48 protein-coding genes, 1 tRNA gene, 1 rRNA gene and 1 pseudogene (1 of these 51 running past the window's edge) are annotated in these 42,011 nt (G+C 38.9%); 31 read left to right on the plus strand and 20 right to left on the minus strand.

Features of this window, described 5'->3' with window-relative positions:
• Positions 1–412, minus strand: the 5' portion of a protein-coding gene (locus tag KHA88_RS14275) for a M23 family metallopeptidase (RefSeq protein WP_213097960.1). Its footprint begins 578 nt before the window's first position; only the first 412 of its 990 coding nucleotides appear in the window; its start codon is at positions 410–412; its stop codon lies off the left edge, out of view.
• 87 nt (positions 413–499) lie between these two features.
• On the minus strand, positions 500–1,183 hold the full coding sequence (locus KHA88_RS14280; protein ID WP_213108070.1) for a YhcN/YlaJ family sporulation lipoprotein: 684 nt from the start codon (positions 1,181–1,183) through the stop codon (positions 500–502).
• A 114-nt stretch (positions 1,184–1,297) separates the two neighbouring features.
• On the opposite strand from KHA88_RS14280, the gene KHA88_RS14285 reads away from it, so the two are divergent.
• Entirely contained in the window at positions 1,298–1,573 is a 276-nt protein-coding gene (locus KHA88_RS14285) for a YutD family protein (RefSeq protein ID WP_213097958.1), read from the plus strand.
• 39 nt (positions 1,574–1,612) lie between these two features.
• Here KHA88_RS14285 and KHA88_RS14290 read toward each other — a convergent pair whose 3' ends face one another.
• The gene (locus KHA88_RS14290) at positions 1,613–1,909 is read right to left on the minus strand and encodes a cytosolic protein (RefSeq protein WP_213097957.1); all 297 of its coding nucleotides are present in this window, start codon (positions 1,907–1,909) and stop codon (positions 1,613–1,615) included.
• A gap of 134 nt (positions 1,910–2,043) precedes the next feature.
• Here KHA88_RS14290 and KHA88_RS14295 point away from each other — a divergent pair, with 134 nt between their 5' ends.
• Complete coding sequence (locus KHA88_RS14295) at positions 2,044–2,481, plus strand: DUF86 domain-containing protein (protein WP_213097956.1); 438 nt, start codon at positions 2,044–2,046, stop codon at positions 2,479–2,481.
• Between the two features lie 53 nt (positions 2,482–2,534).
• Positions 2,535–3,299: a TIGR01457 family HAD-type hydrolase gene (locus tag KHA88_RS14300; protein ID WP_213097955.1), complete on the plus strand. Its 765-nt coding sequence runs from the start codon at positions 2,535–2,537 to the stop codon at positions 3,297–3,299.
• A gap of 34 nt (positions 3,300–3,333) precedes the next feature.
• On the opposite strand, the gene KHA88_RS14305 is transcribed toward KHA88_RS14300, so the two are convergent.
• Positions 3,334–3,834, minus strand: a complete 501-nt coding sequence (locus KHA88_RS14305; RefSeq protein WP_213097954.1) for a phosphatidylglycerophosphatase A family protein — start codon at positions 3,832–3,834, stop codon at positions 3,334–3,336.
• Positions 3,835–3,976: 142 nt separating this feature from the next.
• On the opposite strand from KHA88_RS14305, the gene yutH reads away from it, so the two are divergent.
• Entirely contained in the window at positions 3,977–4,978 is a 1,002-nt protein-coding gene (yutH, locus tag KHA88_RS14310; protein WP_213097953.1) for a spore coat putative kinase YutH, read from the plus strand.
• 39 nt (positions 4,979–5,017) lie between these two features.
• On the opposite strand, the gene KHA88_RS14315 is transcribed toward yutH, so the two are convergent.
• Positions 5,018–5,254: a NifU family protein gene (locus KHA88_RS14315; RefSeq protein WP_213097952.1), complete on the minus strand. Its 237-nt coding sequence runs from the start codon at positions 5,252–5,254 to the stop codon at positions 5,018–5,020.
• A gap of 106 nt (positions 5,255–5,360) precedes the next feature.
• Here KHA88_RS14315 and KHA88_RS14320 point away from each other — a divergent pair, with 106 nt between their 5' ends.
• Positions 5,361–5,687: a YuzD family protein gene (locus KHA88_RS14320; protein ID WP_213097951.1), complete on the plus strand. Its 327-nt coding sequence runs from the start codon at positions 5,361–5,363 to the stop codon at positions 5,685–5,687.
• A 113-nt stretch (positions 5,688–5,800) separates the two neighbouring features.
• On the opposite strand, the gene KHA88_RS14325 is transcribed toward KHA88_RS14320, so the two are convergent.
• Both KHA88_RS14325 and KHA88_RS14330 read right to left on the minus strand, forming a co-directional pair.
• A complete protein-coding gene (locus tag KHA88_RS14325; protein ID WP_213097950.1) occupies positions 5,801–6,163 on the minus strand; it encodes a HesB/IscA family protein in 363 nt (120 codons plus the stop codon).
• An 87-nt stretch (positions 6,164–6,250) separates the two neighbouring features.
• On the minus strand, positions 6,251–6,487 hold the full coding sequence (locus tag KHA88_RS14330) for a YuzB family protein (RefSeq protein WP_213097949.1): 237 nt from the start codon (positions 6,485–6,487) through the stop codon (positions 6,251–6,253).
• Between the two features lie 214 nt (positions 6,488–6,701).
• Between KHA88_RS14330 and KHA88_RS14335 the strand changes: the two genes are divergently transcribed.
• Entirely contained in the window at positions 6,702–7,769 is a 1,068-nt protein-coding gene (locus KHA88_RS14335) for an NAD(P)/FAD-dependent oxidoreductase (protein WP_213122266.1), read from the plus strand.
• Positions 7,770–7,815: 46 nt separating this feature from the next.
• Here KHA88_RS14335 and KHA88_RS14340 read toward each other — a convergent pair whose 3' ends face one another.
• Positions 7,816–8,844: an NAD(P)/FAD-dependent oxidoreductase gene (locus KHA88_RS14340; protein WP_430413658.1), complete on the minus strand. Its 1,029-nt coding sequence runs from the start codon at positions 8,842–8,844 to the stop codon at positions 7,816–7,818.
• Between the two features lie 328 nt (positions 8,845–9,172).
• Here KHA88_RS14340 and KHA88_RS14345 point away from each other — a divergent pair, with 328 nt between their 5' ends.
• The 4 genes from KHA88_RS14345 (at position 9,173) to KHA88_RS14360 (ending at position 12,207) form a co-directional block, all read left to right on the plus strand.
• Entirely contained in the window at positions 9,173–10,390 is a 1,218-nt protein-coding gene (locus KHA88_RS14345) for an NAD(P)/FAD-dependent oxidoreductase (RefSeq protein ID WP_213097946.1), read from the plus strand.
• A 105-nt stretch (positions 10,391–10,495) separates the two neighbouring features.
• Positions 10,496–10,978: an NUDIX domain-containing protein gene (locus tag KHA88_RS14350; RefSeq protein WP_213097945.1), complete on the plus strand. Its 483-nt coding sequence runs from the start codon at positions 10,496–10,498 to the stop codon at positions 10,976–10,978.
• A 99-nt stretch (positions 10,979–11,077) separates the two neighbouring features.
• The gene (locus tag KHA88_RS14355) at positions 11,078–11,401 is read left to right on the plus strand and encodes a YuiB family protein (protein WP_213097944.1); all 324 of its coding nucleotides are present in this window, start codon (positions 11,078–11,080) and stop codon (positions 11,399–11,401) included.
• A gap of 104 nt (positions 11,402–11,505) precedes the next feature.
• Entirely contained in the window at positions 11,506–12,207 is a 702-nt protein-coding gene (locus tag KHA88_RS14360) for a 3D domain-containing protein (RefSeq protein WP_213097943.1), read from the plus strand.
• A 41-nt stretch (positions 12,208–12,248) separates the two neighbouring features.
• Here KHA88_RS14360 and KHA88_RS14365 read toward each other — a convergent pair whose 3' ends face one another.
• On the minus strand, positions 12,249–12,740 hold the full coding sequence (locus KHA88_RS14365; protein WP_213097942.1) for a divergent PAP2 family protein: 492 nt from the start codon (positions 12,738–12,740) through the stop codon (positions 12,249–12,251).
• Positions 12,741–12,891: 151 nt separating this feature from the next.
• On the opposite strand from KHA88_RS14365, the gene KHA88_RS14370 reads away from it, so the two are divergent.
• From KHA88_RS14370 to KHA88_RS14385, 4 genes are all read left to right on the plus strand, one after another.
• Entirely contained in the window at positions 12,892–14,397 is a 1,506-nt protein-coding gene (locus KHA88_RS14370; RefSeq protein WP_213122267.1) for a leucyl aminopeptidase, read from the plus strand.
• A gap of 233 nt (positions 14,398–14,630) precedes the next feature.
• Positions 14,631–15,947 (plus strand): Na+/H+ antiporter family protein, encoded by a 1,317-nt coding sequence (locus KHA88_RS14375; protein WP_213097940.1) that lies wholly within the window; start codon positions 14,631–14,633, stop codon positions 15,945–15,947.
• A gap of 87 nt (positions 15,948–16,034) precedes the next feature.
• Positions 16,035–16,277: a hypothetical protein gene (locus KHA88_RS14380; RefSeq protein ID WP_430413659.1), complete on the plus strand. Its 243-nt coding sequence runs from the start codon at positions 16,035–16,037 to the stop codon at positions 16,275–16,277.
• Between the two features lie 101 nt (positions 16,278–16,378).
• Positions 16,379–16,768: a hotdog fold thioesterase gene (locus KHA88_RS14385; protein ID WP_213097939.1), complete on the plus strand. Its 390-nt coding sequence runs from the start codon at positions 16,379–16,381 to the stop codon at positions 16,766–16,768.
• A gap of 57 nt (positions 16,769–16,825) precedes the next feature.
• On the opposite strand, the gene KHA88_RS14390 is transcribed toward KHA88_RS14385, so the two are convergent.
• Positions 16,826–17,407 carry a DUF7010 family protein gene (locus KHA88_RS14390; RefSeq protein ID WP_213097938.1) on the minus strand — a complete coding sequence of 194 codons (582 nt, stop codon included), beginning with the start codon at positions 17,405–17,407 and terminating at the stop codon, positions 16,826–16,828.
• A 178-nt stretch (positions 17,408–17,585) separates the two neighbouring features.
• On the opposite strand from KHA88_RS14390, the gene KHA88_RS14395 reads away from it, so the two are divergent.
• The 4 genes from KHA88_RS14395 (at position 17,586) to KHA88_RS14410 (ending at position 21,802) form a co-directional block, all read left to right on the plus strand.
• Positions 17,586–17,951, plus strand: a complete 366-nt coding sequence (locus tag KHA88_RS14395; protein ID WP_213097937.1) for a DUF2188 domain-containing protein — start codon at positions 17,586–17,588, stop codon at positions 17,949–17,951.
• A 179-nt stretch (positions 17,952–18,130) separates the two neighbouring features.
• On the plus strand, positions 18,131–19,603 hold the full coding sequence (locus tag KHA88_RS14400) for a spore germination protein (RefSeq protein ID WP_249313128.1): 1,473 nt from the start codon (positions 18,131–18,133) through the stop codon (positions 19,601–19,603).
• Complete coding sequence (locus KHA88_RS14405; protein WP_213122268.1) at positions 19,593–20,687, plus strand: GerAB/ArcD/ProY family transporter; 1,095 nt, start codon at positions 19,593–19,595, stop codon at positions 20,685–20,687. The genes KHA88_RS14400 and KHA88_RS14405 overlap by 11 nt, the downstream gene beginning before the upstream one ends.
• Complete coding sequence (locus KHA88_RS14410; RefSeq protein ID WP_213122269.1) at positions 20,684–21,802, plus strand: Ger(x)C family spore germination protein; 1,119 nt, start codon at positions 20,684–20,686, stop codon at positions 21,800–21,802. The genes KHA88_RS14405 and KHA88_RS14410 overlap by 4 nt, the downstream gene beginning before the upstream one ends.
• Before the next feature lie 37 nt (positions 21,803–21,839).
• On the opposite strand, the gene KHA88_RS14415 is transcribed toward KHA88_RS14410, so the two are convergent.
• Positions 21,840–23,048, minus strand: coding sequence for an MFS transporter (locus tag KHA88_RS14415; RefSeq protein WP_213122323.1), 1,209 nt, complete (start codon positions 23,046–23,048; stop codon positions 21,840–21,842).
• A 144-nt stretch (positions 23,049–23,192) separates the two neighbouring features.
• Positions 23,193–23,588 carry a kinase-associated lipoprotein KapB gene (gene kapB, locus KHA88_RS14420; RefSeq protein ID WP_213122270.1) on the minus strand — a complete coding sequence of 132 codons (396 nt, stop codon included), beginning with the start codon at positions 23,586–23,588 and terminating at the stop codon, positions 23,193–23,195.
• Positions 23,589–23,709: 121 nt separating this feature from the next.
• On the opposite strand from kapB, the gene KHA88_RS14425 reads away from it, so the two are divergent.
• The 3 genes from KHA88_RS14425 (at position 23,710) to KHA88_RS14435 (ending at position 25,442) form a co-directional block, all read left to right on the plus strand.
• Positions 23,710–24,462: a peptidylprolyl isomerase gene (locus tag KHA88_RS14425; RefSeq protein ID WP_249313131.1), complete on the plus strand. Its 753-nt coding sequence runs from the start codon at positions 23,710–23,712 to the stop codon at positions 24,460–24,462.
• 146 nt (positions 24,463–24,608) lie between these two features.
• Complete coding sequence (locus KHA88_RS14430; protein WP_430413716.1) at positions 24,609–24,794, plus strand: hypothetical protein; 186 nt, start codon at positions 24,609–24,611, stop codon at positions 24,792–24,794.
• A gap of 87 nt (positions 24,795–24,881) precedes the next feature.
• Positions 24,882–25,442 carry a superoxide dismutase family protein gene (locus tag KHA88_RS14435; RefSeq protein WP_346729188.1) on the plus strand — a complete coding sequence of 187 codons (561 nt, stop codon included), beginning with the start codon at positions 24,882–24,884 and terminating at the stop codon, positions 25,440–25,442.
• Positions 25,443–25,487: 45 nt separating this feature from the next.
• Here the strand turns inward: KHA88_RS14435 and KHA88_RS14440 are convergent, their stop codons facing one another.
• Positions 25,488–26,642, minus strand: coding sequence for a MalY/PatB family protein (locus KHA88_RS14440; protein WP_213122272.1), 1,155 nt, complete (start codon positions 26,640–26,642; stop codon positions 25,488–25,490).
• Positions 26,643–26,706: 64 nt separating this feature from the next.
• Complete coding sequence (locus KHA88_RS14445) at positions 26,707–27,549, minus strand: alpha/beta fold hydrolase (RefSeq protein WP_213122273.1); 843 nt, start codon at positions 27,547–27,549, stop codon at positions 26,707–26,709.
• Between the two features lie 225 nt (positions 27,550–27,774).
• Between KHA88_RS14445 and yugI the strand changes: the two genes are divergently transcribed.
• The 6 genes from yugI (at position 27,775) to KHA88_RS14475 (ending at position 34,355) form a co-directional block, all read left to right on the plus strand.
• Positions 27,775–28,167, plus strand: coding sequence for a S1 domain-containing post-transcriptional regulator GSP13 (gene yugI / locus KHA88_RS14450; RefSeq protein ID WP_213097929.1), 393 nt, complete (start codon positions 27,775–27,777; stop codon positions 28,165–28,167).
• A 131-nt stretch (positions 28,168–28,298) separates the two neighbouring features.
• Positions 28,299–29,843: an L-glutamate gamma-semialdehyde dehydrogenase gene (gene pruA, locus KHA88_RS14455; RefSeq protein ID WP_213122274.1), complete on the plus strand. Its 1,545-nt coding sequence runs from the start codon at positions 28,299–28,301 to the stop codon at positions 29,841–29,843.
• A 41-nt stretch (positions 29,844–29,884) separates the two neighbouring features.
• The gene (locus KHA88_RS14460) at positions 29,885–31,078 is read left to right on the plus strand and encodes an ornithine--oxo-acid transaminase (protein WP_213122275.1); all 1,194 of its coding nucleotides are present in this window, start codon (positions 29,885–29,887) and stop codon (positions 31,076–31,078) included.
• A gap of 44 nt (positions 31,079–31,122) precedes the next feature.
• A complete protein-coding gene (locus KHA88_RS14465) occupies positions 31,123–32,367 on the plus strand; it encodes a Glu/Leu/Phe/Val family dehydrogenase (RefSeq protein WP_213097926.1) in 1,245 nt (414 codons plus the stop codon).
• 118 nt (positions 32,368–32,485) lie between these two features.
• On the plus strand, positions 32,486–33,832 hold the full coding sequence (locus tag KHA88_RS14470) for a glucose-6-phosphate isomerase (RefSeq protein WP_213097925.1): 1,347 nt from the start codon (positions 32,486–32,488) through the stop codon (positions 33,830–33,832).
• Between the two features lie 118 nt (positions 33,833–33,950).
• Positions 33,951–34,355 (plus strand): YugN-like family protein, encoded by a 405-nt coding sequence (locus KHA88_RS14475; protein WP_213097924.1) that lies wholly within the window; start codon positions 33,951–33,953, stop codon positions 34,353–34,355.
• A gap of 677 nt (positions 34,356–35,032) precedes the next feature.
• On the opposite strand, the gene KHA88_RS14480 is transcribed toward KHA88_RS14475, so the two are convergent.
• Positions 35,033–35,209: a hypothetical protein gene (locus tag KHA88_RS14480; RefSeq protein WP_213097923.1), complete on the minus strand. Its 177-nt coding sequence runs from the start codon at positions 35,207–35,209 to the stop codon at positions 35,033–35,035.
• Between the two features lie 180 nt (positions 35,210–35,389).
• On the opposite strand from KHA88_RS14480, the gene KHA88_RS14485 reads away from it, so the two are divergent.
• Entirely contained in the window at positions 35,390–36,127 is a 738-nt protein-coding gene (locus tag KHA88_RS14485) for a TerC family protein (RefSeq protein WP_249313134.1), read from the plus strand.
• Positions 36,128–36,161: 34 nt separating this feature from the next.
• On the opposite strand, the gene KHA88_RS14490 is transcribed toward KHA88_RS14485, so the two are convergent.
• Positions 36,162–36,539 (minus strand): carboxymuconolactone decarboxylase family protein, encoded by a 378-nt coding sequence (locus tag KHA88_RS14490; protein ID WP_213097921.1) that lies wholly within the window; start codon positions 36,537–36,539, stop codon positions 36,162–36,164.
• A 213-nt stretch (positions 36,540–36,752) separates the two neighbouring features.
• Here KHA88_RS14490 and KHA88_RS14495 point away from each other — a divergent pair, with 213 nt between their 5' ends.
• Entirely contained in the window at positions 36,753–37,688 is a 936-nt protein-coding gene (locus tag KHA88_RS14495) for a carbohydrate kinase family protein (RefSeq protein WP_213097920.1), read from the plus strand.
• A gap of 66 nt (positions 37,689–37,754) precedes the next feature.
• On the opposite strand, the gene KHA88_RS14500 is transcribed toward KHA88_RS14495, so the two are convergent.
• The 4 genes and pseudogenes from KHA88_RS14500 to KHA88_RS14515 all read right to left on the minus strand — a co-directional run bounded on the left by KHA88_RS14500 (position 37,755) and on the right by KHA88_RS14515 (position 40,233).
• The gene (locus KHA88_RS14500; protein WP_213097919.1) at positions 37,755–37,967 is read right to left on the minus strand and encodes a DUF3006 domain-containing protein; all 213 of its coding nucleotides are present in this window, start codon (positions 37,965–37,967) and stop codon (positions 37,755–37,757) included.
• A gap of 336 nt (positions 37,968–38,303) precedes the next feature.
• Positions 38,304–39,131, minus strand: a pseudogene (locus KHA88_RS14505) (ComEC/Rec2 family competence protein); the annotation flags it as partial.
• A gap of 276 nt (positions 39,132–39,407) precedes the next feature.
• Positions 39,408–39,480: transfer RNA gene (locus KHA88_RS14510), tRNA-Ala, on the minus strand.
• A gap of 60 nt (positions 39,481–39,540) precedes the next feature.
• Entirely contained in the window at positions 39,541–40,233 is a 693-nt protein-coding gene (locus tag KHA88_RS14515) for an MgtC/SapB family protein (RefSeq protein ID WP_213097917.1), read from the minus strand.
• A gap of 106 nt (positions 40,234–40,339) precedes the next feature.
• Here KHA88_RS14515 and KHA88_RS14520 point away from each other — a divergent pair, with 106 nt between their 5' ends.
• Positions 40,340–41,266, plus strand: a complete 927-nt coding sequence (locus KHA88_RS14520) for a DMT family transporter (protein WP_213097916.1) — start codon at positions 40,340–40,342, stop codon at positions 41,264–41,266.
• Positions 41,267–41,813: 547 nt separating this feature from the next.
• A 16S ribosomal RNA gene (locus KHA88_RS14525) occupies positions 41,814–42,011 on the plus strand; the annotation flags it as partial.

The following is a 42,011-nucleotide window of genomic DNA, read 5'->3' on the forward strand; positions in this document are numbered from 1 at the left end:
CACCATATTTGGAAATGTATTGTGCCAAGGTAAAAAGAAGATCCTCTTCCTTGGTTCGTTCAGCTTTTCCATCGCCATTTCCGTCTCGGCCGACTCCGTCAAAAAAACTAATGGTTATTGGATTGTCATCATCATGATTCAAGTTGCCGGGTCCGACCCATTTCTCAATCGGTATATAATATCCTCCAATCCTGTCAGGTTTAGGAAGATCCTTTCTCACTAAGCGAATGCTGCGTTCAAATTGGTCGATGCCCGCCAAATAATACCAAGGAATATCTGTTTTAGCCTCTGTTTTTTTGTATAAGTCCATCCTTTTTTCATATATTTCTTTTTGTGATAGTTCTTGTGCATCGACTTTATTCGACCAAGGAAAAATAAAAAGAAGTATTACTGCTAACAATATTTTATTCATAGTACTTCACCTCAAAATTTTGTGCAGTAAGCTTGCTTGGCTTTCGAAGTATAAACATTCTTCAATAAGCCAAGCATTATAATATGGTTATCTTCCTGTGTTTTCCAATTGCTCTCTGTAATTTGTTCGCTCCAAATCGTTATTCATCCCACCGATTGTTTCACCATTTGCATTTTCGCCTTTATTCAAATGTCGTCCTTGTGGAGAACGTTCTAACATTAAATTTACGGTATCCCGGACGGTTTTATCCTTGTTAGTGGAGCGGGCATTCATAGATGCAATATTTTCGACATTTTGTCTTAAGGCCGGATCATCGGTTACGTATATATGGAACCAACGTGGAACTGCCGATATTGCTATCTTTTTCACTTGATCAGCGGTTTCAAAACGAACTTTCTCATCCGTATTATTAATTAGATAAGCCACCAATACTTCCTGATCCGTTACAAGGACGCTTGCATCTTGGACATTTGGAAGGTTTACCGCCATTTTGCTAATATTGTTGGCTGTTTGTTCCCGATTTATCCGAATCGGTTTTGTGTCAATGGTTTCTCCTGGAACTGGACTTTTTACTTGGCGAACAAAACCAAAAAGGTCATTATTAGCTTGATTTCGATTATCGTTGTAAATATCACCATGTTCCGCAACGTCAATTGAATTGCCACTTTTATGGTAAAGATGGTCGTTTTCCGCTACTCTTCGATCATTTGCACCACATGCTGCCAGCACCAATGTACTGATAAATATGGGTGCTATCCATTTGTGTTTCAATTAAAACACCCCCTCACTTAATAGAATGCTCAGGAAATTATTTTTTTTCCTTAGTAATTGTTGGCGATTGAGCTATAATTTATTTAGTACTTGTTATAAAGCGGAGGGGAAAAAGTGATAAATATCAATAATCATCAATATGAATTGATTAAGGATTTTCGTGAAGGTTTTAATGAAGAAGCTTTTCGAGCACGTTTCAGTGATATTTTATCGAAATATGATTATATTGTTGGGGACTGGGGATACGGGCAGCTGCGTTTAAAAGGATTTTTTTCCGATCAAAATCAAAAGGCATCTTTTGATACAAAAATAGGCACGCTAACTGAGTATTTATATGAGTATTGCAATTTTGGCTGCGCATATTTCGTATTGAAAAAAACAGAAAATTAACCATGACCTGCAAATGAATTACAGGTCATGGCGAATTTTTCAACTATCTTCATATGGTGGTTGAGATTCCCGTTCCGGGTCATCATGTGTTGGATGAGCACCTGGAAAGTTTCGGGGCTTGTTCTCGTGCATGGATTTAAATTCGTAGTTAAAGGCGCTGTATGAGCGCTGCCCTTCTTTCCAAGGAGTGGACTTGTTTTCAACAGGTTTATCTTTGCCTCGAGAAGACCCATAAGGTCCTTCTGGTAAATCCTCGGGGATAATAAAATTTCTCTGTGTTTCTACATTGGATAAATCGGTATAGGTCATTTTCTCTTTATCTGGATTATTGTCCATAAGTCAGTCCACCTTTTTTTACCCATATATTGCCCATATAGCTTCATTCCATTCGGTGGTGATCCAATTGGACCATGCATCATCTTTTTTGATAAGATGAAAGGGAAGGTTTAAGATGGGAGTGTTATGATGGCATGTATTTTGTGGATCGCGAAAAAATTGAGTCATTGTTGAAATTTATGGAACAGCAACTTTTACTAATCGAAAAAAGTGAAAGCTGGGAAACAGCAATTGAGAAATTGGCACTGGAACGTTCGGCGCATACTATTATTGAATCAGTGCTTGATACAGGAAATGCTATGATAGATGGTTTTATCATGAGAGACCCCGGAAGTTATGAGGATATTGTTGATATTCTCACTGATGAAAAAGTTGTCTCCGAAGAATTATCTGCTGTATTGAAGGACATCATTATGTTTAGAAAAATGCTTGTTCAGCAATATGTGGATATTGATCATCGTGCACTTCTAGAAGTTTTCATACGTAACGTTGATGTTCTTCAGCAATTCTCTCCAAGTGTTCGTACATATTTAACAAATGAGCTCGGTCCGGTATCTGCATTTAAGAATTAAGGCGCTTTCGATGAAGGCGTTTTTGTTCTTTTAGAAAGGGAAGATAGAGGCATATGAAACAATATAAAGGATATTTAATTGATCTTGACGGCACGATGTATCGGGGAACAGAAAAGATTGAAGAAGCTGTTGAGTTTGTTATTAAATTGAAGGATAAAGGAATTCCTTATTTGTTTGTTACTAACAATTCTTCTAAAACACCAAAACAGGCGGCAGAGCATCTGCGATTTTTTGGCATCGATGCAAAGGAGCATCATATTTTTACAACTTCAATGGCGTCTGCCAAGTATTTGTTTGAAAATAAGCCTGATGCGAATGTGTACGCCATTGGAGAAGCTGGGCTCTTGACAGCACTTTCCGAAAAAGGATTTTCCCTTACAGATGAGCGGCCAGATGCCGTCGTGATTGGCATCGATCGAGACATCAATTATGAAAAATTAACAAAAGCATGTTTAGCCGTCCGAAGAGGGGCAATGTTTATTTCAACGAATGGCGATATAGCACTTCCTACTGAGAGGGGGCTTCTTCCAGGCAATGGGGCGCTTACCTCTGTCATATCAGTTTCCACACAAACTGAACCGATATTTATCGGTAAACCGCATTCCATTATTATGGAGCAAGCACTTGAGACACTCGGGACAACGAAAACAGAGACGCTCATGGTAGGAGATAACTATGATACCGATATCCTTGCCGGAATCAATGCTGGTCTTGATACTTTGCTTGTACATACGGGTGTCACTACAAAAGAAATTCTTGCAGATATAGAAACCAAGCCTACGTATGTGGTTGATTCACTTGCTGATTGGCATATATAAAAAAAGGCCGAACTGAATTTCGGCCTTTTTTTTATTAAACTTCTCCTCTTACACTGTGAGCCAGACGGCTTGAGGCGGCAGCGGCTATTGCTCCGACAATATCATCAAGGAATGTATGACATTTTCCGGTAGAATGATCATTCAGCTTTTCTAGAATACCCGGTTTTTGTTTATCGATATATCCGTAATTTGTAAATCCAATGGATCCATATACGTTTACAATTGAAAAGGCGAGAATTTCATCTACTCCATAAAGACTCTCGTCGCTTGCAATAATACTTTGCAGGGGTTCCTCAAGCTTCCCACTTTCAGCAAGCATATCTAACTGAATTCCCGTTAAAATTGCATTCTGAACTTCCCTTTTTTGAAGTACACGTTCAATATTGTAAATACATTCCTCAACTTTTAAGCCTGGATGATATTTTTTCTGTAGATACATTACCAGTTCAGCAATATCTTCGATTGTCACACCCCGTTCTTTTAACCAACGGCGTGCTGTTTCCTCGGAAATACTAATTTTTCGTTCGTTCTCCATTTGTCTGGGACTCCCTTCACTACATGTTTACAACTATGCTTATTTTTTCCACTAGCTATTCAAAATTAGAAACTCAGCAAGAAATCTTTTTATCCTCATATACATGAATAAACAGCAATCGATGATAAAGAGGGGATGCTGAATGTCAGTAGAAGTATTGGAAAAATACTTCGGAATAAAACCGGAAAAATCGTTAAATGATGGAAGAGCGGTTCGGTATGTTGTAAATAACTCACTCTATACTATTATTCCGGTGACGCATATGGAACAAGACGCATTAATTGAATTATATGAGATGTCAGACCATATGGCAAAGTATGGGGATAAAAGAGTTTCAATTTTTGTTCCAGGAATTGATCAAAAATACCTTGTTACACACAAGGATCAAGACTTTTGCTTGTTGCATAATCATAATTTTCCACCTTCAAGAAACAATAATATTGGGGTAAAACTTGCGAAGTTTCATGAACGGGGAAAGGCACTTCAAGCGACTATTACTGAAGCAAATCGAATGGGAGAGTGGAAATCTTTATGGGTTAAAAGACTTGAGCAAATGGAAAGAGTTTGGGGAGGTTTGCTACGAGAACAATCAGATGAAGAATTTGACAGGCTCTTTATTAAATCCTTTCCTTATTATCTGGGCCTATGCGAAAATGCAATTCAATATTTAACCGATACGGAGCTTGATGAAGCGCCTCATATTTCGGATCGGGGGACTATTTGCAATCTACATTTCAATAACGAATTATGGAAAAGTTCAATGGAGATTAGAAATCCATTTGATTGGGTTTTCGACCACCCTTCGAGGGATTTGGCAGAATGGGTGAGGGACTGTTATTTTCGAAACCGTAGATCTTTTCAGCCCGAGGTTTCAAAATTTTTGCAAGGATATGAGTCCATTGCTCCATTATCATCATTTTCTTGGCGACTTTTATATGCGCGGCTGTTATTCCCTCTACATTACTTTACATGTGTGGAAGATTATTATATAACGGGTTCACAATGGACTAAGAAGCAATTGGAAGAAAGGCTGAGCCGTTACATCAGGGATTCAAAGGACTATGAAATGTTTCTCGGAAATTTTTATTATATTGCTTACGTGGATCATAAACAATTGCCTGTGCTTGACTGGCTAAGGAATTAAAAAAACGATCCGGTGAATGCCGGATCGCGTTATATTAATTTAAAATACTTGTTCAACTTCTAATATTCCAGGTACTTCTTCAACTAAGGCTCGTTCAATCCCGGCTTTTAATGTAATGGTTGAGCTCGGGCAAGTTCCGCAAGCACCAAGTAAACGTAGCTTCACAATTCCCTCATCCACATCAACGAGTTCACAGTCTCCGCCATCACGAAGCAGGAATGGGCGCAATTTATCTAAAACTTCCTGTACTTGTTCTGTAATTGTTGGCTCATACATTGATATCGACTCCTTTCCTTATTACCATTATAATCAGATTGAACAAAAAAATCTAGATAACTGAGTTGAAATAACTATACAATAAGGTAAAGGAGGGAAGGTAGATATGAAACAGGAGGTTGAAATTTTTGTTTATGGAGCAGAACAAATTTGTGCAAGCTGTGTTGGTTTGCCGTCATCTCTAGATACATACGAATGGCTGGAGGCGGCGATTTCAAGAAAATTTCCCGAGCAATCCTTTAAGATACAATATGTTGATATTTATGATCCCCCCGAAGCGGAAAAAATAAGACAATTTGCTGAGCGAGTCATTGAGGAAGATTTATTTTACCCAGTAGTTACAATTCGTGGCGAAATTATCGGTGAGGGCAATCCCCGGCTTAAAGATTTATTTAAGGAAATGGAGAAATATGGCTACCGGGCAGAGGAGTAAACAATTGAAGTAGATGCCCGTTTTTCTAAAAAGTTACCTATTCAGTTCTCATAAATCTTTGACTATACAAAAACAATAAAAAAGACCTGAACATCATTGTTCAGGTCCAAGTTTTAACATTTCTCAGGATTTCCTTCAACTTTAGCTGTACGGAAAGATGAACCGCAGCCGCAGGAAACAAGGGCGTTAGGATTGTCAATCGTAAAGCCACCGCCCATCAGGGATTGCTTATAATCAATGACTGTTCCAGTCAATAGTGGAGCACTTTCTTCATCAATCACAACGTGGATGCCATTTTGCTCAAAATATTGATCAGATTCTGCCTTTTCATGTTCTAAGCTCATACCGTAGGATAAACCGCTACAGCCACCACCATTAATAGAAAATCGAAAATAAGCATTTTCTTCTCCATTTTGTTTCATCATATCCTGGATTTGCAAAGCTGCTGCTTCTGTCAGTGTAATGATTGCACTCATTTTCTCCACCCCTCTCATCCTAGCTTATGCTGTAATTACTTTATAGTATATACCTCACATGCCCTATTCTCAACAGAGGAGCACGAATTAAAACATCGGATTATCTTCAAGGTATTGGTAAATAGCCTTGACTAATAGGTCGGGCGTTTCTCCTGTTACCACTTCACCGTTTACAAGTGCGTATAATGTTTCCCCACATAAACCACAATGGTCGAGACATCCATATTCTACAATATCCAAATCTGGATCCTCTTCGAGTACTTGCAAAGCCTCATATCCACCGCTTCCCAAGTTACTAATACAAAACTCGATGATTGGATTCATTTGCATCACCTCATTAACAATCTAATCCTACTCGTTTCATCTGTGTTAGTCAACGGGTATGCATATTATGTGGAGGTATACAAGTATATATGAACGGTTGTATATAAAAGGTTAATCCGCTATACTTTTACGTGGATATATTTATATAATAGGTTATTTAAAAATGTTTTTTCGATATTTTTCCTCAAGTAGATGGCATAAAGGAGATATTTGCATGAAAAAATTAGTACTGCTCGGCGGCGGATATGGAAACATGCGTGTTTTGCGAGAATTATTGCCCAATCACCTGCCAGACGATGTAACGATCACACTTATTGACAGAGTTCCATACCACTCCTTAAAAACTGAATATTATGCACTGGCAGCGGGAACCGTCTCTGATCAAGAGGTACGTGTTTCTTTTCCTGAGCATCCACATTTACATATGCAATATGGCGAAGTGACCAAAATCGATTTAGAAGAAAATTTGATTCATATGGCTAATTCCGATCCAGTTCCATACGATGAATTGATTATCGGGCTAGGTTGCGAAGATAAATTCCATAATATACCAGGTGCTAATATTCATACCCACAGTATACAAACGATCGGAAAGGCTCGAGACACATACCAAACGCTTAATAACTTGCCTGCGAATTCGGTTGTAAGTATTGTAGGTGGGGGCTTAAGCGGTATTGAACTTGCAAGTGAACTTCGAGAAAGCCGTCCGGATCTGAAGATTAAGCTATTTGATCGTGGAAAAACGATTCTTTCTTCTTTTCCTGAAAGGATTAGCCGCTATGTGCAAAATTGGTTCAATACGAATGGTGTGGATGTAGTTAACGAAGCGAATATTACGAAGGTTGAAGAGGGGATTTTATATAATAATGACGAACCTGTTCAATCAGACGTCATTGTATGGACAGCAGGTATTCAACCTAATCACTTGGTTAGAGAAATGGATGCGGAAAAAGACCAACAAGGCAGGGTTGTGCTAACAAAATATCACAATATTCCTGGAAATGAGCACGTTTACGTAGTTGGTGACTGCGCAAGCCTTCCGTATGCGCCTAGTGCACAGCTAGCAGAAGGTCAAGCCGAACAAATTGTACAAGTCATGCTTAAACGGTGGAGCGATAAAGAGCTTCCTGAAGAGCTTCCGACCATTAAATTAAAAGGGGTACTTGGTTCACTTGGCAAAAAACAAGGTTTCGGAATGATGGCTGAACGCGCGATCACTGGCCGAATTGCCCGTATATTGAAATCAGGCGTCCTCTGGATGTATAAATATCATAAAGGTTAAACTATATACACGAAAAAGCCAGCGCAATCTTAACGCTGGCTTTTTCTTATTCAAATAAAGAAGTACTGTGCATTGGCTGCAGCCGTGCTTTTGGATCCAAATATGCTTTGGCATTGCTAACTGCAGTTGGAGCTTCACCAAATCCAGTAGCGATTAACTTTACTTTTCCTTCATATGTCGTAACATCGCCGGCTGCATAAATACCAGGTATGTTCGTTTCCATTCGACTATTCACAACGATTGAGTTCTTTTCTATTTCCAGTCCCCAATCTTTAATTGGCCCAAGCGAAGAAACAAACCCATAATTGACGATGAGAGAATCGAGTTCTACTGATTCTTTCGTTTCACCCTTAACCTCCTGAAGAACTAATTCACGAATAGCTTCGTCATCACATACAAGATCGCAAGCCGTAAAAGGAGTTTTAATCTCTACTCGCGAATTTTTTAATTGTTCAACACTGCTTTCGTGTGCACGAAATTTATCCCTACGATGAATAAGTGTGACATTTTCCGCAATCGGCTCAAGCATAAGCGCCCAGTCGACAGCAGAATCACCGCCGCCAAGAATGGCCACTTTTTGTCCTGCGAATTTGTTCATATCATCGATAAAATAGTGGAGATTCACACCCTCATATTTACCGGCCTCATCAAGTTCAAGACGACGAGGCTGGAACGCACCGATGCCTGCAGTAATAATGATCGTTTTAGAATAGTGAATTTCCTGATCAGAAACAAGCTTAAAGCTGCCATCTTCTAATTTTTCGACATTTGTAATAGCTTGTCCAAGACAAACAGTGGGAGAAAACATCGCCATCTGTTCTTTTAAATTATTAACAAGGTCCATGGCTTTTACTTTCGGAAAACCGGCAACATCATATATATATTTTTCAGGATAAAGGGTTGCAAGCTGGCCACCAAGCTGTGGGAGACTTTCAATAATCTTAACGCTTGCGTTCCTCATTCCTCCATAAAAAGCAGTGAATAGCCCAGCTGGCCCTCCTCCAATAATGGTAATATCATATATATTTTGATCTTCTTTCAAAGAAAATCCCTCCCGTAATACTTGAAAATTCATCCTTCACATCATATCATATACAATACAATCTTACATAATTTGCAATCTTATTTTATCTTATGAAATAAGAACCCTGGGTTATTTAATAAGGATGGTATTTCTTGAAGAATGGTTCAGAATCTTCTTAAGTTTCCTTTTTCCGTGAAACCGCTTGAAAAAGAAGAATAAAAGCATATAATGTAGAAGAGACATATGTTAATAATTTATGACATTTTTCTAGTTTTTTATCACTGTACGTGAAGTGCATCACATGTACTTATTATAAATTTTTATTTAGCATTTCTCGTACAACCTCACATATTATGAAGCAAAGGTGGCAGTGTTTACTATGAAAAGGCCAAAAATTGTTGTATTAGGCGCAGGATACGGAGGACTCATTACAGTTACTCGGTTACAAAAACAGCTTGGAAATAACGAAGCTGATATCGTTTTAGTGAATAAAAACGACTATCACTATGAAACTACATGGCTACATGAAGCTTCTGCCGGAACGCTTCATCATGATCGTGTACGTTACGATATTAAGAAAGTAATCGATAATAGTAAGGTTGATTTTGTTCAGGCAACTGCTTTGAAAGTAGATCATCAAGCGAAAAAAGTATTGCTTGATAGCGGAGAACTTGATTATGACTATTTGGTTGTGGCACTTGGAGGAGTTTCCGAAACATTTGGTATCACCGGACTCGACAAATATGCATTTACCATTTCAAACATAAATTCTGCTCGCCAAATTCGCGAACATATTGAATACCAATTTGCTACTTATGCAGTAGAAGAAGAGAAGAATGCAGATCGTTTAACGATTGTTGTCGGTGGAGCTGGTTTTACAGGTATCGAGTTCTTAGGAGAACTAGGAAATAGAATTCCTGAGCTTTGCGAAGAATATGACATTGATCAAAAGCTTGTCAGAGTTATCTGTGTTGAGGCGGCTCCAACTGCGCTTCCTGGATTCGACCCAGAGCTAGTAAAGTATGCGATGGCACACCTTGAGAGCAAAGGTATCGAATTCATGATTGGAACAGCCATTAAAGAAGCAACACCAGAAGGTATTATCGTTGCCAAAGGCGAAAATGAAACAGAAGAAATTAAAGCTGAAACTGTCGTATGGGCTGCAGGTGTACGTGGTAACCCAATCATCGAAGCATCCGAATTTGAGAATATGCGCGGTCGTGTTAAAGTCGAAAAAGACTTGCGTGCTCCAAATCTTTCTGATGTATTCGTCATTGGTGACTGCTCACTCGTTATTAATGAAGAGATTAATCGTCCGTATCCGCCGACTGCTCAAATTGCGATGCAGCAAGGTGAACTTGCAGCATCAAATATTGCCAAATTGGTAAAAGGTAATACAAACTTGGATTCTTTCGTATTTGATAATAAAGGTACAGTGTGTTCTCTTGGCGATGACGATGCGATCGGTGTTGTTTTCGGTAAGAAAGTAACTGGAACGAAAGCATCATTTATGAAAAAAATGATCGATAACCGTGCATTGTTCATGGTTGGAGGAGTACCTCTAACAATGAAAAAAGGTAAATTCAACTTTTTTTAAGCCATGATTATAAGATAGAAAGGGCAGAGCCTGCATTGCAGTGATTCTGCCTTTTTCTAATTTTTCAAGGCGCTTGCGCTTTTATTATTAGGGAGGTAGGGGCACATGAAAACGGAACGCGGGAAAGTGTGGCTAGGGGTATCCGGCCTGGTACTTGATGAACAAGGGAGATGGCTTGTTGTCAAAAAGAAATACGGGGGACTACTTGGGAAATGGTCATTACCAGCCGGATTTGTCGCCCCGGGAGAGACCGCTGATGAAGCGGTTAAACGAGAAATTCTTGAGGAAACGGGAGTAGCTACCCATGTTAAAGGCATGCTCGGATTTCGGACAGGAGTTTTGGATTCTAGCATAAGTGATAACATGGTTGTGTTCCGATGTGAACCGATGAATACAACAATTATTGTCCAAGAAGAAGAGCTTGAAGATGCACAATGGATAGATCCGAATGTGTTACTGCACGATAAGCAAGCTTCAGTAATGATTCATGAAATGATTAAGGCGGGATACAGTGATTCAAAGGCTTTGATTGACGGCATAAATCCTGGGAATCAATTCGGCTATACGTCTTATAAATTATTTTTTTAATAAAATATATTGTCATAAAATCGTCGCTCAAATCTGATTGACGCTATATAAGACATTCAGTAAACTGAAAGATAGTGTAGAATCAAGGGGGAAACATCCATGCAAATGGCCATACCGGTCCTATTAATATCGATGCTACTGTTCTTTGTTTTATTTTTCGGCATTGGATTTTTACTTAATATGCTGTTGCGGATGACATGGATTATGGCGATTATTTATCCAGTTATCGCAATATTAATCATAGATAAAGTAAATTTCAGTGAATACTTCACCAATCCCGGATCATCTTTTACTAGTTTAGGTAAAAGTGTTTCTAGATTAGCCGCAGCAGATATTACTATTTTAGCTAGCGGGCTTGCAGGTGCAATCCTCTCTGGAGTAACAATGCGAGTTCTTCGCGCTAAAGGATATAGAATGTTTTAAAAGACTTTCCTAATCGAAAGTCTTTTAATTTTTCAGTCTTTTTACTGACTTTTAGAATAATTCCTCTCAAAGATGGGAAACAATACTTTGAGAGGAGTGAATAAATGTTACACGTTCAAAAGTTGGGCAGAAGGTTTTTAATGGTATTTTTATTAATTGGTGCATTGCTCTCAACATTTGAGTCAATAACAGGAATAAGTGCTAAAACATTGGCATCACAGACAACTACTAGAGCAGATGGTAGCATCTTTCCGAAAAATGCAGAGAAACAATTCAAAATAATACTAAAATCTATGTACCGTGCAGTAGATACTAATACATATCGCATCAATTTAAGTGCGAATGTGGAAAAGAAAGCTTCCAAGGATGATAAGAATTGGTCAGAATATCCTAGTAAAAAGGTAGTCGCCACCGGGTATACTGCCGGAATTGAATCAACAGGAAAAAATCCTGGCCATCCCTTGTATGGCCTGACTTATTCAGGAGTAAAAGTAAAAAGGGATCTATTCTCAACAATTGCTGCAGATCCTAAAGTGTTTCCGCTTGGAACAGTACTTTTCATTCCAGGCTATGGTTATGGGGTAGTGGCAGATACAGGTTCAGCAATTAAGGGAAATATTATAGATCTATTTTTCGAAACGGTTGATGATGTTTATAATGAATGGGGAAAGAAAACGGTTGAAGTATACATTATTCAAAAAGGAAATGGAAAATTAACCGAAGAGGATTTCACAGCATTAAAAGAAAATCAAACAATGCAAGTTTTTCGGCAAAATTTATTAAAACAAAATGGCGAGCAAAAATAATGAAAAAGAAGCAGATACTGAAGCTGCTTCTTTTTTCATTATTAAGGGATGTTGATCATATAGTCGAGAACTAATGCCCAGATGATCCCAGTCAGTCCGCCAAAAAAAACTTCGATTGGCTTGTGTCCAAGCAGTTCTTTCAGATTAATGATTTCTTTCTCTTTCTGCGTTTGGGATTTATTTCGCCAAACTTTTGTTTCTTCAAGCATCTTCTGAAAATCGGCTGAAAGCCTGTTAAGAACGGCAGCTTGTTCTCCAGCCTGTCTACGGATTCCTTTTGCATCATACATGACGATCATCGCAAAGATGGCCGTGATTGCAAAAGGTGTAGAACCGAGCCCTGTATCTAGGGCAACTGCAGTGGCTAAAGCAGTTACGGCGGCAGAGTGGGAACTTGGCATTCCCCCAGTCGAGGTAAGTAGTGACCAATCAGTTTTCCTTGTCACTAAGTAGTGAATGGGGACTTTAATTAATTGAGCAAAGAAAATAGCGGAAAACGCAGCCCAAAGCGGGAAATTAAGTAGAAGATCCATATAGTAACATCCTCTCGCATGTAGCAAATTGACTATTCCATATATATTACCACAAATCTTCAAAAGAAATCATTGCACGCAGAAAGGGTTCTTCGGCCTATATTCGAAACAGCTTTTAATTTCAGCTATAATAGAATCGGAGGTGTATTAAATGTTTAAGGTGATAAACGCGAATCCATTTGAAAGCAATCAGGAATGTATGCTAATCGGGCTGTTCGAACAGCCGGAAAAATTTACCGGACAGTTACTTGAGCTTGATGACCGTTTCGGCGGAGAACTTACGGAGCTAGTTAAATCAGGAGATATATCAGCAAAGTCGAAATCAATTTCCGTTATTCATGGTTTAGGCAAGTCAGGTATTAAACGGTTTGTTTTTATCGGGCTGGGTAGGGAAAAGGATCTGACATTCGACGCTCTTCGTGAAGCATTTGGACGTGTATGTAAAAAGTTGGATGATTTCCGCATTCGGACATTGTCCACAGCGCTTGATACATTCGTTACAGATCAAGTTTCTCCAAACGATGCTGCGCACGCATTGAGCGAGTCATACATATTAGCGACTTACATATTTTCAGGTTATAAACAAAAGTCAAATGAACCGGATATCGACATTGAGTCATTTGAAGTATTTACAAATGCTGACAGTGATGAAGTATCTGCAGCGCTTCAAGTCGGTTCTGCTCACGGAGAAGGGACGAATTCGGCACGTACCTTGGTCAATACGCCAGGCAATATGCTTACGGCTACCGATATGGCCGAATATGCAAAGAAATTAGCACAGTCGTATAATTTTGAAATTGAAATTTTGGAAAAGGCTGAAATGGAAAAGCTTGGAATGGGTGCCATACTAGCAGTCAATAAAGGATCGGCAGAGCCACCCTATATGATTGTTCTTAAATATCAAGGGAAAGACGAATGGAAGGATGTCATTGGTCTTGTAGGAAAAGGCGTGACATTTGATACCGGCGGTTATTCATTAAAACCTAAGGATGGCATTGTCGGTATGAAAATGGATATGGGCGGAGCTGCTGCAGTTTTAGGTGCAATGGAAATCATCGGGAAGCTTCGACCGGAACAAAATGTTGTCGCAGTTATTCCAGCGACCGATAATATGGTGAGTGGCGAGGCTTTCAAGCCGGATGATGTCATTACATCATTTAGTGGAAAAACGATTGAAGTCTTAAATACCGATGCTGAAGGAAGACTTGTACTCGCAGATGCAATTACATACGCAAAACAGCATGGAGCGGAGTTTTTAGTGGATGTTGCCACACTTACGGGTGGAGTAATCATTGCACTCGGTCTAGATAAAACCGGCGCACTCACGAACAATGAAGCGTTGTTTGAAGAAGTATTGGAGGCATCTTATGAAGCAGGGGAATTCATATGGCGTCTTCCTTATACAGCAAAAGATAAAGAGAGAGTGCGCAGCAGCAAAATCGCTGATTTAAATAATTCTCCGGGGCGTGAAGGACACGCCATCATGGGCGGCGCCTTTATCGGAGAGTTTGCAGAAGATACACCGTGGGTTCATCTCGATATCGCAGGGACAGCTACTGTAAAAAGCAGCCATGATTTAGGTCCCGAAGGTGCAACAGGCGTAATGGTCCGCACGCTTGCTTTGTTTGTAGAACGTTTCGGCCAGGGAGAACAATAGAAAACACCTCAAGGAGATCCTTGAGGTGTTTTCTATTGAGAAAAAAGCCACTCATGGTCTTATTCAAGCCACTCGCAGTCGGATACGAGCCACCCACGGGCAATTGCAAGCCACTCGCATTTTTCGACAAAAAATCATTGACATCAACACAAAGTAAGTGTAAGCTAAAAAATGTATTTTAGCACTCTACCAATTTAGCAAACTAAAGCAAAGTTTTGAAAGGAGATACATTTATGAACGCTGTAGTAATTGCCGTCGGTGTCATGCTGCTGCTTAGCCTGTTTAGAGTCAATGTTGTTTTTGCGTTGATAACAGGAGCTTTTGCGGGTGGACTTGTAGGCGGACTTGATGTAAAAGATACCGTCGCCGCTTTCACAGATGGAGTCGGAGGCGGAGCCAATATTGCTTTAAGCTATGCCCTTTTAGGAGGATTTGCAGTTGCAATCTCACACACTGGATTACCAAAATGGCTTGTAGACAATGTTTTAAAGGTAGTTAGTAAAAAAGAAGATTCAAGAGGAAAAGCATTATCGAAAGCACTTATTATCTTTGTTATTCTACTAATATCATGTTTTTCGCAAAATTTAATTCCTATTCATATTGCATTCATTCCATTATTAATCCCACCACTTCTTTATATTATGAATGAAATGCAAATTGACCGTCGCCTAATTGCCTGTGTACTCACTTTTGGATTGACGGCTCCGTATATTTTACTTCCAGTCGGATTTGGTCAGCTGTTCCAACAGTTACTTGCTGAAAATATACAGAAAAGCGGCCTTGATGTAAATGTAGCCGACATACCTGGAACTTTGCTCATTCCTGTTGGCGGCATGGTTATTGGCTTACTTTTTGCCATCTTTGTTTCATACCGCAAACCTCGAAGGTATACGAATGCTTCTATTGAAGAAGAAGGTAACAATACGACCTACACAATGAAGGGTATTATCTTTTCCTTCCTCGCAATTATCGTGACGATGGTCGCGCAAATCAGCACCTCTTCCATGATATTTGGAGCACTTTCCGGTATTGTTGTTTTATATTTGAGTGGTTCGGTTAAGTGGAACGAAGCTGATTCTCTGTTGACACAGGGAATGCAAATGATGGCATTTATCGGATTTGTAATGATTGCAGCTTCCGGGTTTGCTGAAGTATTGGCGCAAACAGGAGATGTGGAGAGTCTTGTAAAAAGCTCAGCAAATTTAATTGGAGATAATAAATCAGTAGGTGCGTTGCTAATGTTGATAGTTGGATTACTTGTGACGATGGGAATTGGCTCGTCCTTTTCCACCATTCCGATTATCGCTACGATTTTCGTTCCGTTGGCGCTTGAGCTTGGGTTCAGTCCATTGGCAACCATTAGCCTTGTTGGAACCGCAGCTGCCCTTGGTGATGCAGGTTCACCTGCTTCCGACAGTACGCTTGGACCGACAGCCGGTTTAAATGCAGATGGTCAGCATAACCACATTTGGGATTCATGTGTACCAACATTTTTGCATTATAATATTCCGCTCGTCATATTTGGCTGGATTGCTGCGATGATTCTATAGAAACTACTTATATGCCCATGCCATCTCCTCCTTTGTCGCATAAATAGATAAAGAGGGCTTTTAGCTCAAAGATAAAGGAGGTAACAGATGATGTATCATTATCGCGGCCCAGATCCATATAATCAACGATTCTTACCACTTTTCGGAGCACCGCTGGTTGGTGGATTTTTCGGAGGTCTGATTGGTGGAGGAATTGGCGCAGGCCTAGCAACTGCTTTTCTTCGTCCTCGTCCATATCCATACCCAGTACCCGCACCGTATTATCCACCATATGGAGGTATACCACCAGTGCCGTACGGATATGGCTATGGTGCGCCTTATAACTATTAATATAAAAGCTCTCCGATTTTCTCACGGAGAGCTTTTCATATTTTGCAGGACTTAACTAATGAACGTGGAATATAATTACTAATGGAAACGGAGTGAGGTTTATGGATTACAAAAATTCACTAATAGAAGCATTAGGAATGGAATTTATTGAAGTTGGAAAAGGCAAGGTCATCGCTACGATGCCGGTGAATGAGCAGACGAGGCAGCCTCTCGGGTATTTGCACGGCGGTGCTTCTGTAGCACTAGCAGAAACGGTGGCAAGTATCGGCGCCTCAGTGATGATAGATTTGGAAAAAGAAATATGCTTCGGGTTAGAAATCAATGCAAATCATATCCGGGCGAAGAAAGAGGGAGTCGTAACGGCTGTTGCGGAAGTGCTTCATCGAGGAAAAACTACAATGGTTTGGGATATTAAAATCAAGGATGAAGAAGATCAGCTCATATGTGTTTCGAGATGTACGATGGCAATTGTTCCGAAAAATCGACTATAAAGAAATAGTGCACCTTCAGCATATTAAGTTAGCTAAAGGTGCACTATTTCTTTTATTTCACATCACGCTATCTTTATTATCATGAAGTGAAACAAAAGCTTTTGTTTCAAACTTTAATCCAATAACTGTAATGAGATAGAGTAGTGCCAATGAGAAAGGAACGAGTAAAAATGCTTGATCAATAAAAATATAACCGAAAACAAAGGAAATTCCAGCCATTATAATGGTAAGAAATAAATATATTTTACTTTGATAAATCCAAAGATATGGCAGAAAATGCGAGGCGCCTAGAACACCGATGACCATAGGAATCAATTCATAGTGTTCCATGTAGATGACAATCCAGACTGGCAAGTAGAAACATTGAATTCCACCGATAATCCCTCCTAAAACTCCTAGCGGATTTTTACTTAGAATATTGACCTTCAGCATGTTGCCAATTAATATCGCCAGTGGAAAGATGCTCCCCGTACCAAGTAGAAAAACCAATGCTAATTGCTGATCAACGCCCATGATCAGCCCTAGAATACCCATCACTAACCAATATAAAGCCCCGGAAAGAAAAAAAGGATAGCCCTTCTTAGCTTCTACAATCAAATCGGCTTTTAACTCATCCAAAGTCATATTTTTATAATTCAAATTCACACCCCCACATACTTTTTATATTACTAATGAATTTATCATAATAATCAAAAATTTGGAACACCAAAAGAAAAAACAAAATGTGTTTCCATATTTCATCGCCCTTGTTTTACGTTATCTATGAACGGGAATTGGAAGAATAATACGAGTAAAGAAAAGAGGAGTGGAGAATAAAATGCCTTGGTCAAAAAATGATTTCCCTGATTCAATGAAAAATCTTCCTGTAGATATCCGTGAAAAGGCAATTGAAATTGCAAATGCACTTCTCGAAGACAATAAGGATGAAGGACGGGCGATTTCAATCGGGATAGCTCAAGCGAGAAAATATTATGAGGGTGATGATTATGACCGACCAGAATATCACATAACGGCGGACCATAATGATTGGGTGCTAAAGAAAAAAGATGGGAAAAGGGCAATTTTAAGAGAAGATACGAAGGAAGCACTCCTTGAAGAGGCTAAAGATTATGTAAATGATCATGACGGAATCCTTGTTATTCATAATAAGGATGGAGATATATCACAAAGATTGTATGAATAAAAGGAAGATGGCTCGTTTGAACGGGACGGCATTCCTGTCTGAGGGTAGCGCTATTAGCGCTACCCTCTTTACGTATAGTACCAATATTTATGTAAATACTGTTAATAAATTCAAAAAAGCGATGGGTTGAGAAAATCATGCACGGTTTTAAAAAGGTTAAGCAAAGACAAATAACCAACATGAAATCTGAAGAACAAAAAGTTTATTCAACAATTGAAGAGAATCAATCATATATCGAAGAAGCTTTTTACAATTCAGGCGACTTAAAAAAAAGGGAAATTACCTTTAATAAAAAGCGTGGGTTAATCTTTTTCTTGGAAACGATGACAGATTCGGAAAAAATACAAAATAGTATATTACTACCAATTGCAAAATCATCATTAAACCAAAATATCGAAGATTTAATTACTACTTCAGAGCTAATTAAGGCGGACACCCTTAATGAAGCGGTTAGGGCAATCATAAATGGATCAAGTGTGCTTATTTTAGAAAAGCGGAGCGAATTATTTCTAATTAACACAGTTAAATCAATTACACGTTCTCCTGATGAACCTGATAATGAAAAGGTTGTTCGAGGGTCACATGAGGGGTTCGTTGAAAGTCTCGACGTAAATTTAAACCTCATACGAAAACGGATACGAAACCGCCAACTTAAGATTCAATATTATGAATTAGGTTGGGAGAGCAATACTAAGATAGCTGTCTTATATATGAACGAAATTGCTAACGAATCAGTAGTTAAGGAAGTTCAAAGAAGATTAGAGTATATTTCATCAGATATGACTTTTAGTCCCGGATATATAGAGGAATTTATAGAAGATAGCCCGTTTTCTCCGTTTCAACAAATATTATATACGGAAAGGCCAGGCCGGGTTGAGGCGAACTTAATGGAGGGGAGAATCGCGTTAATTACGGATGGGAGCTCAGATGTATCTATATTTCCGGCTACGTTATTTGCTTTTTTTCAATCACCCGATGATTATAATAGCAGAATATATGCAGGATCATTTTTTCGCCTCTTGAGATTCTTGAGTTTCTTAGGAGCAATTATCTTGCCATCTTTATACATCGCTATTGTCGGTTATCATTTTGAGATTATCCCGAGTGATTTGATTCCGATTGTAAAAGCATCAATAGAGAACGTTCCTTTTCCGCCTTTTTTTGAAGCATTAATTATGGGTATAACCATCGAATTGATACGTGAAGCAGGTATAAGACTTCCTACTCCAATTGGACAAACGATTGGTATAGTTGGGGGATTAATTATTGGCGATGCAGTAGTCAACGCAGGGTTAATCTCCAACTTTATGGTCATTATTATCGCTGTAATGGCTATTGCTTCTTTTACCATCCCATCTTATGAGATGAGTAATACGATTCGATTATTGACCTATCCTCTTATGATTCTTGCAGCTACTCTTGGCTTTGTCGGTATCGTTTTTGGTTTAATGTTTATCCTTATTCATTTATGTAAATTAGAATCTTTTGGTTCTCCATATTTGGCGCCTTTAGCTCCTTTACACTTTAAAGAATTAAAGGATACGTTTATTCGTTTTCCAATTTGGATGCAAGACAAACGTCCAAGGGAGATGCGACCACAGAAGCTTCTTAAACAAAAGGCATCAAGAGGATGGGAAAGAAATGAGAAATAAAAAGGAAATCACTAAATTTCAACTTGCATTTGTGATTATACAAGCTCAAATTGGAGTAGGTGTTATCTCCTTACCATACGAGATTTCTAGGTATGCGAAAGGAGATAGTTGGATATCTGTTTTACTAGCCGGTCTAATCGTCCAAGGAATCATCGTATTAATGTGGATATTAATGAACCGTTTTCCATCTCGTAATTTTTTTGAGGTTCTTCAAATATTACTAGGAAAATTTTTAGGGAAAATTGCTGCGCTATTTTATTGTATTTATTTTATATTGCTCGGAAGCACAGCACTCGCTACATATGGGTATATTCTTCAAATCTGGATGTTGCCTTTAACACCTACTTGGATTCTCCTTCTTCTTATGGCTTTAGTGGGAATTTATACCGTGAAAGAAGATTTGCGTATCATGGCGAGATTTTTCGTTCTTGCTTCGGTTGTGCTAATTGTGTTCCTGGCTTTATCTGCTTTTGCACTAAAGAATGCTAATTTTACAAATATTCTTCCCATCGGGAGCAGTGGTTTTTCATCCATTATTCAAGGGATAAAACCAGCTTTTTATTCGTTCCTAGGTTTTGAAATTTTAATGATTATCTTTCCTTTTATTCAATCATCAAGAGGTGGAATACTAAAAGCTGCGTCGATTGCAAACTTGTTTGTAACCTTATTTTATACCTTTCTAGTACTCATCAGTTTACTTCTATTCAGCCAAAAGGAAATGAAATTAACTCCTGATCCGATCTTTTATTCAATAAAATCGATTTCTTTTAAAATTATCGAACGGCCGGATTTATTATTTACATCGATGTGGATTGTTTTAGTCGCCACCACATTTATGAATATTCTATACTGTGCTTCATCCGGTCTCACCTTTGTCATGAATGCTAAAGAAACGAAGAAATTCGTATTTGTATCCGCAACTGCATGTTTTCTTATTTCAGTAATTTTCAAAGGGAAATTCGAGATAGCGTCAATTGCTAAAATAATTTCTCAGTTAGGGATAATATTCGTTATTATTATCCCAATTTGTCTTCTTCTCATTTCGCTTATTTTTACTAAGAAAAGAGGAGCTGACAGCCAATGAATTCACGACTTCCTTTACAATGGTTAATTATTTTTGTATTTCTGTTAACGGGTTGTTGGGATCAACGATTATTAAAAGACCATAGTTTAATATTAAGTGGTGGATACGACAAATTAACCGACGGGAGAATTAAACACACTGTCACCTATCCCATTACAACAGGACAGAAAGAGGCATTCCCGGAAAAAAGTATCGTTGTTTCTGTCATTGGACAAACGGCAAGAGATGCAAATGTCAGAATGGACAAAAGAATCGCTGAAAAGTTTGATGCCTCAAAAAGCGATATTTTTATTTTTGGTGAGGAGCTAGCTAAAGGGGGAATCTATTCAGCCCTGGATACAACATATCGAACTTTGAGAGGTCCATTAAACGCTCGAGTAGCTGTTGTAAAGGGTGAAGCGTTCGATGCTCTTTCTCTTCAACCTGAAGATACACCTCTTATTACTGATTATTATTCTGAGTTGCTAAGAAGTGCTGAGCAAGGTGGAATTTCAAGAAACCATAATGTTCGAGCTGTTGGTTCCCTTATTTTATCTGAAGGAAAAGATTTTATGGTTCCTTATTTGAAGGTGATGACTGAAGAAAACCGTGCAGATGTGGAAGGGCTGGCTATGTTTAGTGATGATAAACTGACAGGTAAGTTAGGAATAAAAGAATCGACCATGTACATAATCTTAGCTGATCAAAAAAAGAAAAATTTATCCTTAACAATAAAGGTTAATAATGATAAAAAGAACCATGATAAAAATTATGTGAATGTAGATATCCTCAAAATTAAAAGGAAATTGGAAGTTAACGAAAATAAGGGGGAAATAGCAGCTAACATCCATTTAGATGTAACGCTGGGAATTACGGAGTATGCAACCGATCAATTGTATGAAAAAAAAGAGATTGAAAAACTCAATAAAAAAATACAGCGTGAATTAAATAAATTGGCAGCAACGACCATAAATAAAATGCAAGGGGCTAATTGTGACGCTTTAGGGATAGGTGAAAGAGTAAAAGCATACCATAATCAAACTTGGAAAGTACTTGATTGGGAAAAGGTTTATCCAGAAATACCGATAGAAATTCAGTTTAAATCGGCAATCATCAATCATGGAATTACCAATTAAAAAAGAATGGCAGCCCTCATAAAATGGAGGCTGCCATTCAATAACTTTCCCTTACATTTTCGTGTTCATGTCTAATACTCCACCAAAGAAGGCCGAATGCGAATAAGAATAAAGCACCTGTTACATAAAAGACGGAGGAAATCCCTGCCTGGCCTGCTACAATTCCGCCAAGAGCAGGTCCAACCACATTTCCAAGGAAGCGGAAGCTTTGATTATATCCAAGTACTTCCCCTTGCATCTCAAGTGGTGCCTCCATTCGAATATAAGCGGTAATGCAAGGGAGCATGCCACCTACGGCCATACCAAATAAGAATCTTAATAGAACAAGCTGCCAAAGTTCGGTCACAAGCGCTTGTGGAACAATTAATATCGCAGCGAGCGCCAGAAGAATCATTAATACTTTTTCGTACCCAATGTCATCTCCTAGTTTTCCCCATTGCCGAGTGAGAAGCAAATTGCCAAACCCGGTTGCTGAAAATGCTAAACCTGACAGAAAGGCTACGCTGCCTACTCTCGTCAATTCGCTTACATAAAGAGCGAGGAGGGGTTGAATGCTGAAATTACCTACTTGAATAATTAAGGCAATAATCATCACCATGATGAGCATGCGACGATTTAGGATTAATTTGATCACGTCTTTTCGAGTGTGAGGATTTCTTGTTTTTACATTTTCAGGCTGTTTAATTTCTTTGATGCCGAATAAGACGACTGTTGTCGCAATGATAATGGAAGCAGCTGTGATGATGAATGTGTATTGAAAGCCGAAAGTGTCTGCCATCATTCCGCCAATCAATGGTCCGAAGAGACTTCCTGCCACATTGCCCATTTGAAGAGTGCCAAGTGTTTTACCAGCTTCATTTTTGGATGTTTGTTTTGATATGAGGGCAATAGAGGTTGGGATGAAACCAGTGACCACACCCATGAGCATTCTTAAAATGAAAAGACCCATGACACTGTTCATGATACCCATGAAGAAAATGGAGATGGCAATTCCGTATCCGGTTATAAGGAGAATCGGCTTAAATCCATATTTATCACCAACCCTACCCCACAGAGGTGATACTAAAAAGGCGGTCAAAAAAGTAACACCAAAAACAAAACCTGACCACCGCTGAACATAATCGCTGCTGAAATCTCCAAATGTACTAATATACAGGGAGATAAATGGAAGAACCATCGTTGCACTAGCTGCCACTAGGAAGTTACATATCCACATAATGAGCAGATTGCGCTTTTTGATACTAATATAAAACACCTTCTTAAATATTAATTATTTCGGTTTCCTAAATATTAGTATAAATTAAACGTTGTAAAATTCAACCTTGTAGCCTCGATAGCAGCAGCGTCAGTAAGTAAAAAAATGGCCCAATCGACCTGATTGGGCCTCTGTTTATTCAAATTTAATGGAATACATTAGTTCATACTCTTTTATGACACCTCTCAAAGCTTCGAGGCTGCGCATGTAATATGCGTCTTCCGGTTTAGACTCCAATTCTCCGGATAATTTTTCAACGGCAGCTTTCAATGAATCGTTATAATTAGGAAACTCTCCTTCAAAAGGCTTTACCATTTTTAACGGAATATTCGCCTGTTCCCGAAAGGCAAGTGCCTTCCTTTCGTGGAAAAAAGGGACATCAACTTGATTTGGGTTGTGTAAATCACCTTGTTTCGGATGAGTTAACACTGATAAAATGCGAACTGTGTATGTATCTTGTCGTACATTGGTAATTTCTCCAATATATTTGCCCGTTTTATTAAAAGCTGTTACAATTTGTCCAATTTCCATGAAATAACCTCCTCCTGTATAATCCTCCAATACTCTCTATTATGAGATAGTCGTTTGGAAAATGAAAGAAGGGTGATTTTTTTCTGGAAATCCTGTAAAGTGTTTTTTGGAGGGCTTGGTTATGAAGAAATTTCAAGGAATGTTTTTTATTTTGCTTTTCATTTTCACTTTAAGTGCCTGTGGTACAAAAAATGGAAGCGAAATAAAGCTAACGGATGAAGAAGTAACGAGCAATGATCAATCTGAGAAGAAAGAAGGAGATGCAGAAATGACTGAACAAGTAGTTTATCCACAATTAACAACAGAAGTGGCTGAAGATGAAAAATTGGTGCAAATGAATACAAATATGGGCTCCATCAAAATCAAACTTTTTCCAAAGCAGGCACCTAAAACAGTAGAAAACTTTGTGACTCATGCAAAAGATGGCTACTATAACGGAATTATCTTCCACCGTGTTATTCCAGATTTCATGATTCAAGGTGGAGACCCAACTGGAACCGGAAGAGGCGGAGAAAGCATTTACGGAGATTCCTTTGAAGATGAATTCTCTATGGAGCTTTTCAACTTACGTGGTGCCCTTTCGATGGCAAATGCAGGCCCTAATACAAATGGCAGCCAATTTTTTATTGTCCAAAACAGCAAAATGGATCCACGCTTGAAAAGCCAACTTGAAAGTGCGGGATTCCCGAAAGAAATCATCGATGCGTACATTGAAAATGGCGGAACGCCGCATCTTGACCACAAACACACAGTGTTTGGACAAGTAGTTGAAGGGATGGACGTTGTCGACCAGATTGCAAATGTAAAAACTGCTCCTGGAGACAAACCTCTTGAAGACGTTGTGATTGAAAGTATCGATATTATTAAAGAATAGCGAGAAGCCGCCATTTTGGCGGCTTTTCATTTCTTTTCACAATATTGTCGTTGGTGTTGAAAGACATAAATTGATATAATTTGAGTATATCGATAATGGAAAGGATGTTTTCCTTGATCTCTATCATCAATTCTTTTGTTCTATATATGCCATTTCTATATTTCCCCGAAGATAAATCGGAATATATTCCCGCTGCTATCACTATGACGATATTTGGAATCGTTGCTATACTTACTTTTGTGCTGATAAAAAGGGTTTCTAAAAAGCAAGAGGCCAAAACAAAGGAATTAGAAGAGCAGATTAATCGCGAACGGCAAAACGAGCATCTATGAGATAGGTGCTTTTTCTAATTCATCGGATAAATCACTTTTTTCATGGCAACAATGAGGAGAAAATGGATCTTTGACGGAGGGTTAAGCGTGAAAAAGTATTTTTTGCTCATTGTTTGCCTTTTTCTAATAGGATGTACAAATAAACTTCCAAAAGAATTAGACATTGATATGAAAAACGGAGATGGAGATTCACTCGGGAAAATTAAGCTTAAGGAGCAGGCTGCAGGGGTTAAATTCTCCGTAAATCTAAAAGGGCTGTCACCAGGCGAACACGCCATCCATATTCATAATCAAGGAACTTGTACACCACCTGAATTCCTTTCAGCGGGAGATCATTATAATCCCGATAAAAAAGAACACGGACTTCTCAATCCAAAAGGGGCACACGCTGGGGATTTGCCTAACTTAGTTGTCGGAGAAGATGGAAAAGCGAAGGTGTCTTTTACTGCGAAAGAAGTTACTTTGGAAGAAAGTAAAAAAACCTTATACACAAAGGACGGTACATCGATCGTTATTCATGCTGGAACAGATGACGGAATGACACAGCCGGCAGGGGATTCTGGAGAAAGAATAGCATGTGGAGAAATATCAAAAGATCGAAAGCCAGTAAGTAAGAAGCCAAATAAGACGAAGCCTAAGCCGATGTAAGGATAGGGCAGATAGATTAAATACTATCTGCCTGCAACATTCACTCTAACTAAATGCCTGTTTCAGCCTTTTTAGCCCTTCTTCCACAATCGAGCGATGACAAGCTATATTTAGCCGAATAAAGTTTTCGCCGCCTGGTCCATAGGCATCTCCGAAATTTACTGCAAGCTTGCCTTTTTCCAGCAATTTTTCAGGCAACTCTTTATCTTCCAAGCCGGTTTTACTACAATCAATCCAGATGAGATAGGATCCTTCTGGTTCAATCACTTCTAGCTCAGGAAGATTGGCTGCTAATTCCGTTTTGACAAACTCTATATTTGAACGTATGTATGCAAGTACGTCATCCAACCATTGCTCACCGTGTAAATAAGCGGCTTCCATTGCAATGGTCCCGAAAGTATTTAATGTAAAAAAGCCCTCTTTCATATGGATTTCGGATATCTTTTTCCGCATGTCTTCATTCGGTACAACCATAAATGATGACTGCAAACCTGCAAGGTTAAAAGTCTTGCTCGGAGCCATAAAGGTTAGTGTAAAGTCCGCATAAGAAGGCTCTAAAGAACCAATGGGGATATGTTTAAACGGAGGAGCTACAAGATCGGCATGTATTTCATCGGAAGCAATGATAACACCGTATTTTCTACAAAGCTCGGCCATTGTTACGAGTTCATCTTTTGTCCATACTCTTCCTCCGGGATTATGCGGGCTGCATAATAAAAATAACTTTACTCCGCTTTTTAACTTTTCTTCAAAATCATTGAAATCTATTTCATATCTTCCATTTTTCATTTGCAAAGGAGAATTAACTACCTCTCTCATATTGTTTTCAATCATATTAAAAAAAGGAGTGTAAACTGGTGACTGCAGAAGAACTTTATCTCCCGGTTCAGTAAAGGCCCGAATCGCAGTACCAATCGATGGAACAACTCCAGGGCTGTACCTTAGCCATGCAGGTTTGATTTCCCACCTATGGCGTTTTTTTATCCAGCTGACAATCGCATTTTCAGTGCTCTCTTCCACAATCGTATAGCCGAAAATCCCATGCTCCAAGCGGTGTTTCATCGCCTCGAGCACTGGTTCAGGCGGACGAAAATCCATGTCGGCCACCCACATTGGCAGTAAATCATCCTTTCCGAAGACGGCTTTCATACCATCCCATTTCACCGATGAAGTATTTTTTCTATCAATAAACTTGTCCATTTTATTTCTCCCTCCTTGAGTGAAAAGCTCATTTCTCCAATCATATGTCTACAATAAATGAATTTCAAGAAAAGGATTGATCACTTTGGATAAAATTCTGAATTTCTTCAAACACCTCTTCAGGCTTTTCTTCAGGAATTAAGTGGCCGGCTCCTGAGAGGATGACAAGCTTTGAATTTGGCAAATCATTGGCAAGGCGCTTGCCAATATCGGGGGGCACGACACGATCATGTTCTCCCCATATAAGCAGGCAGGGTGTATCAATGGTAAGGAGCACCTTAGAGTCAAGGTCTCCTTCCCGATGGCGAATCATTTTTGTAAGCGCGCGGAAAATATACGGATCATCAAAAGGTGCCGAATAACCGTTAATCATTTCTTCATCTATGATCGCTTTATCATAAACAACATGATTTAAATTGCCGATCACACCGGTTTTTCCTAAATGGTATTTCACGAATCGATGAAAAAATGGTAGATAGGATGATAATACGAGGTGTTTCTTAGATCGTGGCAAATATCCCGAACTGGATAAAAGTATGCCTTTTTTGATAAAACCAGGTCGCTGATTCAGCATGTTTAAAACAATTTGTCCCCCCATAGAGTGACCGGCGGCATATATATTTTGATCACCCATTTTCTCAAGCAACTGAAGCACTGTTTTTGAAACGCTTTCATAAGAATAGCGATAATTCCTTGCTTTACCGCTTTTTCCAAATGGAGGGAGGTCTATCAAAATAAGATTAAAATCTTTAATCAATAACGGTACGAGCTTACGGAAGCTAAAGGAAGACGATAAAAATCCATGCAGCAAAACAATGGTATTTTTCGATTGTGAATGAAGGTATTTTTCATAATAAAGATCAATGTCATTGATCTTAACGCAATGGGTAGAAGGAATTTCCTGCATTGTATCACCTCTTAATATATACTTTACCCTGTTTTAAGAAGAAAATAAAAACGACTGTGAAACAAAATAGAAAAAAATTGCAAACATAAAGAGGTTTGAAAGGGTTTGCTTGGGGAAAAATTTCTATAAGCCATGTGGAACAACTTTGATTCTAAGCATTCTCTATGTTATAATTTACAATTGCGTAAAATAGGAGAAAATCTAATATAAACTAGGAGTGTTTCCATGACTACAAAATATGAAACAGGCGATGTAATTACAGGAAAGGTAACAGGTATTCAAGCGTATGGAGCGTTTGTTGCGCTAGACGACCAAACACAAGGGCTTGTCCACATTTCTGAAATTAAACATGGCTTTGTAAAAGACATTAACGAATTTTTATCAGTCGGGGATGAAGTAAAGGTAAAGGTACTGAATGTTGATGAGGCAAAGGGAAAAATTAGCCTGTCGATTCGAGCAACAGAAGAAGCACCGAAGCAACAACAGGAGCCAAAAAAACCTCGTCGCCAAGGTACGGTGAAAACAGAGGACACTGGAAATGAAGGCTTCAACACGTTAAAAGATAAGCTCCAAGAGTGGATCGATCAATCTGAACGAAATGATTTAATAAAAAAATAATTTTCCAGGAGAGGATATCCTTCATTTAGGGGGAGATCCTCTCTTTTTTGTCACTAGTAATAATATCGCTCGGATTGAAAATATGTTACTATTTATTTGACCGAAAATAAGTCACAAGGGGAGGAAATAACGTGATTCCTTATAAACATGAACCTTTTACAGACTTTTCAAAAGAAGAGAATAAACAAGCATTTGAAGCAGGTTTACATCTGGTAAAAAGCTATCTTGGTCAAGAGTATCCGCTCATTATTGGCGGTGAACGCATTACTACTGAAGAAAAAATAGTGTCTGTTAATCCATCTAATAAAGAAGAAATAGTCGGCCGTGTATCAAAAGCAAACAAGGAGCTTGCAGAAAAAGCAATGAACAGTGCACTTGCAGCTTTTGAGACATGGAAAAAAACAAAAGCCGAATTTCGAGCAGATGTTTTATTTAAAGCAGCTACGATTATTCGTCGCCGTAAACATGAATTTTCCGCACTTTTAGTGAAAGAAGCAGGGAAGCCTTGGAATGAAGCAGATGCAGATACAGCAGAAGCGATTGACTTTTTGGAATATTATGCACGGCAAATGATAGAGTTAAAGGATGGAAAACGTGTAGAAAGCCGTCCCGGTGAATACAATCGCTACGATTATATACCGCTTGGTGTAAGCGTCGTCATTTCTCCTTGGAATTTTGCGCTTGCTATAATGGCAGGAACGACTGTTGCCGCAATGGTAACCGGAAATACGGTATTATTAAAACCAGCATCAACAACGCCAGTAATAGCAGCAAAGTTTATTGAAGTACTAGAAGAAGCGGGTATGCCAAAAGGGGTCGTCAATTATATACCTGGAAGCGGCTCTGAAGTAGGAGACTACTTGGTAGATCATCCGAAAACGCGTTTTATTAGTTTTACAGGATCCCGGGAAGTGGGGACTCGTATTTACGAGCGTGCCTCGAAAGTGAATGAAGGCCAAATTTGGCTAAAGCGTGTCATCGCCGAAATGGGCGGTAAAGATACAATCGTAGTGGACAAGGATGCCGACCTTGAATTAGCTTCCCAGTCCATTGTTAAATCTTCCTTTGGATTTTCAGGTCAAAAATGCTCGGCGTGTTCACGTGCAATTATTGTGGAAGATGTATATAATCAGGTGCTGGAACGTGCCGTTGCGTTAACAAAGGAATTAACAATTGGGAATCCGGAAACTCAGGCTCACTTTATGGGTCCCGTAAATGACCAAAATGCGTACGATAAAATAATGAATTATATAGAAATTGGCAAGGAAGAAGGAGAACTAAAGGTGGGTGGAGATGGAGACGACTCTAAGGGCTACTTCGTAAACCCAACGATTTTCGCCGGGCTTGATCCGGAAGCACGATTAATGAAAGAAGAAATTTTTGGACCTGTTGTTGCTTTTGCAAAAGCAAAGAATTTTAAAGAGGCCATTCAAATTGCGAATAACACAGACTTTGGATTAACCGGTGCAGTTATTACGAATAACCGTGAACATATGGAGTTTGCCCGCCAAGAATTCCATGTCGGCAATCTGTATTTCAACCGTGGCTGCACAGGCGCGATCGTCGGCTATCAGCCATTTGGAGGATTTAATATGTCCGGTACAGATTCAAAAGCTGGGGGTCCAGATTACCTCCTATTGCATTTACAGGCAAAAACCACGTCTGAAATGTATTAATTCTCTTCACAAGTCATAAATTCGACAGGGGATTGATAGAGATGACGATAAATACAAAAGAAATAATAGAACAAACCGATAAATACGGTGCGAAAAATTATCATCCGCTTCCAATTGTTATTTCGGAAGCACAAGGGGTATGGATAAAAGACCCTGAAGAAAAAAAATATCTGGATATGTTGAGTGCATATTCGGCGGTTAACCAAGGCCACCGCCATCCAAAAATTATTCAAGCTTTAAAAGATCAAGCTGACAGGGTAACATTGACCTCCCGCGCTTTTCATAGCGATCAACTTGGCCCTTGGTATGAAAAAATTTGCAACCTGACGAATAAAGATATGGTATTGCCAATGAACACTGGCGCAGAAGCAGTGGAAACAGCAATCAAAGCTGCGAGGCGCTGGGCGTATGAAGTAAAAGGTGTTGCTAATAATAAGGCTAAAATCATCGCTTGTGAAGGCAATTTTCATGGAAGAACAATGACTGCAGTTTCCCTTTCCTCTGAAGAAGAATATAAAAGTGGCTTCGGACCAATGCTTCCTGGTATCCAGCTGATTCCATATGGCGATCTAGAAGCACTGAAACAGGCAATTACTCCCGAAACAGCAGCATTTTTGATTGAGCCTATCCAAGGAGAAGCCGGCATTATCATCCCACCTGCCGGATTTTTGAAAGCGGCTTATGAGCTTTGTAGAGAAAATAATGTTATATTTATTGCTGATGAAATTCAAGCAGGACTTGGACGCACCGGAAAAATGTTTGCCTGCGATTGGGATGGCGTCGAACCCGATATGTATGTGTTAGGGAAAGCGCTAGGGGGCGGAGTATACCCAATCTCCTGTGTGGCAGCAAACCGTGACATTCTCGGAGTCTTTAACCCAGGATCACATGGTTCTACCTTTGGAGGCAATCCGCTCGCATGCGCAGTGTCAATTGCAGCCCTTGAGGTAATTGAAAATGAAAAGCTTTCCGAGCGATCGCTTGAACTTGGGCAATATTTTATGTCAAAATTAAAAGAAATCGAACATCCGGCGATAAAGGAAGTAAGAGGCAAAGGGTTATTCATTGGTGTCGAGTTGACTGAAAATGCACGCCCATATTGCGAAGCTTTAAAAACAGAAGGGCTTCTTTGCAAGGAAACACATGACACCGTCATCCGCTTTGCACCTCCATTGATTATTACAAAAGAGGAATTGGATTGGGCGATTGAACGTATTAAAAAAGTTCTTTCATAATGATATAATTAATCTGATTACACAATAAAGAGGCGAAAAAAACGATGGCAGAAAATCTAAACTTATTTACATCAACACAAGAGGTAATTAAAGATGGCCTCAACAAGCTTGGTTTTGGCGAAGAAATGTATGAGCTCCTTAAAGAACCGATGAGAATGTTGACAGTCCGGATTCCAGTTCGGATGGACGACGGTTCAGTTAATGTTTATACAGGATTTCGTGCACAGCATAATGACTCAGTTGGCCCAACAAAAGGCGGTGTCCGTTTCCACCCAGAAGTGACTGAGGAAGAAGTAAAGGCAATGTCCATGTGGATGAGTATTAAATGCGGGATTGTCAATCTTCCATATGGTGGTGGTAAAGGCGGCATCATTTGTGATCCACGTACAATGTCGATGGGTGAAATTGAACGTCTCAGCCGTGGATATGTTCGTGCAATCAGCCAAGTGGTTGGACCGACAAAAGATATACCTGCACCAGACGTGTACACTAACTCCCAAATCATGGCTTGGATGATGGATGAGTATAGCCGACTTCGTGAAAATGATTCTCCAGGTTTTATCACTGGGAAACCAATCGTGCTTGGTGGTTCCCAAGGCAGGGAGAAAGCAACTGCCCAAGGTGTAACAATTTGTATTGAAGAAGCTGCAAAGAAACGTGGAATAGATTTGAAAGATGCAAGAATTGTCATTCAAGGGTTCGGTAACGCAGGAAGCTTCCTGTCTAAGTTCCTTTATGATGCTGGGGCAAAAATCGTAGGTATCTCTGATGCCTACGGAGCACTCCATGATCCAGATGGACTTGATATTGATTATTTGCTTGACCGCCGAGACAGCTTTGGAACAGTAACAACATTATTTGAAAATACAATAACAAATAAAGAACTATTTGAACTTGATTGTGACATTATTGTACCAGCAGCGGTCGCCAACCAAATAACTGCTGATAATGCACCTAATATTAAAGCCTCCATTGTGGTTGAGGCTGCTAATGGCCCGACTACTGAGGAAGCAACAAAAATTTTAACGGAACGAGGTATTTTACTTGTTCCAGATGTTTTGGCAAGTGCAGGAGGCGTAACCGTATCCTATTTTGAGTGGGTTCAAAACAATCAGGGCTATTATTGGACTGAAGAAGAAGTGAATGAAAAACTACAAACTAAGCTTGTCAACGCATTTGAAAATGTCTATAATACGGCCGAGAGTCGCAGAGTAAATATGCGTCTTGCGGCATATATGGTAGGCATGCGTAACGTAGCGGAAGCATCTAGATTTAGAGGATGGGTTTAAGAACAAAAGCGGAAGCGCCTAAAATAGGCGTCTCCGCTTTTCTTATTTCTTGAAAATCTTTTCATGTTCAGCTAGAGTATTACCATATAGGTTTTGCGACCATTTTGGGAGGTATATCATGGGACATATTAAGTTAGATTATTCAAAGGCACTTGGTTTTTTTGGAGAGCATGAAATTACCTATTTGCAAGCAGCTGTACAAACTGCGCATAATCAATTGCATGAAAAGACTGGAGCAGGCAACGATTACCTTGGGTGGATTGACCTCCCGGTTGACTACAATCGTGAAGAATTTTCCCGCATTCAAAAAGCGGCGGAAAAAATTAAGAGTGACAGTGATGTATTGCTAGTAATCGGCATAGGCGGTTCTTATTTGGGTGCTCGTGCAGCCATTGAAATGCTTAACCACAGCTTTTACAATGCTCTTCCGAAAGATAAGCGAAAAACCCCACAAGTTCTATTTGTTGGAAATAATATTAGTTCTACATATATGACCGATGTGATGGACCTGCTAGATGGGAAAGATTTTTCTATTAACGTTATTTCCAAGTCAGGTACTACGACAGAACCTGCTCTTGCATTCCGGATTTTCCGTAAATTGCTCGAAGAAAAATACGGAAGAGAAGAAGCTAAGTCAAGAATATATGCAACGACGGATCAAACAAAAGGTGCACTCAAGACTCTTTCTAATGAAGAAGGCTATGAAACATTTGTCATTCCGGATGATGTCGGTGGCCGATATTCTGTATTGACAGCAGTTGGATTGCTCCCTATTGCAGTAAGCGGTGTTGAAATCGAGGAAATGATGAAGGGGGCAGCTGATGCACGAGACGAATTCAGTAGCCCTGAACTTGAAAAAAATATCGCTTATCAATACGCGGCGATCCGAAACGTTCTTTACAATAAAGGCAAAACAATCGAAATGCTCATTAATTATGAACCTGGGCTGCAATATTTTTCAGAGTGGTGGAAACAGCTATTTGGAGAAAGTGAAGGAAAAGACCAAAAAGGAATTTTTCCTGCATCGGCTAACTTTTCAACAGACTTGCATTCGCTTGGACAATACGTACAAGAAGGTCGCCGTGATCTGTTCGAAACCGTCATTAAGGTTCAATCGTCACGACATGAAATTGTCATTGAAAGTGAGGCGAGCGATCTAGACGGATTGAATTATCTTGAAGGCAAAACCGTTGATTTCGTGAATGATAAAGCTTTTGAAGGTACATTATTGGCTCATACAGACGGCGGGGTGCCAAACTTAGTCGTTGAAATTCCTGCAATGGACGCATACACATTTGGATACCTAGTTTACTTCTTTGAAAAGGCATGTGCCTTAAGTGGTTACTTACTCGGCGTCAATCCATTTGACCAACCAGGCGTGGAAGCTTATAAAGTGAATATGTTCGCACTTCTTGGAAAACCGGGCTTTGAAGAGAAAAAAGCAGAGCTGGAAAAACGTTTATAATTTATGAAGTAAGGAGGCCCTTCGACTGATCGAAGGGGCCTCTTTTTCTTCATATTGATAAAAAGTATAGCTTTTGTTTTCTTTGGGACAATAAAAGAAAACAAAGGAGTGTGCAAAAATGATTCAAATTGAATCAACGCTGGAAGGCAGACGGTTTAATTTACATAAGCTTGAACAGCTACTGAAGCCAAAAGGCTATGTGATTGGCGGGAACTGGGACTATGACAGGGGATTCTTTGATTATAAAATGGCTGACGACGGTGGATATCAATATTTACGTATACCATTTACCGCTGTTGAGGGTCAGCTTGATTCTCGTGGTGTGATTGTCAGTATGGGAACCCCATTCGTAATATCACATGTATACCAAAAAGGTCTTGATGACCATGCGGATAGCAGTAATATGTCGGCTGCTTTTAATCAATTTTCTGAGCCGCAGGATCCTGACGGAACGATTGATGAACAGTATGTACAAATGGGAAAAGAGCTTATTCAGGAAATAGAATCCTTGCTAGCATTTTGAAAAAAAATGGGAGGCTTTTTCGGTTGAAAAAGCCTCCGCTATAAAGATTATTGAGATTTGATGCGAAGTGCTACAACATCCCTGCAGTTTACGATTATTAACTCGTCATGTTCTTCGTGACATTTTGTAAAGTTTGCACAGCAAGAATCGTCATCAAAGTCAATGAACCTTACATTTCGAATTTCTTCGCTGCTTTTTAAAAATAAGTCTACTCTCTGTAGCTTTCTCAATTCAGCTATTTCTCTACAGATACAACTTCCGCAACGACGTCCCTCTCTTTCGAATTCGCGACCGCGTTCATGCTCGCAACGTTCGCAACCACGTTCATGCTCGCCTCTTTCTTCACGACATTCGCATTCTACTCTTCTCCGACGTCGTCTGCGGGATTCTTCCCTTTCAAAAAAATCATCGTCATGCCACATTTACGAATCGCTCCTTATTATTTTTTAAAGCCTATCGGCCTTTGTTAATAATATATTGACGAACGCCGTGCATTGATTGGACAGACAGTCTGGTTAAAATGACCATTTTTCATATACTTATCTATATCGAGAAAGTTTTTGCTGCTGGAAGCGTTGACAAATAGATGAAAGGTTTCTACATGCATGAAAAAACCTATCATGTACATTAGAGCCGTCCGGTTCCCTTTATTTACTAGAGAGAATTTTTGCTACCTGCTAAAAGTCATCAAAATCTCTTTCGCACTCACGCTCTTCACGAATACCTCTCACATCATCAAAATCATCGCAGAATCGCTCATGTCTTACTTCCCGACATTCACAAATAAACCTTCTCCGACGCCGCCGTCTGCGCTCTTCTACACCTCTTACTTCTTCATCAAATTCAAAAAACATACATATCCCACTCCTTAATATTTTTAAAAGCCGATCGGCCTTTGTTAGTAATATATTGAGAAGTAAAGTGCATTGCTTGGACAGACTGTCTGGTGATATCGAACATTTTTTATTTCAGTCATTCAATAGGCTGTGTTATAATGGATAGCGTTGAAAGAAAGCTGGAACAGATATGTTCCAATGAAAGAAGGAAAAAGAATGGAATTAGCAACTACGATACTAGGGATTACAGTTTCATCTGCTGCTATGATCGCTCTTTTGAAAATTATTGCGATTGATATTGTCCTTTCAGGAGATAATGCAATCGTGATTGCAATGGCAACGAGAAATTTGCCGAAGGAACAACAAAATAAAGCGATTTTATGGGGAACAGCTGGAGCCGTTACTTTACGTATCTTGTTTGCTGTTATTATCGTTTGGCTATTACAAATTCCATATGTAAATATTATCGGAGGCGCTTTGCTTCTTTGGATTGCCTATAAAGTGCTTCTCGGTGGCGAAGAAGATACAAATATATCCGCTCATAATGGCTTAATGAAAGCAATTGGAACGATCATCATGGCGGATGTTGTCATGAGCCTTGATAATGTTGTTGCGGTTGCAGGTGCAGCGGACGGACATATTGTGATGATTGCCATTGGAGTAGCAATTAGTATTCCAATTATGATTTTCGGTTCGAAATTTATTGTAAAAGCGATGGAGAAGTATAGCTGGATAGGCTATGTGGGTTCAGGAATACTTGCTTGGACTGCAGGAGAAATGATTATGAGGGACAAGCATATCATTGAATTTATAGGGATTTCCCATGGCCTTATAACGTATATGATTATTATTATTTTGACGACGCTTGTACTTACAGCTGGATACACCTCAAACAAAAAAGCAGCATCAAAACGAAGAGTAAAGCAATATGGTTAATGAAAAAGGGACCGGCCAATTTCAATTGGCCGGTCTATTTTTTTTGAGATGCTGTATTCTGTAATTCCTCGATTGCTTGGAGCACAAGTGTCACCGCCTGGCTCATGGCAGCTCCTCCGCCAAACGCTGCTGCCACGCCTACTGTTTCAAGAATTTCTTCTTCCTTACAGCCACTATCCAAACAGCCTTTTGTATGATAAATAATGCAATATTCATCTTGTGCGAAAATACTGATACCGAGAGCGATTAGTTGTTTCTCCTTTTGTTGTAAAGCTCCTTCCTCAAAACAAGCCTTTGTAAAAGCATTATATGCCTCAGCAAGCTTCGGCATTTTTTGAGTAAAAGTACCAAGTCCTTCTTTATATTCTTGCAAAGCCGATTCAATAAACTCCTTTTGTTCCAATTGATTCATCTCCTTTCCTGAATAGTATTGCTAACAGCCCTTTTGTTATACTACAAAAAACGCATTAGATTGAAACCGAAAAAGCTCTCGGCCTTTTAACGAGGTTGACCTAATAATATTAACCATGCTATGATTTCGGTGATTGCAAATAAATTGTTTATTTTGTATTTTTTGTTTATTAAAAGGTGCATGTTGAGAAATCGAATTGGAAGGAGGAGACTCATGAAAAAGAAAATATTTATCTTGGGAGAATTAAATGTAGATTTAATCTTCACAGGCAATGATGTTACACCAGAGTGGAATAAAGAAAAATTAGTGGATGGTTTTGAGCAGGCTCTTGGTTCTTCCTCGGCAATTACTGCAAGTTGTTTGGCAGGTCTAGGATTCGATGTTTATTTTGTAGGGGTTGTGGGAGACGATCCATTTGGTCATTTTTGTACTGAGCAACTAAAGAAAAATGGTGTAAACGCAAAATACGTTACGTTCGACCGGAATTTAAAAACTGGAGTTACTCTATCCCTCTCAACGAATGTTGATCGTGCATTATTAACATACATGGGGGCAATCCCTAAATTGCACGAAAGATATTTGCCGGAATCTTTATTTGCGGAGGCAGACCATATTCATTTTGGATCATATTTTCTCCAAGAGGAAATGAAGGAGAAATGGAAAGAGATTTTTGAGAAGGCTCAAAAACATTCTATTAGCACTTCATTTGATACCGGTTGGGACCCCAATAATCAATGGGATCGAGACAATATTATCAAATTGCTAGAGTTTACAGACTTTTTCATTCCTAGCGAAAAAGAGTTATTTCAAATCTTACAAATAAATGGTATAGAAGATATCATCGGAAATCTTCCCGATAAAAGAAGAGTGGTCGCGGTAAAAAGAGGGGCAGAGGGCTCAGTACTAATTGATCAAGATAGTGATGTTATTAAGGAAAAGGCCTTTGAAATTCTTCCAGTAGATACAACAGGGGCGGGTGATTCATTTAATGCAGGTCTAATAGCAGGATACTTATCCGGTATTAAAGAAAGAGAGTTATTGAAATTCGCAAATGCATGTGGGGCAATGGCGACATTAAGAATTGGTGGTGCCAGTAGTGTACCAACATGGGAACAGGTTGAAGAGTTTTTACATAATCATCTAAGCTAGTAGTAACATAAAAAAAGCTTGTATAAAAACTAGGTAAGTTTCAATACAAGCTTTTTTTTGAAAAGCTTAATCCTCCCAAAGCTCCTCCATCAAATCCTCGACCTCTTTTCGAAGTTTCTTAGTTTCATCTGCCAAAACTGTAACTTTATTACCTTCAATTTTGACCACATCTCCTGTAGTTGCTTCCTTAGGGAAGATTGTTTTGTCAAAATCCTTTGTTTTCCCATTGATTTCAACTACAACCCAATTTTCCTCAAATCGATCGATGATTCCCTTCACGACGTCACATCCTTATTTTGGAGTAAAGGAAGTTTGTGTCTTATATGTTTTTCCTTTATATGTCGAGGTAATATCAACTTTTACAGTATACCCTTTTGCAGCTCTGCTAATTTTTACAGGCAGCTTTTTGCCAACCGTCCCGTTATATGGCGTTTTTGTACTCTTGTAATTGAATACTGCTTTGTACTTCGTTCCATTTGGAAGGCCCTTTACAGTTAGATTGATCGTTGAATATTGCTTTGGCGATTTATTATCCAATGTTGCTGTTAATTTATAAGAAACAGGTTTCGGTGCAGGACTAGTGGGCTGGGTCGTTGATTGAACATTAAAATTTATCGTGCTGCCGTTCGAAGTAGCTTTAATCGTACCTTGCTTATCTGTTCGGTACACTTTTGTTTGCGCTGTATTAAGCCGATTTAATGTTTCCGAGGTAGGGTGGTTATAACGATTTCCTTTGCCGACGCTAATAACCGCATATTTTGGTTTAACGATATTTAAAAACTCTTTCGATGTTGCTCCCTTTGCGCCGTGATGACTTACTTTTAACACATCTACCTTAGATAACACTTTCTTGGAGATCATATCTTTTTCAGATTTATCTTCAGCATCTCCCGTGAATAAAAAGGTGTTTTTATTATATTTTATATGGAGTACAGCACTCCAATTGTTTAAATCGCTTTTCGTATAAGTATTTACGGGAGCAATAAATTTAGCCGTAACTGATGTATCCTTTAAAGGCAACTTTACTCCAGATTTAGCAGTCTTAATCGTCCTCTTTTCCCGCTTGACAGCATTTAAAAAGTCCCTGTATGCCTGAGTGGTATGAGATACCTTCGGTGCATAAATGTTTTTGACAACAAAAGCATCCAGCACTTCATCTAAACCGCCTATATGGTCCGCATCAGGATGTGTTGCAACCATAATATCAATCGTTTTCACCTTTTGCTTCTTTAAATATGCAACAACTTGATGCCCCTTTGCCTTATTTCCAGCATCAATAAGAATATTTTCACCAGCAGGCGTTTTAATATAAATAGAGTCACCTTGACCAACGTCAATAAAGTGAACTACCATATTTTTGGTTGCTGCGGTCGATGTGAATGGCATAATAGACAGTAACAACATTGTAATTACTGATAAAATAATAACTTTACTTTTTTTCATGATGTCTCCCTTGATGTATGTTTAATTTTCTTATATTTATATGAATTTAAAAATTAAAAAATGCTCTCTGCTATTTTCCTTTCATATGATTAAAATGTATTCCCTTATTAATTTGAATAACTTAGTCGGAGGTATGACATGGTTTCTGACCTTAAAATTATAAACTGGAGGTAAATTTTTACAATAAAATAATAAAAATAAAAAAAGAAATTCAATACTGAAATTTAGAAACAAAAAAACGCCGTATCCTATAAAAGGGTACGGCGTTTTATTTTATGGAGAATAGCGGGCTCGAACCGCTGACCTCTACACTGCCAGTGTAGCGCTCTCCCAGCTGAGCTAATCCCCCGTTCGAAATGAACTACATTTTCTATTATAGTAAGTTTTAAAAAAAGTGCAAGCATTATTTTCAACTAATTATCTCAATTCCTTGAACATCCTCGATATTTGATATTGTATAGTAAATATTTGTAACTGGCCGTTTTTCACTTACTCTCGTTTTTAATTCAAGCAAAAGAGAGGATTCATCTTTTAAATCTTTTATTCGAGTATGTGTTACTGTTATTTTTTCTTCTGTAAGTCTTTCTAGCACTTTATCCAAACTCTCCTGCTTACTTACCGTAATTTTTATAATCAAATCTCTCTTTAATAGCTTTCTTGGTCCAAGCTTTGCCAAGGCGAAAGGGATGAATTCAACGCTAATGATAAGCAGTACAACACCAGCAACAGCTTCTACATAAAAACCGGCGCCTACCGTTATCCCGATACCTGCCGCGCCCCAAATCATGGCTGCGGTCGTAAGACCTGAAATATGGTCATTTCCTCTTCTTAAAATAACCCCCGCTCCAAGGAAACCGATCCCAGAAACGATTTGTGCTGCAAGGCGCAGCGGATCCATTTGAATTCTAATGTCATCATTTCCAGGAAATATATAAGCTGATTCAATGGATACAATCGTTAATAAGCAGCTAATAATTGAAATGACAAGACTCGTTTTTAATCCAAGTGGTTTTCTTTTTAATTCACGCTCAACGCCGATCACTAATCCGAGTAAAGCAGATATACCTAATTTTAATAATAAATCCCAATCGAGTATTTCCAAATTTCTTCCTCCTATATAATGATGTTTTTAATATTTATGGAAAATAAATAATAAGAAAGATAAAATGAGTCATGCGTGATTTAATTTTAAAGAAAAGGAGTACACAATGAATACACCAAGAATTAACCCTTACCTTGCGTTGGCAATAGGCGTTTTGACCGTATCGACGTCTGCCATTTTTGTGAAACTATCTACAGCTGATGCCGGGGTCGTTGCTTTTTATCGTTTATTTATAAGTGTAATTATTATGATACCGGTATTTTTCCCAAAGTATATAAAAGAACTTAAAATGATTAATAGAAGGGATTGGTTATTTTCTATCATTGCCGGTATATTTCTGGCTTTTCACTTTATACTATGGTTTGAATCGCTAAATTACACATCTGTCGCAAGTTCTACAGTATTAGTTACCCTCCAACCTTTATTCGCCTTTATTGGTACGTTCTTATTTTTTAAAGAAAAATTTTCATTTAAAGCGATTCTTTGTGCAGTCATCGCTATTATTGGCAGCATTATTATTAGTTGGGGTGATTTTCAAATCAGTGGCTCCGCTTTGTTTGGAGACTTTTTAGCTTTGGCAGCCTGCGGATTGATTACAGCCTATCTGCTCTTTGGACAAGATGTCAGGAAGCGAATCTCACTAGTAACTTATACTTTTGTTGTTTACTTAATTAGTTCTATTGTGCTGTTTTTTTATGTGCTTGCCTCCGGATCGGCATTTTATCCTTATCCACCTATGGATTGGTTGTATTTTTTATTACTGGCGATTGTTCCAACATTATTAGGTCATACCCTTTTTAATTGGTCTTTAAAATGGCTAAGTACCTCGACTATTTCCATGGCCATATTATTTGAGCCTGTTGGCGCCGCTTTGCTTGCCTATTATATTCTTCAAGAAAAGATACTTTGGACACAACTGCTAGGAGGGTTAATTGTTATATTGAGTGTCTCGCTATTTCTATTTGATGAAAAGAAATCGAAAGCTTCCCAAATTCGTAGGCAACCTATGCAAATGGGAGAAGGGGAAGGATGAAAGGAAGTGGCAGCTGCCAATGGGCGCTGCCGCTTTTAGATGAATAAATATGTGAGGCCGGAAAATACGAAAGCCATAATAGAAGAAAAAACAAAAGTACCCCCATAAACTTTATCCTCGGCATTTGATATTCGAAGAGCTTCTATATAAGAAAAAGAAAATAAGTAAATTGTCATCAATAGGGCGATGATCAGTGCAATGTTTGTGAGCACATAAGTTTCTCCTTCCCATCATTATTAAGATTTGATATTATATATGTACTTGCTCATCAAATAATTATGCATGAAAGACAGAAAAATACTTTCTAAAAAAGTATTGCACTATACATTAATCCATGGTATATTATTACCTGTCCGAAAGAAAAGGACTTAAACATTACAGTCTAACTTAAGAAAAAGAAAAAAGTAGTTGACTGCTAAGTGAATAAGTGATAAGATATAAAGGTCGCTGTGAAAAGCGGTAAACGAAAATTTGATCTTTGAAAACTGAACGAAACGAAACGTCAACAAGTAATTTAGCAAGACCAGCAAATGAGCTAACAAACTACTTTTATGAGAGTTTGATCCTGGCTCAGGACGAACGCTGGCGGCGTGCCTAATACATGCAAGTCGAGCGGACCTTTGGGAGCTTGCTCCCAAAGGTTAGCGGCGGACGGGTGAGTAACACGTGGGCAACCTGCCTGTAAGACTGGGATAACTTCGGGAAACCGGAGCTAATACCGGATAACTTCTTTTCTCGCATGAGG

This window comes from Lederbergia citrea (assembly GCF_018343525.1).
In the GTDB taxonomy this organism is placed as follows: domain Bacteria; phylum Bacillota; class Bacilli; order Bacillales; family Bacillaceae_C; genus Lederbergia; species Lederbergia citrea.

Excerpts from the sequence above, each read along its gene's own strand:
- KHA88_RS14290 (WP_213097957.1), bottom strand. The coding sequence starts at position 1,909 with ATGGACAATAATCCAGATAAAGAGAAAATGACCTATACCGATTTATCC.
- KHA88_RS14295 (WP_213097956.1), top strand. The coding sequence starts at position 2,044 with ATGTATTTTGTGGATCGCGAAAAAATTGAGTCATTGTTGAAATTTATG.
- KHA88_RS14300 (WP_213097955.1), top strand. The coding sequence starts at position 2,535 with ATGAAACAATATAAAGGATATTTAATTGATCTTGACGGCACGATGTAT.
- KHA88_RS14305 (WP_213097954.1), bottom strand. The coding sequence starts at position 3,834 with ATGGAGAACGAACGAAAAATTAGTATTTCCGAGGAAACAGCACGCCGT.
- yutH (WP_213097953.1), top strand. The coding sequence starts at position 3,977 with ATGTCAGTAGAAGTATTGGAAAAATACTTCGGAATAAAACCGGAAAAA.
- KHA88_RS14315 (WP_213097952.1), bottom strand. The coding sequence starts at position 5,254 with ATGTATGAGCCAACAATTACAGAACAAGTACAGGAAGTTTTAGATAAA.
- KHA88_RS14320 (WP_213097951.1), top strand. The coding sequence starts at position 5,361 with ATGAAACAGGAGGTTGAAATTTTTGTTTATGGAGCAGAACAAATTTGT.
- KHA88_RS14325 (WP_213097950.1), bottom strand. The coding sequence starts at position 6,163 with ATGAGTGCAATCATTACACTGACAGAAGCAGCAGCTTTGCAAATCCAG.
- KHA88_RS14330 (WP_213097949.1), bottom strand. The coding sequence starts at position 6,487 with ATGAATCCAATCATCGAGTTTTGTATTAGTAACTTGGGAAGCGGTGGA.
- KHA88_RS14335 (WP_213122266.1), top strand. The coding sequence starts at position 6,702 with ATGAAAAAATTAGTACTGCTCGGCGGCGGATATGGAAACATGCGTGTT.
- KHA88_RS14340 (WP_430413658.1), bottom strand. The coding sequence starts at position 8,844 with ATGAATTTTCAAGTATTACGGGAGGGATTTTCTTTGAAAGAAGATCAA.
- KHA88_RS14345 (WP_213097946.1), top strand. The coding sequence starts at position 9,173 with ATGAAAAGGCCAAAAATTGTTGTATTAGGCGCAGGATACGGAGGACTC.
- KHA88_RS14350 (WP_213097945.1), top strand. The coding sequence starts at position 10,496 with ATGAAAACGGAACGCGGGAAAGTGTGGCTAGGGGTATCCGGCCTGGTA.
- KHA88_RS14355 (WP_213097944.1), top strand. The coding sequence starts at position 11,078 with ATGCAAATGGCCATACCGGTCCTATTAATATCGATGCTACTGTTCTTT.
- KHA88_RS14360 (WP_213097943.1), top strand. The coding sequence starts at position 11,506 with ATGTTACACGTTCAAAAGTTGGGCAGAAGGTTTTTAATGGTATTTTTA.
- KHA88_RS14365 (WP_213097942.1), bottom strand. The coding sequence starts at position 12,740 with ATGGATCTTCTACTTAATTTCCCGCTTTGGGCTGCGTTTTCCGCTATT.
- KHA88_RS14370 (WP_213122267.1), top strand. The coding sequence starts at position 12,892 with ATGTTTAAGGTGATAAACGCGAATCCATTTGAAAGCAATCAGGAATGT.
- KHA88_RS14375 (WP_213097940.1), top strand. The coding sequence starts at position 14,631 with ATGAACGCTGTAGTAATTGCCGTCGGTGTCATGCTGCTGCTTAGCCTG.
- KHA88_RS14380 (WP_430413659.1), top strand. The coding sequence starts at position 16,035 with ATGATGTATCATTATCGCGGCCCAGATCCATATAATCAACGATTCTTA.
- KHA88_RS14385 (WP_213097939.1), top strand. The coding sequence starts at position 16,379 with ATGGATTACAAAAATTCACTAATAGAAGCATTAGGAATGGAATTTATT.
- KHA88_RS14395 (WP_213097937.1), top strand. The coding sequence starts at position 17,586 with ATGCCTTGGTCAAAAAATGATTTCCCTGATTCAATGAAAAATCTTCCT.
- KHA88_RS14400 (WP_249313128.1), top strand. The coding sequence starts at position 18,131 with ATGAAATCTGAAGAACAAAAAGTTTATTCAACAATTGAAGAGAATCAA.
- KHA88_RS14405 (WP_213122268.1), top strand. The coding sequence starts at position 19,593 with ATGAGAAATAAAAAGGAAATCACTAAATTTCAACTTGCATTTGTGATT.
- KHA88_RS14410 (WP_213122269.1), top strand. The coding sequence starts at position 20,684 with ATGAATTCACGACTTCCTTTACAATGGTTAATTATTTTTGTATTTCTG.
- kapB (WP_213122270.1), bottom strand. The coding sequence starts at position 23,588 with ATGGAAATTGGACAAATTGTAACAGCTTTTAATAAAACGGGCAAATAT.
- KHA88_RS14425 (WP_249313131.1), top strand. The coding sequence starts at position 23,710 with ATGAAGAAATTTCAAGGAATGTTTTTTATTTTGCTTTTCATTTTCACT.
- KHA88_RS14430 (WP_430413716.1), top strand. The coding sequence starts at position 24,609 with ATGCCATTTCTATATTTCCCCGAAGATAAATCGGAATATATTCCCGCT.
- KHA88_RS14440 (WP_213122272.1), bottom strand. The coding sequence starts at position 26,642 with ATGGACAAGTTTATTGATAGAAAAAATACTTCATCGGTGAAATGGGAT.
- KHA88_RS14445 (WP_213122273.1), bottom strand. The coding sequence starts at position 27,549 with ATGCAGGAAATTCCTTCTACCCATTGCGTTAAGATCAATGACATTGAT.
- yugI (WP_213097929.1), top strand. The coding sequence starts at position 27,775 with ATGACTACAAAATATGAAACAGGCGATGTAATTACAGGAAAGGTAACA.
- KHA88_RS14460 (WP_213122275.1), top strand. The coding sequence starts at position 29,885 with ATGACGATAAATACAAAAGAAATAATAGAACAAACCGATAAATACGGT.
- KHA88_RS14465 (WP_213097926.1), top strand. The coding sequence starts at position 31,123 with ATGGCAGAAAATCTAAACTTATTTACATCAACACAAGAGGTAATTAAA.
- KHA88_RS14470 (WP_213097925.1), top strand. The coding sequence starts at position 32,486 with ATGGGACATATTAAGTTAGATTATTCAAAGGCACTTGGTTTTTTTGGA.
- KHA88_RS14475 (WP_213097924.1), top strand. The coding sequence starts at position 33,951 with ATGATTCAAATTGAATCAACGCTGGAAGGCAGACGGTTTAATTTACAT.
- KHA88_RS14480 (WP_213097923.1), bottom strand. The coding sequence starts at position 35,209 with ATGTTTTTTGAATTTGATGAAGAAGTAAGAGGTGTAGAAGAGCGCAGA.
- KHA88_RS14485 (WP_249313134.1), top strand. The coding sequence starts at position 35,390 with ATGAAAGAAGGAAAAAGAATGGAATTAGCAACTACGATACTAGGGATT.
- KHA88_RS14490 (WP_213097921.1), bottom strand. The coding sequence starts at position 36,539 with ATGAATCAATTGGAACAAAAGGAGTTTATTGAATCGGCTTTGCAAGAA.
- KHA88_RS14495 (WP_213097920.1), top strand. The coding sequence starts at position 36,753 with ATGAAAAAGAAAATATTTATCTTGGGAGAATTAAATGTAGATTTAATC.
- KHA88_RS14520 (WP_213097916.1), top strand. The coding sequence starts at position 40,340 with ATGAATACACCAAGAATTAACCCTTACCTTGCGTTGGCAATAGGCGTT.